Here is a 57671-nt window from a genome sequence, read left to right on the forward strand (position 1 = left end):
ACAGGCATTTTTGGAGTGTTTTCCAAAGGTCCGAGAATGGAATGTAGTGAGTTAAGTTTCATCTCTTTTCGAAGTGACGGAACTCCTAGCCCCGAATGGGTAGAATAGGTTTTCTTTTCAATGGGTAAAGGATTGTTTCATTGGGATAGTTCCAGTTTCATTATCCAGTTTACTGACTTCCGAAATTTAATGAATGGGTAAGGATTCTTTTCTCATCGATTTTTGGATCAATCAATGGGAAATCCTTTTCAATAGGCAAAGGGCAATAAGCAAAGAGTCAATGGCCAGAAAGCTGAGGTTTTTTGAACTTTATCTAGCGGAAGTAGTCAACGGTCGACAGACCACAGAGCACCGCAGATTTGTGATGAGGTAAGGATTTGTACCCAAAAGCTTGTTCTATTGATCTGTGTGAATCTGCGTCTTTTTCTGTGGTAATCTGCGGGAACTTTATCAGATGGCAAAGAGCAAAGAGTCAAATATCAGAAGGGAGGTGAGGAAGATGGGGTGATAGTCCGCAGCGGTGTATCAGGTTCCAGAAAAAAATGCTGGAACTTTGGTGACATGATAAGTCTGGAAATCGGCCTCTGGATTTACTTTTTTGGGACTTAAGGGGTGAGCTTTGCCCTCAGCATCTAAAAATCTTCCGACACCCACTAAAAATCTATTTTAATTTCAGAAAAAGATTGGTTAGTTGATTTGCCGTTTGAGGAAAAATCAAGGGGTTTCTTCTTTTTCCCCTCCCCAAACTCTTTTAACTTTAATTGCTACTCCATTTTAAACTCTCAACTTTACCCTTTTAAACTCCCCATGACTTTAGACTACTTCCGCGACTATTGCCTTTCGCTCCCTAATGTGACAGAGGATACTCCTTTTGGGCCGGATGTGCTGGTCTTTCGGGTGGGAGGGAAGATCTTTGCGCTGATGGATATGGAGACTTTTCCCTATGTCAATCTGAAATGCGATCCTGAGCGAGCCATACAGTTGCGGGAAGAGTATCCAGGTATCACCCCCGGATATCATATGAACAAAAAGCTCTGGAACTCGGTGTCCACCCAAGGAAATGTCCCGGATCCTCTGATTCTGGAACTGGCAAAGGATAGCTATCAGTTGATTTTTGAAAGCTTGCCGAAGAAGGTGAAGGAGAGTTTGCAGTAAGAAGTCAACGGACCACGGACAACAGCCCACAGCAAATTCGCGATAAGGTTATTTTTCGTTTCTAAACTCTGGTTTAATGGATCTAAGGGAGATTTTATTCGACTGTCATCGGACTACAATCCTCAGTTTTCTGATCTAGAACTACAGCCCGCAAACTCCAACTCTCAAGCTATTCTGATACCTATTTCAAAAAAAATGGCCCGTAGGAATACAGGCCATTAAAAAGGTTGGGGGTGATTGAATACGACTTACTATTCAATTTTTGAATCTATCCGGAACTCTCATTAAAGGAACTCTTTCAGACTAATTGATGCTAAAGTAGAGGACAAGCTCCAAGTCTCCAATTATTATTTCGGAAAATTGAAATCAGCTTTTATAAACTTTTGTAATAGTTTTATTTCTTTTATTTCATAATTAGGCTTATTCATTGGAAATCAGTGGATTTAATGGATTGTTCTGATTTTATTTGAACCATAAAATCTCTAATTCCCAAATAAAATTTTTTTATAAATACTTACATTTCTCCCCAGTTTTTTTCCGAATTCGACACGCTATCGATTAGAATAAAAATAGTTTTGCCTTTCTTAGATGCTACTTCCTGAGGATTAAACTTTTCAATTTTCCTTTCTTTCACTTAATATCGAATACTTAAACTTGAATTTTCCACTAGGATTAGCATAATCCATAGCTGGTAGTTTGCTTTAAGGAACTTTACTCTGCCTTCATATTTTACCCCTAGCTTTCACATGTCTTATTTCTCCTTACGCCATATTTCCAAGGACTACGCCTTTCAGACCGCTATTCAGGATTTTACTTTGGAACTGGAAAAAGGAGAGATGGTGGCCATTGTCGGTGAAAGTGGGTCTGGGAAAAGTTCCCTGCTTCGCATTGCCGCTGGACTTTTGGAGCAAACTAGCGGGGAAGTCTGGTTGAATGAAGCGCAGATCCTCAATCCGGCTCAAAAACTGGTGGCAGGATACGATGAAATCAAGTTGATCCACCAAGATTACCAGCTTTTTCCAAGTGTCAGCGTGGAGGAAAATATCAACCGTCCCCTTTTGCATTTTGACCCTCAATACCGAAAGGAGCGGATTAACAGGCTTTTGAGTCAGTTTGGTTTGATACAATACAAAGAGAGGCTTCCCCGGCAACTTAGCGGTGGGCAGCAACAAAAAGTTGCTATTGCACAAGCCTTGGCGGTGGAGCCTGAAGTCTTATTGCTGGATGAACCTTTTTCCCACTTGGATGCTATTCAAAAGCGGAAGCTTATTCTGGAATTGAAAGAACTTCTTCAAGAACTCGGCTGCACGGTGATTTTTGTAACTCATGATCTGGATGATGCCTTACGCTTGACAGATTCGGTGGTGATTTTGCAAAAGGGGAAAATAGTCCAGAAAGGAAATTCCAGAGAGCTGTGTGAGCATCCTAAATCCCGTTATGTGGCCAGACTTTTTTCCTCGATCAACCTGATTCCAGATCGATTTAACAGCTATATCCGACCCTCAGACGTGAAGCTTAGGTCTAAAGGGGGGCTTTTGGGGCATGTGGTGGACAAACGATTTTTGGTGCATTACAATACCCTGATGGTTCGCCTGAAAAACGGTGGAGACATCTGGGAAATAGATGATCCAGCCCGCAAATACGAAATCGGCGATCGGGTCCACCTGCACTTTGACGAGGAAAAGGTATTGCTTCTGAAGCAGTGAGGGGTTTCGGTAGGAGGCTGGTCATCTATAGTCAACAGTCTAGGGTCCACAGTCCACGGTCCTTAAACTACGAACACGGTGCACAATCCAAGATTTAGGGATCATGAACTCCAACCCACAACCCAAAACTGACAACCCAAAACTGACAACCCACAACTTCCTACATACTTTCCTCCTGATATTTAGATGCTTGGGAAGAATTTTTTACCTTTAATATCATGTGACCTACAGGATTGTCCGGGTGATGGCGTTTATTTTTGTTGAGCTCGGGTTGTTCTTTTTCTAGTGTTTTTCTTTTTACCCAAATTTTATTGCCATGGCAAAGCTCGAACTCAAGTTTAGGGGAAGGCCTACTTCCCAAACCTCCGCTTCGGATCAATTGGACTATTTTGAAGAAGTCCAGACCTATGAGGTTCACTCTTCCACCCGCAGCGATGTGCCGGAAGTGCCGCCCATCTCCCTCAGCGAAGAGGATCTTATCCAACTCAAACTCAGTGACGAGACTTTTTGGATTGGGGACAAGGACACCTTGGAGGAATTGTTTCCCCAGAAACTTCAACGCTCCGGCAATCAAAATGAGCTGTATCTCCCCGATTTTTTAGAGACTGAATCCCAAGATCGAAATGCAGTCAAAAGAATCGGAATCAAGCTTTTTTCCATTTTCAAAAAGAAAAAGGAGTCCGTCCAAATCGGAATGCGACACCTGGCCGAAAAGGTCGAAAACAAGCAGTTGAGCGTTCCCGGGATTGAATTTGAAAATGAAGGAGCGGGCCTTCTTTGTCATTGTGACCCGGACTTTACCCTCAGCAGAAAAGGAAGCCGGGCGATTGGAAAGAAAGTATTACTCTTCCTCCATGGCACAGGATCATCCTCAGCGGGATCATTTGCGGAGCTTTATGGAAAAGGAAAAAATCAGACTTGGGAGACCATTTACAACAGTTATGGCCAAGGGAATGTCATGGCATTTCAGCATCGGACTCTGACTCAGAGTCCACTGGATAATGTATTGGAATTGGTTCGGCAATTACCTGCATCCGTAGAGCTTGACCTCATCACCCATTCCCGTGGAGGTTTGGTAGGGGATGTTTTGGTGCGGTTTTCTGCAGATCCCAAAGGATTCGACGAAACTGAGCGGGGAGTATTGGAAATGGCTGATCGCAAGGATCTGGAAGTAATAAAGGCCATTCAAAAAGAAATTGCCGACAAGCAGATAAAAGTCAGGAATATGGTCCGGGTGGCCTGCCCTGCGAATGGGACGACCTTGGCTTCCAAACGCATGGACTTTTTGCTGAATATTCTGATGAATCTGGTCGGAACCTTGAGTGGACAAGCGACCAATCCCGTTTTTCAGGCTTTTCGTGAGTTGGTCATGACTGCGGTAAATTCCAAAAACAATCCCGATTCCCTTCCCGGATTAGAGTCCATGAATCCTGAATCACCCTTTATCAAGGTTTTGAATTTTCAAGGTACTTCCATTCAAATTGACAGTTTATTGCACGTGGTTGGTGGTAGCAGTGAGCTGAGTTTGGAATTTAAGGGCTTGGTTGTTTTGGCAGGAAAGCTCTTTTTCCGTGGCCAAAATGACCTGGTAGTCGATACGGAAAGTATGAAATGGGGAACACCAAGACCGGAAGGGAAGGCTTCCTACTATATCGACAGTTCCAAAAAAATCAACCACATCGTTTACTTCGGTACCCCTGAAACTCAGGAGAAGATATTTCTGGGCTTGCAGGAAAATGTAGCCACCACCCGCGGAGGATTTCAGGTGATTCAAAGAGCTAAGAAAAGTGACTTGGATCGGGGAGTCTTTGGCATTGAGGGCGGAAAAACAAAAAGAGAAAAAGTCACCGGTAAAAGACCTATTCTTCTCCTCCTACCAGGGATCATGGGATCTAACCTTACCGTCAATGACGATATGGTCTGGATAAATTATGCCCGATTCCTGACCGGACAGCTCTCCAGGTTGAAAAATGATCCCAAAAACAATCCCCATGTCAAAGCCCATTCCTTGGTGAAAACCTCCTACGGGAAATTGGCCGATTATCTGGGGAAAACCTATGACGTGGTGACTTTTCCGTTTGACTGGAGAATGCCACTTCCAGACAGTGCCAAATTCTTCCGGGACAAGGTGGAGGAATTGATGGAATTTGGTCAGCCTATCAAGATTGTGGCCCATAGCATGGGCGGAGTCTTGGTAAGGGATTTTATGCTTCATCATGAAGAGACTTGGAAAAAACTCAATTCCTCCTCTGGATTCAGAGTTTTGTTTTTGGGCTCACCTTTAGGAGGGTCCTATCGAATTCCATTTGTACTTTTTGGTCAGGATGATATCATCAAGCTGCTGGCGAAGATTGATATTTCCAATTCCGTGGAAGATCTTCTGAGCGTCTTTTCTCAACTTCCGGGTTTGTTGAATCTCTTGCCGATCAAAACAGAAGAAGGTCAGCCTGATTTTTCAGATTCCAAGACTTGGTTAGCCATGCGAAAGGCTTTTGGAAGAGAGGATTGGCCAGTACCAAGCGAAGAGGTTTTGGCCGGTTTTGGGGAATACCAGAAAAAAGTGGTCCAACAATCCAAGTTGATTGATTACAGCAACTGCTATTATATCGCCGGACAAAGCCGAAAAGACAAGCTGACTATTTCCTCTTTTGAAATCCAGGAAAACGGAAGAAAACTGCAGTTTTTTGGCACTCGCGAAGGGGATGAAAGTGTAACTTGGGAGACTGGGATTCCTGCGCAGATTCATTCGCTACAGCAGCTTTACTATGCCAATGTCACCCATGGTGGGCTTTCCAATCAGCCTTCGATTTTTGGAGCGATTGAGGAAATTCTGGACTCAGGTAGAGCTTCCAGTCTGGCCAATCAATTACCGAAGCTCAGAAGTGCAGAAGATCAAAAACTTGAACCCAAGATTGAGGAAATCTTTGACCTCAGTGAAGAAAATGTAGAAAATACCCTTCTGGGAATCACCGCGGTATCGGCAGAGGAAGAAGGGGAGCTGCCCATCAAGGTTACTGTTTCTCATGGAGATCTGAAGTTTTCCCAGTACCCAGTTCTCGCAGGACATTTTGAATTGGATGCTATCCTGACCACTGAGGAGGTCATTGACCGGCAGCTGGATGGTGAGCTGAGCAAATTGCAGGAACTGGGGCTTTACCCGGGAGCCATTGGAACCAATCAGGTGATCCTTTCCAAGAATGACAAAGGCTTCAAAGGAGCGGTCATCATCGGTTTGGGTACACCGGGCGAACTTTCCTCTTTTCAGCTGATGAATTCCGTGGAAAAAGGGATTTCGAGGTACCTCACACTTTTGAATTACCAAGACAAAGAATGCCCTCCGGAGCAGAATTTACCTGCAGGAATCTCTGTCATTGCCATTGCCAACTCCTATGGGGGTCTTTCCTCAGATACCTCTATCCGGGCGATTTTGCTAGGAATTCAGCGAGCCAACCGGAAAATCCGGACCATTTACAAAAGCAAATTGAAGACGATAGAGGAAGTCGAGATTATTGAAATCTATCACGATAAGGCTTTGTCAATTCTAAAGACCGTGAAAGGATTGCAGGAAGACAATAGCGGGGAGTTTAAGGTTAGTTTGAAGAAAAAAGCCTTGGAGCAAAGTCCTGGAAGGAGACACAGAATCCCCTATGAGAATTCTTCGGACTGGTGGACGCGGATCACAGTGTCTCAGGAAGAGAAATCCAATTCGGGAAGGAACAGGGTTAAAATGGCTTTGGCGACCTCTGGAGCCAGTCAAAAAGTGGAATATCTGAAGGTAAATACTAAAAATCTGGAAACCTTACTTCGGGAAATGACTGAAGAAAACCGAGCCAGGCCGGAGATTGCCAAAACAATGTTTGAGCTGTTGGTTCCACAGGATTTCAAAGAGGAGCTGAAGCGTCAAAGCAATATCTCCTGGGTGGTGGATGAAACTACGGCAGCTTTTCCTTGGGAGATGTTGCAAGAGGATATTCAAGCAAAACCACTGGCCATTTATTCCGGTATGGTACGCCAACTCGCAACTGAAGACTACCGAAAAATCTCCAACAAGGTGCAGGGAAATCAGGTGTTGGTGGTCGGAGACCCAAAGCTGGATGATTTTCTTCCCCAATTGCCTCAGGCTAGAAAAGAAGGTGAGCTGGTGGCTGAGTTCCTCCAAGGAAAAGGGTTTTCGGTGAAAAAAGAGATTCATACTTCGGCCTCCAGGATATTGCTCGAGCTTTTTTCTCAGGATTATAAAATCATCCATTTGGCAGCGCATGGGATTTACAGCGATGATCCCGAAAGTCCGGCAGGAGTGGTAATTGGAAAAGATGCATTCATTTCGGTACAGGAAATTGCCCAGATGAGCACGGTTCCTGATTTGGTTTTTGTGAATTGTTGCTACCTCGGAAAGATGGATTTGGAAACTAAATCCAGCCGACAGGATCGAAATCGTCTGGCAGCCAACATCGGAACACAGTTGATCCGAAATGGAGTGAAAGCTGTAGTGGTGGCCGGTTGGGCTGTGGATGACCAAGCGGCCTTAGACTTTTGTCAAAAGTTTTACCAGGAATTATTCAGTGGAGTGCGGTTTGGAGAAGCAGTACGACGTGCTCGTCAGCACATTTATAACAGCAGTAAAGACCATACTAACACTTGGGGAGCGTACCAGTGCTACGGGGATCCTTTTTATGAATTGAAAGATTATCGGGATTGGGGATCTCAGGCCCGGGAGTTTTTGGTCAAAGAGGAAGCCGAATTGGAATTGGTGAATTTGGTGCAGCTGATGGAATCCAAAGGGGCAGACAATGAGTATGCCTCGAAAAAGATTGAAGAATTGGAGCGTGCTCTGAAAAAAGCTGATGTGAGAAGTGAAAAAATCACCGAGCTTTTTGCTGAGCTATATGCCAAAATCGGAGATTACGAAAAAGCTATTCCCTACTACACTGAACTCTTTTCAGCTGAAAGGGCAGACTTTTCTTTCCGTTCGATGGAGCAGCTTTGCAATATTTCCTGCAAGCGTGCGGTTCAGGTATTTTTTGCAGGAAAGCAATCCTCAGAGGAACTGAAAACTGCCCTTGCGGAGATCGATCAGAATATCCAAAGGCTTCGGGGATTAATTGGGTTTGGAGTAACTTCAGAAAGAATGAGCTTGCTGGGAAGTGCCCTGAAGCGCAAGCTGATGGTCATCCCAAGTACCCGGGTCAAAGAGCTGGAAAATACCCTGGCGGAGGCAGGAGAGGCCTATCGGGAAGCTTCTGTGATTACTAATCACCAGGATTACTATCCATTGGTCAACTGGGTTCAATTGGTCAAACTCCAAAGCCTTTTGTCCAAATCCGGAAGAATGGCTGAATCCAAAACGAGATTTATGGAGCTGTTGGAAGCTTGTGAAAAAGAAGAAAAGATGAAGTCAGCAGGAGCTAGTGATCCATGGGCCTTTTTTGGACTTGCCAATATAGCTTTGGCTAAATGGATTTTAGAAGACGGAAAGGGAAGTATCAAGCCGGTTCTTCAAGCCTTTGTCAATGTGCTAAATAGGGTGGGAGCTTCTGGACATTTGAAAGCGCAGTTTGAGCATTCGGACTTTCTTCTTAAATGCCTGGAAGCATCCGATCGAGCTACAGCGAAAAAGATCAAATCCAAGGTGGAGGAGATGAAAGCAGGTTTCGAGCAGTTGCAGTGAGGGGGCTGTCTCAGTGAACAGTCAACGGTCCACAGACCACAGAAAATCCGTGATTGGGTAGTCATTCATTTCCAATCCATGATTTATTCAATCTCTGTGAATCAGTTTCTTTTTTGGTGCAAATCTGCCAGACGCAGTGGTTTGTGGGAAACAAATTGAAACCAAAAGTTAAAAATCTCCGAGAAATATTTCCAATCAAAAAAAGCAGGACTTTCGCCCTGCTTTTCCTTTTATTTTTTCTTGACTTTCAGATCAAATCCCTCAAAATCATACACAGGATCCTTGCCGGCATCTTTCTGTTTTTTGAAATCCTTAAGAGCTTCCAAGGCTGGTTTTCTGAGAAGCAATATTGCAATGATGTTTAACCAAGCCATCATTCCTACGCCTATGTCCCCAAAGGTCCAAGCCAAAGCCGCTGTTCGGACAGATCCATAATACGTGGCTACCAAAAGCAATAATCTTAAAACATAAAGAGGCCATTTGGCATTGCTGTCTTTTTGCAGGTAGCTCAGGTTGGTCTCAGCGATATAGTAATACGCCATGATCGTGGTGAAGGCAAAAAACATCAAGGCTACAGCCACAAAACCTGCTCCAATGGTCGGAAAATGCTCTGCAATGGCCATTTGGGTAAATTCAGGACCAAAGCTGATTCCCGGGAGATTTTCCACAATAAAGCCTCCATCAGGATTCAGGACGTTGTACTGGCCTGTAAACAAAATCATGAATGCCGTGGCTGTACAGACAAACAAAGTATCGATATAAACAGAGAAGGCCTGAACCAATCCTTGTTTGGCTGGATGGGTCACCTCAGCTGCTGCTGCAGCATGGGGAGCAGTTCCCTGACCTGCCTCGTTGGAGTAAATTCCCCTTTTGATTCCCCAGGAAATCGCCATCCCGAATACACCGGAGAAAGCTGCTTCCATATTGAAGGCAGATCCTACTATCAGCTTGAATACGCTGGGTATTTCAGTAAAATTGAGCGCAATAATTACTAAGGCTAACAGGATATAGCCCATGGCCATAAAGGGTACCACGACTTCAGCAACTTTTCCGATTCGCTTAATACCTCCGAGGATGATCATCGCCAAAAAGGCCACAACCACTCCACCAGTGATCTCTACCGGTACATTGAAGGCCGTTTGCATACTCAAGGCGATACTGTTACTCTGCACGCCTGGGAGAAGCAGTGACATACTGATCATGGTCACAATGGCAAATAGGATTGCATACCATTTGATGCCCAGGCCTTTTTCAATGTAAAAAGCCGGTCCACCACGGTATTGTCCATCTTTGACTTCTTTATAGATCTGTCCCAAGGTAGCTTCGATAAAAGCTGATGCTCCACCCAAGAAGGCGATGATCCACATCCAAAAAATAGACCCGGGACCACCCATGGCAATCGCAGTAGCTACCCCCGCAATGTTCCCCGTCCCGATTCTCCCGGAAAGGGCAAGTGCAAAGGCCTGAAATGAAGAAACTCCTTTTTCGGATGATTTTCCCGAGAAAAGGAGTCTGAGCATTTCTTTGAAATATCGAATCTGAAGAAACCTGGTGACGACCGAAAAATAAATTCCTGCACCCAAGCAGAGAACGATCAAGGCATTACTCCAGACGAGGTCGTTGATTGAATAGATAATTTGCTCCATTGGTTTAGTTTTCTGTCTTGGCGATGGATCGGAAAGAATTCTTTTCCATCCTTCGTATTTCCCATCGAAGCCTTCAAAGATAAAGGCTTAATCGAAACTAGCACAAAATTTCTGACGAAAGGGCTTGATTTGAACCTTGGTTTTTGATTGGATTCAATTTTTTCTTCTTAAAAGCCCAAAAAAAATCGCAACCCCCTGAAAAAGGAATTGCGGCTTTTCGCTTTGAAGAATTACGTCATTCAGCTGTGGTAGGATCGATTACTGTCGAAACCTTACTGACCACATTTGCAGGGAATCCACCCATCTGGGCATGTTCTCTGACCATTTTCTCGTTGGGGGCATGGTAAACACAATAAATTTTGTCCTCAGCTACATAGCTATGAATCCATTGAATTTCAGGGCCCATTTTGGATAATACCCCGCGGGAGGTTTGAGAAATGGCCTTTAACTCCTCAGCACTAAGTTTCCCAGCGCCTGGAATTTCTCGTTCGATCACAAATTTTGGCATGATATAAAAGTTAATTGGTGCTTACTCTTCCGGTTTTCAGCTTCCCCAGTTTCTAAGAAAATCCTAGGAACAAGATGAAGTTACAAGATTCAAAGGCTGATTCTTATTTAATTGAATTTTAATAAGTTATGGATATTGGTATAAAATACTAAAGCCAGCTTATTGGGCTGGCTTTAGTGGTTTTTGTTGGAAAAGGGTTTATTTGAAACCTATTTTTTTCAGGCCATCATGGCTGATTTTGATGGCTTCCATTGGATCCAAGTCAAAGGTGTTGTCTTGTTCTACCAAATAAAACTCCATTCCAGACTGGTCTTTCGCAGAAAGGATTTTGGCAAAGTCGATGGTACCGGTACCTACAGGAGCGAAGTTTCCTTCAGTGTTCATGTCTTTCACATGCCAAGCCTTAAATCTGCCAGGATATTTTTCGAAATAAGCTAATGGACTTGCTTCTGCTTTGGTCACCCAATAAAGATCCATCTGGAAGTTTACCCATTCAGGATTGCACTTTTCCAAAAGTACTTCTTCAATGACAGTGCCGTCAGCCATTGGTTTAAACTCAAAGTCATGGTTGTGATACAAGAGCTTAATGCCTGCATTATGGCATTTTTCTCCAAGAGTATTCATGATGGACACCAATTCATCGGCAGTGCCTTTCATCCCCAAGGTTCGGGTGGCAGGATCGAAAGTAAACATTCCCATCGGAGGAACAGGAATCACGAAATACTCAATACCGGCGGCCTTTACATCAGCAATTAGCTGATCGGCGTTTTCCAGAGTGACCATTCCCATGTGTGCGCTTTTGGCAGTAAGGCCAAGGGATTCCAAGTAAGATTTGAACTCCGCTGGAGCCATTCCATAGAATTTTCCATCTTCGTAATTGGCGGCTTCTACATAAGCATATCCAGCATCGGCCACTGCCTGAAGGGTTGCTTTTGGATCACTTGCCATGGAGTCACGAACTGTATAAAGAGCCAATCCTCCGAATCGGGAGGATTCTTCTTGGGTTATTTCTTCGGTGGAAGATTCTTCAGTTTTTGGGCTACAGGCATAAAATCCGACAGAAATGCTAAACAATAGAGCAAATCCGGAAATTAGGGTTTTCTTCATTTTTGGGTTGGTTTAAGAAGGGTATAAGTTATGAATTCTAGGTTTGAGAGTTCAAATGAAGAGGAAAGGAAATAAGAAAATCCTTTTCAGCCTAAAAATAAGCAATCCTTTTTCAATTGTTTCTTTTTGAGACAATAAGACTTAAAACTGGGTAAACTTTTTCACATTCTGTGTAAAATTTCACGAATCAATCTGTTTTAGGTAATGGTAATTTCCCTGAAACTTTAGGATTTCGCCTTGATTTAGGCTAATTGAATAGGATTTTGTAAATTCTAGGTGATCAGGCTATCCTTGGTCTCCTCTTTGATTTTTTTATTGACGAGCCTTTTTAGGCCCTTTCTTTCTTATAAACACTCAAAAAAACTATACCATGAGCTATAAAACAGATATTATCGAAATTTCACCGGTCACACATGATGTGAAGAAATTTAAACTCGAAAAGCCAAAGGGTTATAAGTTTGAGCCCGGGCAAGCTACGGAGGTCTCCATCAATCTTGAAGGTTGGGTGGATGAAAAAAGACCTTTTACTTTCACCTCACTCCCGGAGGATGAGTATTTGGAATTTGTGATCAAATCTTATCCGAGTCACCATGGCGTGACAGAAAGGATAAGCGAGGTAAGACCCGGAGATCAGTTGATTTTGGATGATCCTTGGGGAGCCATTTCTTACCAAGGAAAAGGCGTTTTCATTGCAGGGGGAGCGGGGATTACTCCGTTTATATCCATTTTTAGAATGCTTGAATCTCAGGGTAAGGTAGAAGGCAATCAACTTTTCTTTGCGAATAAAACCTCCAAGGATATCATTCTAGAATCCTATTTCCGGGGAATTCTCGGAGAGGGATTTGTGTCTATCCTGGATCAGGAGGAAAAAGAAGGCCATGAGCATGGAAGAATTGACAAGGATTTTCTCAAAAAGCATATCCAAGATTTTTCCCAGCACTTTTACCTCTGTGGTCCTGATCCTATGGTCAAGGCTTTGAAAGATTCTTTGGAAGAACTGGGGGCAAAGACCGACGAGGTCGTGTTTGAAAAATAATAAAAGGAGAGCAACTGCTCTCCTTTTTTAATCAAAGCCAAATAGGAATGGAAAGATAAAGATGACTATGGCCGTCCAAATGAAGTAGACAGGAAGATACCGAACGATGATAATTCCGACTTCCCCTAATTTTGTTTTCCCACGAACAGTGGAGAGAAGGTTTCGGCTGACCAAAATTAAATGAACCAGCATCAGGATATTAATTCCAAGTACGGCGGTTCTGTTGGGAGTAAATCCCCATTCGGCAATCCGGAAAACTATCGCAGAAAGGGCAATCAAATTGACAATTACCGTGACCAAAGACAAGGCAGCTAGAATTCTGGTACTCCAGTCAATTTTTCCTTGCTCAGAAGACTCTGCCACAGAAAAGAAGATCAATGCAATGACCCCAATCAGCAGCATATTGAAAAGGAGTAAAAACTCCCGGTCATTGTAAGGGTCTTTTCCTGAGTAGACAATTGCGCCTAAATAGATCAAAAGCATCACCAGTACCAAGGGGCTAAATATCTTGGCAATGATGGGAGGGACCTTATTGACCAGTTGGGGATTGGTTTGTGTGAGATGAGAGGCGATCAAAGGAGCAGCTGCTAGCCCAAAGACAGCAATCCATTCCATGTAGAATTCTCCGATTTTGATTCCAATAAGATCAAAAAGCCCAATTGTGATTCCTGATAGCAGTAGTCCTGATAAAAACAGTACCGCCCCCATAATTACTGCGTCACCATTGAATCGAAGGAATTCCAGCCTTCCCGGCAGAAAATCCATTTTACCTTCTACAAATGAGAATCCTAAAACTGCCCAAAGCAGCAGCGGAAGGTGCATGCTTGCCAAGGTTAAGGTGTCGCTGTTAGGATCATCAGGAAGAAAATTGATGTATATCATAGCAACGGCTGTCATCCCTGCAATCCATCCAAGTTTTTTCCCGGAGAGTCTATTTTTCCAGACAAAGTAAGCCGTGACGAATGATATTCCGATAAAGCCCATATTTCTTGGGTAAAAGAATTCCTCCTCGATGGAGAATATTGCGGGAAACTTGGCTAAAAAACCGGCTATAAGGCCTGCTACTATTACAAATCTCCATTCTGAGGTTGTGCCCCAGGAGACGGAATCTGACTCGTAGTTGAGTCTTTCATGCCAGAATTCAGCGGCAGGCTGACCTTGGATTTGCGAATAGAGTTCTGTGAAATTTTGCTGAAAAGCGGATTTGTTTTTCCTGTAAAGCCGTTCGAGTTCAGCTGGGCTATCGAGGGAGGATTTGATTTCTTCTTTCATGGTTGGGTGGTATTATTCAGGTTTTTGTTGAGTTCATAGGATTGGAGACAAGAATCCAAAGGCTGACCTTGGACATGGACGCATTCGCAAAATTCAAATCCTGCGGCTTCATTTTCTTTGCCTTCAAATTGCCTTTTACATACTTCCAGGCTGTTTCTGGGCAAGACTTCGTAGCCGAATTGGTATACCAAAATAGGAATACTCAAGACCACTATGGAGACTCCGAAAAACATGAATGGAAACTTATAACTTTTTGGTTTTAAGGGGATAAAAAGTGGAGGATTTTTGGAAAGTTCTTTGACCCAAAGGGCTCTGAGTCGGTCATAATGATAGCAGAGGATATAGAGATTAGCCAAAACCATCCACGTGGAGGAGATGAAGGAGCCGTCAAACCTAACTGCAAGGGATAAAATCCAAATGTTTAGGATAATGGGGAAATACAATAAGGCTCCAAGAAGTGCGGTCCGATTGACCAATAAAAGGAGAGCTGCCACCACCTGCGCGACCCCAATAAAAGTGTAATAGTATCCGGTATGGTGGAGGGCTACTAGGTAAGTTCCCATGGGATGGATTTCAGATAGTCCGCTGGCAAATCGTTCGCCTGTGATCTTGACCATCCCGGCGATGAAAAATCCGATTGCCAGAGTAATCCTGCAAAACCAGTAAAAGTACCAGTGCCACTTATTTTCCCGGACGGCTTGAAAGGTTTTACTTAGTGAATATTCGAGGTTCATATGGGAAGCATTTTGAAGGATGGAATTGGGCTTTGTGGGCATTTTCCCATCAGATTCAAGAGAAGATTAGGTGATTTTTTTCATTTAAAGTACTTTGAAATTCAAAGTGAGTGGATAAATTTTTTTAGGTTTTGTTTTGGCTGATCAAATTTTCAAGGAAGTCCAAGTGCTCCTGAAAGGCTGTTTTGCCAGTCAGGGTAGCCGAGTAATTGGTTTGGGGCTTGCGTCCGACAAAGGATTTTTCCACTTGGATATAGCCTTGGTTTTCCAGAGTTCTCAGATGAGAGGCCAGATTCCCATCCGTTACATCCAGGAGTTCCTTGAACGAGTTGAAGTCAAACTGCTCATTGACCATCAAGATGGACATAATGCGCAGTCTAACTACATTCTCAAAAGCCTTATCGTAATTCCCCTTCACCTTATCGATCATATTTGTAATACATCATGGATCCGTAGATCACATGCAAAACTCCAAAGCCCAAGGCCCAAAGAATCAGTCCATATTCAGGATGGAATGCAGCAATCAATCCCAAGATTACCTGTCCCAAGCCCAGATTTTTGATTTCACCTAAGGTGAAATAAGAAGCATTGAATAAGCCCAAACCATAAAATGTTAGGGTGGAGGCTGCCAGAAAATGAAAATACCCTTCATGAATCAGGGCAAAGGAAAAAAGTCCTCCAGCTAATACCGGAATGAAAAGAGCCATGAAGAATCTTTTGCTGGCCGGAGACCAAAACTTCTGAGAATTCTTTTTACTCTTCTTTTGAGAAAGCAGGTAAGCCGAACCTAGAGCTAAAATCAAAACTGCCAAGCCAGCGAGAAGGCTCCTATTCAGGATTTCTCGGATTGAAAGCTTTTCTCCTCCATCTACACCAAGGCTGGCGGGGAAGTAAATCCAATACCAAAGCATTCCTGCGCCAATCAGGGCATAGATACCTGCCAGGATTCCCGAAAGCCCACTTAAGGAAAGAAAGCGGGTGGACCGCTCCATCATGTCTTTGATTTCGGCTAATTCTTGTTCCGGTTTTTTCATTTTAAAAGTACTTTGAGATACAAAGTAAAATAAGAATTTCTAATAAAAATGGATTAGCTCAGAAATTTTAGACAAATGGAGAAATTGGCGTAGGATGGGTGGTTAAAAGATTTTTTAGTTTTATCCTTTCAACAGCTTATACGGCAAATGTCGTATGGAAAATTTTTTGTTCGACTTATTTCTTTGAAGCATTAAAAACTATATATGCTATGAGAAATAAATTATTTAAAGGGCTATTGCTCGCAATTTTGGCGGGCGTATGGGTGTCTTGTACGGATGCAGAGGATGTGAATCCGGATGATCAACAGCAGACTTCCAATGATTTGAATTTTCCTTTTACGCTTCAAGGAGATGAGAGCAGCTACAGTATGGAGATTGATGGAGTGGAGGTGAAAAATCGCGCAGAAATTCTGAATACCCTTAACGTAGGCAAATCCATTTCTGTAAACCTTTGGGGGCCGAACAATGATTTCAACTTTTCTACCATTTATTGGATTCCCAATGGAAAAGGAACCTACGAAGCAGGGCATAATTTAGGTGCCGGCAACGGTACCAACGGGAACGACCTTTTTATGACCGCTTTTGTAAAAAAGAATAACGTTAAACACTTTGCTTATTCGGCCCATGAATACGGATTCTTGGAGTCAGAGAAAATCCCTGGATCTAACTGTACAGTAAAAATTATCACTTTCGAAGGAAAGCAAACTACTTACACATTCATGAATGGGACTTATAACCTTTTCATAGGTACAGTGGAAGGACAATTTGCCGGAACCTTTAAAACCAAAGATGGACGTGAAGTCAAAGTAACCAAAGGGCAATTCCGAATTGTTCAAAAACTACCTCCTGGGGCAGTAATTAAGGACTAATGCTTTCAAGCCTTTTTTTGGAGAAGGCCATTTATTGTCGGATTTTGCATAAAAAAAGCGCAGTTCTGAATGAGCTGCGCTTTTCTTGCTTATTGGTGTTAAAATTTTATATATATCCGCTTTCTTACCAGCTGGCCGTACACTAGGAATAAAATCTCGCTTGAAGTTCAGTTTTAGTCAGCATCGGTCTCTGGTTTTCAGACTTCCGACCGCCAAATCAAAGGAATTTAGGATTGTGATGCAATTGCGGATAATCATATAAATTTTTTTTAGAATAGCATGGGTGCAAACATGGATAGGTAAGTTCTCCAATTCGCCCAGGTGTGTCCACCTTCGTTTTCAAAATACTCGTGCTCAAATCCTGTTTTGTCCAAAATACTCAAAAGTCTTTTATTGGATTCCATCACAAAGTCTTCTTTGCCACAAGCCACCCAATATTTGTGAACTCCAGTAGCTTTAAGGGCTTGGAATTTCTTTTCCATCTCGACCATATCTGCATTGGCATCAAAAATTCCACTGCTGAATACGCCGATATATCCAAAAGTCCCTGGATAAGTAATAGAGGCCGTGATGGTGTGCCCACCACCCATGGAAAGGCCCGCCAAAGCCCGATGATCTTTGTCCGCCTTTACCCGGTAATTCTTTTCAATATAAGGCAATACGTCTTCAACCAAGCTCTTCTCAAACTTGCCTTGGAATTGAGCGAAAGTCTCTCGAGTTGGGGTAGGAAGTCCGGGAATCTGGCGTAAGGTGGACGTTTGCCAGGCATTGCCATTGGTCATGACGACAAGCATAGGCTTGGATTTTCCGGAGGCAATTAAATTGTCCAGAATCAGGTTAGCCCGTCCCAAGGAAGTCCAAGCATCTTCATCACCTCCAGCACCATGTAACAAGTACAATACGGGATAGCTATCTTTTCCCGAATCATATCCCGGTGGAGTATAGACATACATTCTTCTTTTTGCTCCCAAACTTGGAGAATCATACCAAACCTGCGAAATGTTACCATGAGGTGTATCATTCAGTTGGAAAACCTCCGAACCCTCACCAGGAATCATCAATAAACTGGCATATCTGGTGCCATCTCGAAGTGCTTGCGGATTGGTAGGATCAATGAGAGCTACCCCATCCACGAAGAAGTTATAATGATACATGGAGGAGGCGAGAGGCTGAATCTTCACAGACCAAACGCCTTGTTCTCCTTTGGTCAAAGGCAAAGTTTCCCGAAATCCCATCCACGAACCGTTGAGGGTCACTTCATTCGCTTTTTCAGAAAGGATTCTAAAAGTGACCGAGTTGTCGGCATTTACTTCAGGAGATACCACTCTCGGTGCCTGCATGGCAGAAATTTCCTGAGCGCTTACGGAGAGGCTGGCAATCAGCCATAAAGCGCAGACTAATACTAGGTGTTTTTTCATAGGTTTTTGGGCTATTGTCTCAAAGTGTGAAAATAGATAGAATGATTGGAATAGAAAAATGAAAACTTTTCACAAAGCCATTGATAATCACAGTGATTTTCCCACATCAATTTTTGGGAATGTAAGTCAATAGAAAGTAGGTGAGTTACTTTATTACCATTGAGGCCAAAAATCGATCCCTATTTAAATGTGAAAGTTTGAGGTTAGTAAAGGGGGATGTCTTGAATTCAAAAGCATTAGGTTAAAGCTCCCGCCAACCTAACTTATAGAGTGGGACTTGAAAGGGTAGGAAACTAAAACCATAAAAAAGGTTTTTGAAGCTTCTTTTAAGACTGTGGCCTGTAGTTCCGCATCGATGCCGATGGCCTTTAGTTTTTTAGTCTATACATGGTTAAATCATCAAAATTGGGTGTTTGGTGTAATATGATCTAATTGACTTCATTCAAAAATGTTGTTCTTTTTTTTCCGGATGGCCCACTTGATTAGAAAAGTTGAAAAAAACATCATTTGTAATGGGAGGGTTTTTTTGAAAAAATAAAGAATTCAAAATACCCTATTTAGGGTATTTCTGACCGGAAATATTCAGCCTAGTTTTAACGATTAATTAAATTTCTATTTGAATGAAAACTGTATTGAAAGACTATTACTCTAAATTCCTTTTTTCGCTGATACTTATGATATTTTGGTCTTGCTCATCTACAGAAGATCCTGAGCCAGTGATAGAGGAAAATTCAGTATATCTGGAAATTACCCTTGACGGGGAAAAGTATCGGTCTGAGATTTTGGAGACAAATCTAATTCCCGGATCTGGCTTTGAAAGAAAAACAGACAATGCTCCCGGACTGAATATCATGCAGTATACCTTTTACAGCCGCGTTTTGACGATGTTGTATGCCACCAAATGTGGAACTATGGAAAATAAAGATTGCCTGGATACCAACATATGGGTTTATGAAGATTTAAAAGCAGGATCTTATTCCTATCCAAAAGTTTCTACGCATGGCCTTTCTATCAATGGAGAACAGTACCGAATGGAGTATAGTGGGCCGGAGACTAATCCAAATCCACCCACGATCAATTTCAACATGCAGGTAACCAAATATGATGAAGTCAAACAGATGGCAGAAGGAACAATTTCCGGTCAATTGTACAAATACAATGATCCAACCATGAAGGCGTATATCCTTCAGGGGAAATTTCGGGTAAAAATCAATAAAGGATAAAATTACTTACCTCTTAAGGTTAGAGAGCTATTGGACTATTCGGAAAAAAAAGAAGAGCAATGGAATATTCTCGGATAGCTGAGTCCAAATCACCTTTTTGATGATAAGTACGGGCTCGTTCTTCAAATTCCCTTAATGTTTGACTCAAGGAATCAATGAGTAAAACAAGAATTAATACAAGATATAGGACGCAATTTCGCAAGCCACTAAATTATTAAATCATACTGCTCTTTAAAGCAAATCCAAACCCAAATCTTGCAATCTTCAAATTTTCAATTTTTCAGTCCTGAAACCCATTTGCCATTCCCCACCTTCCAAGGTATCTTTGCAGCCTACTAAAAACTCTTAGCCGTGGCAAAAAAAACCGTTCAAGTTGGTTTGGTCCAGCTCAGTTGTACTGGGAATGTGGATCAAAACATGGAAAAAACTATTGCAGGAATCCGTACCGCAGCCCAAAAAGGAGCTCAGGTGGTGGTTTTGCAGGAACTTTTTAGATCGCTTTACTTCTGCGATGTGGAGGATTATGACAACTTCCTTTTGGCTGAAGCTATTCCTGGTCCATCTACTGATGTATTGGGCTCTTTGGCCAAGGAACTTGGAGTAGTAATCGTAGCATCACTTTTTGAGAAGAGAGCAGAAGGCCTTTATCATAATACTACGGCGGTTTTGGATGCAGACGGAAGCTATTTGGGTAAGTATAGAAAAATGCATATTCCAGACGATCCGGGCTATTTTGAGAAGTTTTACTTCACTCCAGGTGATCTGGGCTATAAAGTATTCCCAACCAAATTTGGCAAAATTGGCGTCTTGATCTGCTGGGATCAGTGGTATCCGGAAGCGGCAAGAATCACTGCCTTAAAAGGGGCAGATTTCTTGGTGTATCCAACAGCTATCGGCTGGGCATTGCATCAGGATGAGCAGACCAATGAGGATCAATACAATGCGTGGCAGACGATTCAACGATCCCATTCCGTGGCCAATGGTATTCCCGTGGTTTCGGTTAACCGAACTGGAATCGAAGGTCCAATGCAGTTTTGGGGAGGTTCTTTTGTTTCCAATGCCTTTGGTAGGGTGACCTACAAAGCACCTCATTTGGAGGAGGAAATCCATGTGGAGGAGCTGGATTTGACGGGTTCAGATCGTTACCGAACCCACTGGCCTTTCCTTAGAGATCGTCGAATTGATTCCTACGATCCGATTACCAAGCGATTTCTTGACGAAGAGTAGGGCATGAAAGATATTTTCGAATTGGCAAAAACCGGAGCCGCTACTCCGGCAGAATTGGGTTATTATTTCCCTGCGGAATTTGCACCCCAAGAATCCATGTGGTTGAGTTGGCCGCATAAGGAGGAGTCTTGGCCTGGAAAAATTGAAACCATTTATGCGCCATATTCCCAGTTTATCAAAGAGGTAGCCAAGGGTCAAAAAGTCAACATCAATGTGGCCAATGAGGCCATGAAAGCCTTTGCACTAGGGCATTTGGAAAAAGCAGGAGTGGACTTGAGCAAAGTTCAGTTCCACTTTTTTCCGACCAATGATGCTTGGTGCAGGGATCATGGTCCAGCTTTTTTAATCAATCCAAATTCGGATGTGAAAAAGGCTTTGGTGAAATGGGATTACAATGCCTGGGGCAACAAGTATCCCCCTCACGATCTGGATAATCAGATTCCGATTCGCATTGCGGAGCACTTGGGCATCCCATATTTCAAACCCGGAATCGTCATGGAAGGCGGTTCGGTGGAGTTTAACGGTAAGGGAACGCTCTTGACCTCAACAGCTTGTCTACTGAATGAGAACCGCAATCCTCACCTCAACCAAGCCCAGATTGAAAAATACCTCTGCGATTATTATGGAGTGAACCATATTTTATGGGTTGGAGATGGCATCATCGGGGATGATACGGACGGGCATATTGATGATATCACCCGATTTGTGAATGAAGACACGGTGGTGACGGTAATCGAGGAAAATAAGTCCGACGAAAATCACGAAATCCTAGCTGAAAATCTGGGTATTCTTAAGAATATGCGCCTGGAAAACGGCAAACAACTCAATATTGTAGAGCTTCCTATGCCCAGTCCGGTGATTTGGGAAGATCAGCGACTTCCGGCTTCTTATGCTAATTTTTACATTGGGAATAAAGTGGTGGTGGTGCCTACTTTCCGGGATAAAAACGATCAGAAAGCTCTGGATATCCTGACGGGTTGCTTCCCGGGAAGACGAGTTATTGGAATCGACAGTACGGATATCATTTGGGGATTGGGGTCTTTTCACTGTTTGAGTCAGCAGGAACCGGCTGTTTAGTAGGCAGTTTGAAGTGTTCAGTAGGCAGTGTGGTTGAATTCAGTAGGCAGTGAGAAGCTTGTAGTCCTTTCAATAATCTGTGCAAGTCTGTGTAGTCTGTGAGCAATTTTTTAAGGCAGAAGGCCCATGTTTCGGCTATTCTCAAGACAAGAATCAGAAGTTTGATTTTTTTGAGGCTAGGGACTCCGCCAGTTCCTTAACAAGGGCTATTAAATTTATCGTTTGATTTTTCCAAGAATTGAAAGTAATTTGAAAATAGTTGAAATTCGATTGATTATTTTGTTAGTTTATAATTGTGCGAGATAAACTAAGGTTTAGGGGGGGGGGGTAAAACTAAGAATTCAGAAGAATATTCCGAAAAAATCCGTTTTTCAGATTGTATAATTCCAAGAATCAGAAGTTTCTGATCCTAAGTGATTTGGAAGTTTGAAACTGATTTTTTAAAATAAACCATACTTTTAATTATTTCTAACAATTAACCATTAACAACTATGGAAAAATTAACAAATGACCAGATGGAAAATCTGGTGGGGGGAAATGACTATTGTCAAAACATGTGGACCATTTTATCTGGAGGTCAATTTCAGGGCTCGAACGAATTATTAGAAATGGCCGTCCAGTATTTTGATCAATATTGTTCAGACTGGACTCCTCCAAGTTCAGGTACTCCTTAATTAAATCTGGGATGGGCAACAGCTCATCCCAAATTTTGTCTGATTTGATATCAATAAAAGAATTTGACGGCAAGCTAAAAGCCTGATTAAAATTCTATTTTAGAATGTTCTGTTTAATCGTAGTTTGAAGCTTTTATTGTTTTAATAATTAATGAATTTAATTTATTTCACATTCAATTCAATTCTCAAAATTTATTATGAAAACCGTAATTTTTATTTTATTATTTCTCGATCCAGGATTGCTACTAGGTTACTGGGATTTGAAATTCGCCGAGGCAAATTTTAATTTACTTAATTCCACTGCCTTTGAAACTTTAACCGATCAACAAAAGGAAGATTTTATTGAAGTTAATGAATTATATCTTAAAAATAAATATATGCACTTTGAGACCGATACTGTTTTTTGGACAGATGTGGATCCTAGGAAAAAAGAAGTGGTATTTAAGAAAGGTAGGTGGCTAACAAAACAAGATACATTAATTATTTTCGATTATGAAAAGATTTTTACTTATAAATTTTTGTATTCCGTGAAAGATAAAGAATTAATATTAAGAACGATTTTTCCAAATGGTGATGTTGCTCGAAGTAAGCTTGTTTTTTCAAAAGGAATCTCGGAATGAAGAAACTATTTGGAAAATACATAAAGTTTATTGATTGACCAGTAATTTATTTTAATTATGAATTAACATCTTTTTATTTAACCATGTACAACTATGGAAAAATTAACAAATGACCAGATGGAAAATCTGGTGGGGGGAAGCGATTATTGCGATAATCTCTGGACAATCATTTCAGGTGGCCAATTTCAAGGTTCGAATGAACTTTACATTCAAGCCGTAATTTGGTACGATGAAAGATGTCGTGACCATAATCCGCAAGCCTAGTTTATTCATGAGGCTGTCTCATAAGAACGGACAGCCTCTGATTTTAACTTTTAGGAATTTGAGCCAAGTTTCGAATATTTAATTTTCAGGCTTCTGATATGAGTTTTTCGATGGCCTTATCTTATTTAAATTCATTCATATAAAGAATTATTTATGCCTAGAATTGTATTATTAGTTTTAATGATAATTGGCACTTCAAACCAATTTGATTCTAAATTAGAAGGGAAATGGAAAATGCATGAAGTTGAAGCATTTTTAAATATCCTTACTTCTGAGACTTATCTTATAGGGACAGATGAACAAAAAACTAAATTGGCGGAAACTTTTCAATTTGCTTTAGATAGTACGTTTTATCATTTTAAAAATGATTCTGTTTATTTTACAGATGCTGGACCAGATAATATTGTGAAGCATAAAACAGGAAAATGGCTCATAAATAGTGATACTTTGATAATTTTTGAATCAGGAAAAATTAAAGTTCATCGATTTTTGATTGATAAATTAACCGAAGAAGAGCTAAAGGTTTACATGGTCCTTTCTGATGAAGTAATAAGTAGAAGTTCTGTAACCTTTAAAAAGGTAAAATGAAGAATAGTATTTTTTTTACTTTATATATTTTTATGTATTTAGGTTTATCTGTTTATATTGATTATTTTATTTTAACAGATTTAGTTTATTATGAATTTTATTCTGATAAGTTTTCCGAATCTCGAGTTTATGAGTTGCTTGATTTTCGCAAAGAATGGCTCTGGGTTACTTATCCTATTAAATTGCTGATTCAACTGATAGCCCTTCAGATTCCTGCTATGCTGATTTATTTGGGTTTGTATTTAGCTAAATATGAAATCAGTTATAGAAAGGTCTTTGGGGTAGTTCTTATTTCTGAGTTTATTTTCTTTATTCCCCTGCTGATCAAAATTATATGGTTTTCCTTTCATCCCGTATCGATGGAGTCGGTTCGTTTGTTTGCGCCACTGTCTTTATTTAGTTTATTTGATGCTGAGTCACTTCAGGAATGGTTGTTTTATCCTTTCAAAGTATTGAATGTTTTTGAAGTCGTTTATTGGATACTCATGGCTTTCCTCTTAGCCAAATATTTGAAGAGCTCCTTGGACGCTATGCTTAAAATAGTATTGGGATACTATGTAAGCTTCCTTTTTTGTTGGGTAGTTTTTGTCATGTTTATTTCCTTGGGAAACAGCTAGGGCTATGCGGATGAAATACCTATTTCCTTCTCTGTTAGTTGGATTTGTCGCAATAGGGGCTTGGATTGGTTTCTCTAGGTATACCACAAAGCAGGAATTGCAATCAACCTACAGTTCTATTCCTTCAATCATGTTGACTTCAACAGATGGTGATTCTGTAAATTTGAAAACCGAAGGTGATTCTGCCCCTTCTGTACTAATCTACTTCAATTCCTCCTGTCCGATCTGTCAGTCTGAGGCTGAATTAATTCAAAGTAAATTTAGAAAGGATACGCTCACCCGATTTTTATGGGTTTCCTCTGAGTCGGTGGAGGAAGTCAAAAATTTTGCAGCACACTATAGCCTTGATAGTTTGGATACGCACCGCTTTTATTCTGACACCCTTTTTAGACTGGCCTCTGCTTTTCGATTGACCGGAGTGCCTGCCACCTTTGTCTACGATGATGAGGGCAATTTGGTGGATTATGCCTTGGGCGCGGTATCGATGTCAGACTTGACCCTTTCCATCCAAAAAGCTCATGATCGCTCCCGCTAAAATCCCTGTAGTCAAGCAGCAGGCGAGTTCTGACTGCGGAGTTGCCTGCTTGGCTTCGGTGATTCGGTATTTTGGAGGCGAGCGTTCGATAGAGTACCTACGTCACTTGAGCGGTACGGCTATTCAGGGCACGACGGTTTTGGGTTTGGTGGAAGCAGCCCGGCAGCTGGGTCTGGAAGGTGACGCTTTTCGGGTAAAGCAAATGAGTTATTTGGATGAGCTGGAGTTCCCTGTCATTCTTCATGTGGTGATCGATCATAAATTAAGCCACTTTGTGGTATGCTATGGCAAAAAAGGCGAGCAGTATCAGCTGATGGATCCGGCTTTGGGAGCTCGCTGGATTACGAAGGGAGAGCTTTTGGAGATCTGGCAAAGCAGGACGTTGATTTTGATCCGCCCCGGTTTCGAATTTGAGACCTCGGAAAGTAGCCGTCAGAAAAAGCGGAAATGGATTCTCGATCTGATCCGTCCCGACTTACCGATTTTGTTGATATCGGGTTTTCTTGGTTTGGTCACCACGATCTTGGGGCTGGCGGTGGCGGTATTTTCCCAAAAACTAATCGATGAGTTTCTACCCAATCAGGCCTGGCAAAAGCTGGCTCTGGGTCTGGTACTGCTTTTTGTCCTCTTGATCGGAAGATCGGTGCTGAGCTACCTTCGTGCCTCTATTTTGGTAAGACAGAGCAAAGAGCTGAACCTACGCCTGATTAGCGGATTTTTTGAGCAGTTGCTGGGATTACCCAAGGTGTTTTTCGACTCCAGAAAAGTCGGGGATATCACCTCGCGGATGAATGATTCACGTCGCATTCAGCGGGCGGTGTCGGTCTTGACCACCGAACTGATGGTGGATTCCTTTGTGGTTATCGTCTGCACGGTTTCGATTTTCCTGTACTCTTGGGAGATTGGATGTTGGGTTGCTGTTTTTCTCCCCGTTTATTTTCTTCTGGTTTACCGATACCACAGACCGATTCAAAAGGGTCAGAAAGCAGTGATGATGAGCTATTCGGGTTCGGAATCGGGTTTTATCGATACCCTTACGGGTATAGGAGCCGTCAAGGGAGATTCTAAAGAGGGGCTGTTTTTGAAAGCTAATCAAAGTGCCTACCAACGATTTCAGGATGACGCTTTTGCCTTAGGACAAGTCAGCAATCGCTTGGGCTTGGTATCCCAACTGGCGGGTGTGGTGTTTTTGGTTTCTGTTTTGGGCACTTGCTGCTATCTGGTGGCACAAAATCAATTGGAACTGGGAGTCTTGGTGGCGATCAGCGGAATGCTGGGAATGCTGGTTCCGGCAGTGAACAAACTGGCCCTTGCCAATCTTCAAATTCAGGAGGCAAAGATCGCAGGGGATAGACTTTACGAATTTGTACAGGTAAAAAAGGAGCAGGTAGAAGATGGGGAGGAGATTCCTGAGACGGTAACCCGGATTCAGGTGGAGAACTTGAGTTTCCGCTTTCCAGGTAGAAAACTACTCTTTGACGGGCTGACTTTTGAACTGAAGCAAGGGAAATTGAGCATCCTGTTGGGCGAATCTGGGGGTGGTAAAAGTACGCTCTTACAAGTTTTGATGGGTTTTTATCCCCCCGAATCGGGATCTGTCCTGATCAATGAGGATAGGTCCATGAAAGCTATTTCTAAAAAAAGCTGGCGTGAACAGGTGGGATATGTGCCTCAGGAGATCAAGATTTTCAACGGGAGTCTGGGGTATAACCTCAGCTTGGATCCCAATCCGGCTTGTTTTGAACAGGTGATTCGGCGATGCCAAGAGTTGGGCTTGCATGAATTTTTCGATCGGATGCCTCAGGGCTATTTTACTCAGGTGGGAGAAGAAGGAGTGAATCTATCGGGAGGCCAAAAGCAGCTGGTAGGCATTGCCAGGGCTTTGATCAAACGTCCTAAGGTACTTCTGCTGGACGAATTCACTGGAGCCATGGATCGGATGACCGAGCAGAAAATGCTTGACTTGATCCTGAAGGTAAAGAAAGAGATTCCTGTTTTGGTAGTCACTCACCGCATCCGACCTGCCCTGCTTGCAGACGAAGTGATGATTTTGGATCAGGGTAAACTGGTGGAGGTGGGTACGCCCGACCTATTGGCACAGGGAGATAACCTGCTTTCGGGAAGTCTGAGGGATTTAGTGAAGGGCTGAGTCAGTAGGAACCGGCTGTTCGGTAGGCAGAGTACTTAATTCAGTTTCCAGTCCTTTCTATTATCTGTGGAAATCTGAGGGATCTGTAAGCCAATTTTTTAATTCAACAATATTTGGAGCATTTGTATTAGAAAAATACCCTGGATTCCAAAAGCTAAACCTTTTAGAGGCAGCTTGTTACTCCCAAACCCAAAGAAAGAATATTTCTCCTAATCCTATCGTTTGATTTTTTCAAGAACCGGAAATAAATAAAAAATAGTTGAAATTCGATTGATTATTTTGTTAGTTTATAATTGTGCGAGATAAACTAAGGTTTAGGGGGGGGGTAAAACTAAGAATTCAGAAGAATATTCCGAAAAAATCCGTTTTTCAGATTGTATAATTCAAAGAATCAGAAGTTTCTGATCCTAAGTGATTTGGAAGTTTGAAACTGATTTTTTAAAATCAACCATACTTTTAATTATTTCTAACAATTAACCATTGACAACTATGGAAAAATTAACAAATGACCAGATGGAAAATCTGGTGGGATCAGGGTATTGTGAGGATGCTGAACTGCTACTTTTTGGAGGAGGTTTTCAAGGATCAGATGAGCTTTGGCTTTTACTTTATGATACTTGGGTAGCAAATTGTCCTCAAGCCTAATTGAGTTGCTAGCCTGCATTCTTATGTAGGCTAGCTTTTTAATCGAAAATCTTAACGATGAACTTTATATTTGTCTTACTCTTAGTAACATCCTTGTTTTATAATAGTAATTTAGAAGGAAGGTGGAAGTTGATTGATTTTACTGGTTTTACGACTATGGTCGGTAGTGATGCATTTAATAAATTGTCGGAGGAAAAGAAGTTAGATGCTATTCAAGGTATGGAATTCGTTTTGAATAATACCTTTTATTCATTTCAGAAGGACTCTATTTTTTTCACGAATGCAGGTCCTGACTTCTCTGTCTCGGAAAAGAAAGGAAAATTTCTCTTAAAATCAGATACTCTGATTGTTTTTGAATCTGGAAAAGTAAACCCTATAAAGTTCTTTATATCTTCTGTAAATGATTCGAATCTGAAATTAAGGTTTGTAAGAAAAGGTGGTGAACTTGGCCCGACCGAAATGACTTTTGAAAGAGTGGATTAAGGACTTAAATGTTTTCTTTTGCAAGTAATGAAGGTACTTCTTATCATATACTTTATTTTTTATGTTCTTTTCTATTTCTTAATTGATTATGTTGTTTTGAATGATTTGGTTCTTTATGAATTTTATTCTGATAAGTTTTCCGAATCTCGAGTTTATGAGTTGCTTGATTTTCGCAAAGAATGGCTTTGGGTTACTTATCCTATCAAATTATTGATTCAATTGATAGCCCTTCAGATTCCTGCTATGCTGATTTATTTGGGTTTGTATTTAGCTAAATATGAAATCAGTTATAAAAAAGTTTTTGTGGTAGTCCTTATTGCGGAGTTTGTTTTCGCATCACTTTTATTCTGATTCCTTTTTAGATTGGCCTATTCCTTTCGACCGGAGTACCTGCCACTTTTTTTATAACGGTGAGGGGAATCTGGTGGACTATACTTTGGGTGCGGTGTCGATGTCAGACTTGACCCTTTCCATCCAAAAAGCCCATGATCGCTCCCGCTAAGATACCTGTAGTCTTGCAGCAGGCGAGTTCCGAATGTGGTGTGGCCTTTGTTAGTAAGGAATCTCCATTTTGGAGTTGGCTGCACGTAGTCCAGTCTATTTTGTCTAGACAAACCTACGGAAAGGAAGCTAGTTAAAATCCTGAAAGCTGAGACTATTATGCCATTGCCCTTCAATCGTAAATAAATGCCGGGGCAAGTAGGGCTATATTCAAGGAGTTCATGGCCTTTCTTTTTACTATTACCAAACAAAAACCTGTGCTTTGTACTTTTTGAATCAAATGTCATCCATGAAATCCCTGTTTTCAATTCTGCTCCTTGCCATACTCCTGAGTAGTTGTGCCTTCCAATCTATCCACCGATCCAAAAACATTTCTTATCTCAAAGCTGAGGATGGCCTTCCGGAAAAGCAATTGAATGTCTTTGCTCCCAAAAAGGCAAAGGACCTTCCTGTCTTGATTTTTATTCATGGGGGAAGTTGGAATAAGGGTCGAAAAGAAATTTATGATTTTATGGGAACCAGATTCGCTAGGAGGGAAGTGGTGACAGTGATTATTGATTATCCTTTGGCTCCGGAGTATAAAATCCCAGCCATGGAAAAGGCTTCAGTCATGGCCGTCAAATGGGTGTATGAAAACATAGCGAACTATGGAGGTGATCCGAATAAGATTTATATCTCCGGGCATTCGGCAGGAGGGCACCTCGCTGCCTTGGCAACTATCAAAAAAGAACCTTATGAGGAATTGGGATTTTCGAATCCTTTGAAAGGAGCTATTCTCAATGATCCGGCCGGATTGGATTGGTATTGGTTTCTGACTGAGCGAAAGGAAAAATACAATGCGGAAGACAATTACGATGCGTTTACTGATAATCCAGCTGTTTGGAAGGATTATTCTCCGATCTATTATCTGACCGGGAATGAGGTTCCGCTGTTGATTTTGGAAGGTGAAAAAACCTATCCTGGGATCAGGCTAACTGTAGATAGATTTAGAAAAGAAGCGGATGAAAAGGGGAGCAATTTAGAATACTCGCTCTACGAGAAGAAAAAACATGTCCCAATGGTGACGCAGTACTTCTGGACTTGGAGCAAAGGGTATAAGGATGTCTTGGGTTTTATGGGGGTCAGAGAATCTGAAAAATAATTCCTCTTTTGAGTGAGCTGCTTACTGCCCACTTCCTACTGCTTTATTACCCTTCCATCTTCCATTTCAATGATCCTGTCAGTGCCTTCGGCAAATTCCTGATCGTGTGTGACTATCAGCATGGTTTGGCCAAATTCAGAGGCCAGTTTTTTGAATTCTTCAAAAACAATATCCGAGTTTTTCTTGTCCAAATTTCCCGTGGGTTCATCCCCCATGATCAATAAGGGATCGTTGATCAAGGCTCGGGCTACAGCCACACGCTGCTTTTGTCCTCCGGAAAGCTGATTGGCCTTTTTTAAGGCATGGTCCTGCATGTCGAAGATCTTCAGTTTTTCCATTGCTCTATGTTCTAGCTCCTGACGGCTCAGTTTCCCAAGTTTAAGCCCTGGGATCATTACATTTTCCAAAACAGAAAACTCATTGAGGAGGTAATGAAATTGAAACACAAAGCCTATTTTTTCATTTCTAAGGTGAGCTAGGTAGTTTTGAGGTTTTCCGGTGATTAGCTCATTGTCAATATAAAGTTCCCCCTTGTAGTCCGTGTCCATGGTGGATAGAATGTACAAGAGAGTTGATTTTCCACAACCGGATTTCCCTACTACCGACACAAATTCCCCACGGTTTACCTTGAAACTAACCCCTTTGAGAACCTGGGTTTCCGTAGGGTTATAGAAGAACTTGTCGACATTTTGGGCTTCCAGTACTACCATAGCTTGTTTTATTTTCCCCGGATGATTTCAACCGGATCAATCCCTGAGGCTTTCCGGGCAGGGAAAAACCCCGCGAAATAGGTAGTGATTAGGCTGAATACGCCTCCGATGATGTAATATTTGGGATTGTAATCTACCGGGAAGGTTTTAATGGTCGGCAAGGCATCTGTCTCGAAGGGTACCTGATCAATTCCCAGTCCCGCCAAAAAGCCAAACACCAAGCCAAATACACCTCCAACCACACCTATCGTCAAAGCTATGGTGATGAAAATCCGGTTGACATCTGTTGCATTGAACCCCGTTGCCTTCAAAATAGCTATGGTATCCAGCTTTTCATAAATCATCATGTTTAGAATATTGTAGATCCCAAAACCGGAAACCACCAAAAGGGTAATTCCTACCGCATAACTGATGAGTGTTCGGATTTGTGTGCCGGTTTCAAATTGGGCATTCACGGTCTGGATATCGTCCGCGTCAATCTGGAATATTCCGGCCAATTCCTTTGCCATGGCAGGAGCCATATTGAAGTCGATCAACTTCACTTGGATGTCCGTGATGTAGGAGGGAGCCTCTCCAAGCATTTTTTGGACAGTCGTGAGAGAGGCATAGCTGTTGACATTGTCAAAATCCCCCAAGCCACTTTGATAATATCCGACTACCTTGAGTTGGATTCGATTTCCCTGAGCAGTAGTGGCTTGGATGACATCTCCAATATCCGCCATCATTCGGTCAGCAGCACCCTTTCCCAAAATGATGGTATTGATTTGATTCAAATCTTCATAATTCCCGGAGGTGACATAATCAGTGAAAGCAAACAGTTCCGCTTCTTTTTCTACCTCAATGCCGTTGATGATTCCTGTCAAATCAATGGTACCCACATTAAAGAATACCTGAGCCGAGATTTTTGGACTCACTCCCAAGACTCTGGGGTCTTCTTCCAAACTCTGGATGATGGAGGTACTGTTGTGAATGGCCAATCTGCTGGTGCTAGGCTTGATGGACCGAATGATATTCAGAGAATTTTGAAACTCTGAACTTTGATCTATGGGCTGCCGAGGGTTGGGTTTGATCTCATTATAAAAGCGAATATGGGGGGTACGATTGAGCACCAAACCATCCAGCATGGTATTCAGTCCATTCATAAATCCCAGCAAGGCCACAAACATGGTGATGCTAAACATCACGCCAATAGCGGCAATCAAAGTCTGTTTCCTTCGAGCCAACATCAAGGCTTTGGCGATTTCAAGAATCAGCGACCATTTCATTGCCTAGGTCGGATTAGCTGGGTGGATTCGCTGATGCCGTCCAGAATTTCAGCAAACTGAAAATTTTTGATCCCGGTTTTTACAGGAATTGTATCCTCATCAATGGTAATTACACTAGTGTCATTCCAGAGGTAGTTTCTGGGGATGACCAAAGTTTTTTCTTTGACTTGCGTGACAATGTTTGCCTCTAAAGTAAGGTTTGGAAAAAGTCTGGCTGGAGCCTTGGTGAATTCCGCTTCTACTTTGAAGGTTTTGGTCTTGGGGTCCATAATTGGGGATATTTTGGAAACTTTCCCTTCAAAAACCTCTTCTTTATAACTGTCCATGGATACCAGGATTTTTTGTCCCGGTTTCACTTTTGAAATATCATACTCATCCACTTGAAGCTCCATGAGAAATTCACCAGCCTTTCCGATGATTGCGAGCGGAGTTTGGGGACTGACCATTTCTCCTTGCTCCTTTAGAATAGAATAAACCACCCCATCAATCTTACTTTTCAAGAGGTATTCATTTTCTAATACTTCCGTAATCCTAAGGTTTTTCCCCGCACTTTTGGAATTGAATTCAATTTCACGCTTTAGGTCCTTGTATCGGATAATTTGGGACTCATAGGCTGTTTTTGAATTTTGGTAGTTCAGTTGACGCTGCTCCAATTCTACAGCAGTACCGATTCCTTGTTTCCAAAGATTTTGGGTTCTTAAGTTCAGTAAAGAATCATTTTGGAGTTTACTTTTGGCTAATTGGATAGACAATTCCAAATCCCGTAGTCTGGACTGATTGGCTTGCTGATCAGCGTAGGTTTGAGCGAGCTGGGCATTTTCTCTCCGCAACTTTTCTGCTTCATTAAAAACCTGCAAAATCGGAGTGCCGACTGTCACCGTATCTCCCTCTTCAAGGAAGATTTTTTGGACAGGGCCGTTGGCCAAAAGATAGGCTTCGTACTGCTCCTGCGCTTTGACAACCCCAGAGGCGTAGACAGATTCAGTAATGGCTTCAACTTTAGGAAAAATGGCTTCAGGATCTGAGCCACCGCAGGCCCCCGTCAGGATTCCTATGGAAAGGGTTAGCGCCCAAGATAGCTGCTTCAATTCCACACAACCTTTTTTTGACATTAGGTTCATTGGTGTTTGTTTGATCAAAGTAGCCATTTTTCTATTTCAATAAAGCTGAGAAATATCATTCCTGAGTCTGAAGAATTTCAGGTTGCTCAATGGCCTGATAGATCATTTGGCGGAACTTATTTTCATAATAACTGCTGAAAGGAGCTAATTGAGTCATGAATATGGCTACCATATTTTCCTTAGGGTCTATGAAAAAATAGGTAGAAAATGCTCCGCTCCAATAGTAAGTTCCTTCGGACCCAAGGCCCTGTGTCGCTGCCAAATCATCCACTACCGCAAATCCATACCCAAAGCCTTTCCCCGGATCCTTAAACAAGCCATCATCGTGAGGAAGAGTCATAATTTCAATGGTTTTTGAGCTCAGATACCTTTTACCTTGCCATTCTCCTCCATTTAAGAGCATTCTGGCAAAAATCGAATAATCCTGAGCGGTAGAAAATAATCCGTGGGTACCTCCAAAAACAGTGTTTCCTGAAGTCGGCGTTTGATTTTTGGTTTTAGAGAGAACCCCTGAATCATTGTAAGCATGTAGCTGTACCATGCGAGTACTTTGGGCTTCTGAAAGATTGAACCCTGTGTCTTTCATCCCCAGAGGATCAAATAGTCTGGTTTTTAGGAATTGATCCAAGGACATGCCTGAGGTTACTTCAATCATTCTTGCCAGAATATCCGGGGATGCCGAATAATTCCATTCAGTTCCCGGATGGCTTATCAAAGGAAGTGCGGCCAAGTTTTTCACACGTTCTTCCAGCGTTTTTGGGGAGGACTGATAAATCGCTTTGGCGACCTCTTGGTCGAGCTTGGTTCCACCAATTCCATGTACAAAACCCGCAGTATGGCTCAATACCTGCCCAATGGTGATCGGTGAATTTGCGGGGACAGTTCCTCCTTCGGATCCTTTGGTACGATCTGCGAGGACTTTCATCTCTTTGAACTCAGGTAAATATTTGGCTACAGGATCAGTGAGGAAGAAATGGCCTTCTTCATACAACATCATGAAAGCCGTGGTAACGATGGGCTTGGTCATGGACTGGATATAAAAAATCTGGTCCACAGATATCGGAGCCTTCGTGCTGAGGTCGGAATATCCGATGGCAGATTCGTATGCCTTTTCTCCGTTTTTGTAAACTAAGGTTACGATTCCGGGTAGTCGGCCGCCTTGAATTTCTTTTTGATAATACTCCTGATAGCGCTGGAGCCTCTCTGGGCTAAATTTGCTCTGGGCTACTGAGGCAAGGGAGAAAAATACACTCAGTAATAATAGGAACAGGAATCTTGGGTTTGGTTTCATAGAAGGTGCTTTTGCTCCAATTTAATTGAATTGAAGTTCTTTTTGCTAATTTCAAATAAGTTCGTTGTCACTATGAAACATTTTGAAAGCACCTATACCGCCCATGATGGCGTAAAACTATACCTGCAAGCCTGGATGCCGGAAAATCCCCAGGCCAGTCTGTTGCTGGTTCATGGCTTGGGAGAGCATAGCGGAAGGTATTCCGCATTCGCCGCAGATTTGGTGGAGACTGGAATAGCGGTTTTTACCTTCGATGGGAGAGGGCATGGCAAATCCACCGAAAGTGGGGCCACGGCCTATTTTGAGTCCGCCGAAGATTACCTGAAGGACATTGAGGCTTTGTATGGCAAGGTAAAGAATTACATTCCCGGGAAACCGGCTTTTATTTTGGGACATAGTATGGGTGGGGGCATGGTTGCCGCCTTGCTTCTTAAGTCGAGGATGGAGGTATCAGGCGTAGTGTTGAGTTCATCGGCAATCATGGAAGCAGACGGGACGCCGAAGATTTTGATCGCTTTAGGAAACTTGATCAGTAAATTATTCCCAAAGCTGAAAGTCTTAAAACTGGACATTGAGGGAATCTCCAGAATTCCGGAGGAAGTGAAAAAATACCGGGAGGATCCATTGGTCTATCAGGAAAATATTCCGGCAAGGACAGGAGCAGAAGTCCTCGCTTTGATGAAGTATGTTCAGGGAAATGCAGAAAGATTTTCCAGTCCGGTTCTTTTGATTCATGGGGATGCAGACCGCTTGACCAATGTCAAAGGATCCCAGCTTTTATTTGAAAAGGCATCCTCCCAGGACAAGACCTTAAAGATCTTCCCCGGAGGATACCATGAATTATTGAACGATTTGGATCGAAAGCAAGTCTCTGAATTAATCCTAAACTGGATTTTGGAAAGAATACCTAAGGCCTAAGCTTACCATTGTGGCCGGATTCCCGGAGCCATTGGGAAGCTTAAGCTTTTGTAATATTCCAGACTTCCGGTGGGTTTTTCGATCTCTTCCGGGAATGGTCGCTTCGCAAAGGTTTGGAAATAGAGCAGGCAGGCATTTCTCCACCATTCGGCTTCTTCCACTTGGATGCCCAATAGCTGACTCACATGGGAGTGTCTCTCTGGATCGATAGTTCCTTCCAGAGAATCCCATGCTGTTTTCATGTTCCTTGCCGTCTTGACGCCCTGATCATAATGCAGTGCGATTTCTTCCCATACCGTGCGTCCTGACTTTAATTCAAAGTCCCAAGGAAGATGATGAAACCACAACAGGAATTTCTGTGGAATTTGATTCGGGTCGGACCATTTTTGAGCGATTTCCGGAGCGTATTGATTTAAGGCATTGCTTCCTGTGGAGGTCCGGTCAAAGCCAATTCCCAAACTATCTGCCCGGTGGTAGTATAGAGAAGTCCAATCGGCTCTTCCGCCTTCTACCCAAGGTCCTGGACCATAATGATGGCTCCTACCCATGATATGATGCAAGCCCAGTGGAGTCATGTAATTCACTGCTGCTTCATGGGATTGAAGTAGAATTTCATTGATTTTACGATTGGCCACCTGGTTTTGTCCAAAAGTCATACTTGTCCATTCCTTGGCAATCTGCTCTGAAGTGAGATTGGGATTCCAAGCCATTCTTCCAAAGGCATACCAGTTGGATTGAGCCATGAGATGACCAGTCCAATTACGGTCTGTTCCAATGTTGGACACTCCAGCCATCAAGGTGAGGGTTTTGCCGGTATCCTTTCCATCCACAATTCCTGCAACGGTGGAGCTTGGGCTCGGCCTGTAAGTTTTGCTTTCCAACACTTCCTGCCACATCGGAGCGAGATAGACCAGTTGGGTCGCCTGTCCCAGATATTCCTGAGTAATCTGAAATTCCATCCCCAGATTGGTTTGTGGCATGGCTCCAAAGAGCGGATGAAAAGGCTCTCGGGGCTGGAAATCTATGGCACCATTTTTTACCTGGATGATCACATTTTCCCGGAACTTCCCGTCTAGGGGTTCGAATTCAGTATTGGCTTGCTTGTGCCGATCTTCATCTATTTCATGAGAATAGACAAAGGCCCTCCAAATCAACACGCCCCCATGTGGAGCTAGAGCATCAGCGAGCATATTGGCACCTTCAGCATGATTTCTTCCATACTCATGGGGGCCCGGCTGGCCCTCCGAATTGGCCTTGACCAGGAAGCCTCCAAAATCAGGAATAAAGGAATACATCTCCTCGGTTTTCCTTTTCCAAAAAGCTTTGACATCAGGATCTAATGGATCTGCTGTCTTTAGCCCTCCAATTTCTATGGGTGCGGAGAATCTTGCTGTCAGGAATACTTTGATCCCATAAGGGCGGAATAGGTCTGCCAGGACTTTGGCTTTCTTCATAAAGTCCGTAGTCAGGATTCTGGCATTGGCATTGACATTGGTAAGCGAAACGGCATTAATACCCAGACTAGCATTGGCGCGGGCGTAATCCTCATATCGTGGGTCAATGTATCCCGGTAAGCGATGCCAGTCCCAAATTGAAAATCCTGCATAGCCTCGCTCGACAGTTCTGTCAAGATTGTCCCAATGGTTGAGCATACGGAGTTTAACTTTCGGGGCATCAGCTTTTTCTTGTTTTGCATCGAAAGTTTCAGTTTGAATACTTCTTAACCAGTCAAAAACCCCATACAGCACGCCTAAAGGCCGATTTCCGACAATTGCATAGTAGCGTTTTCCCTGAAAATCAATTGATCCTCTCCAGAATCCGTCTTCTCCCAATTCACGGATTTCCACCTGTTGCTGCAATCCGAATATTTGAGACATTTCCTCCCGGGTTCCCAGCCAAAGCTTCGTGTTAGACAGCCGGTCAGTGGTGTACACGGGAGCTTTTCCGACCAATTTTTTACCCGAAAGGTTGAGTTCGTTTTGAATGGCCTGATACGTAGGGTTTTTCCCAAAAAAATAGATTCCATCCAACAGGGAAGAGATTTCTTGGTTCAGTCCCTGATTGGAAATAGGAGCGTAGTCCAGCCAAAGTTCGTATCCGTCTTTGGGAAATGCGGATAAGGAAATGAGGCATAAAAAGATGCCTGCAAATAGGTTTTTCATAGGTTTAAGGTTTAGAGGCTTTCAAAATGCCCAAAAATGCGGGGAATTCCAATGGAGATTCTTTGACAATATTCGTCGAAGGCGATTCTCAAATTGGGAAGGAAAGCACTTGCTTTCCTATCTTCGATCCTTCACTTTTTTCTTATGGAGAACAAACCTTTTATCATCTACAAATCCTCAGCGGGCTCAGGGAAGACCTACACGCTGACCATGGAATACCTCAAACTTGCCCTGAAGCATCCCAAATCGGCATTTAGGCAAATCTTGGCGGTGACTTTTACCAATAAGGCGACTCAGGAGATGAAGGAGCGAATCTTGAAAGAGCTAGTTCGTCTCAGAGCATCCGTCAATCCGGATGAAAAAATGGATTCCGAGTTGATGAAATCTCTTGGAGTGGACGAGGCTGGCTTGCAGCAAAAGGCCAGTGAGACTCTGACGGCAATTTTGCATGACTATGGTCACTTTTCGGTCAGTACGATAGACAGCTTTTTTCAAAAAGTCGTCAGATCCTTTGCCAGAGAGATGGACTTAAACGCCAAGTTTGAAGTCGAACTTGATCAGCAGGCAGTATTAAACCGTGTGGTAGATCGGGTGGTGATGTTGGTAATGGAGGATGATTTTTTGCATAAATGGTTGGTCGATTACGCTTCGGAGCAGATTCAAAACGGCAAATCCTGGGATATCCGCAGGAATATTCGGGAGCTTGGAAGTCAGATTTTTCAGGAAAACTTTAAGCGCTATGCTTCTGAAATCCGGATGTTTTTAAAAGAAAAAGAGAATATCTCCAAGTTGCAGGCATTTGCCCGGGAGAGAAGAGGAGAACTTCTCAAGATTACCCGTGAACTCAAGGATCAAGCAAATGAAATCCGGATAAAAAATGGCCTGGAATGGACTGATTTCAGTGGAGCATCTTCCTCTTTTGCTAAAAAGTTTGACCAATTGGGAGATCGGAAATGTCCAGTTCCTGAGCTAAGCCCTACTCAAGTTGACAAAATCGACAATCTCGAGAAGTGGTACACCAAGAAAAGCCCGCTGACTTCCCAAATCGAAGCCGCCTATCATCAAGGCTTAAATCAGATTTTAAAGCAGTTTGAGCCTCTCAATTACCAATGGAAAACCTTGGAGGCCATTTCTAAAAACATCTATGTTTTCGGGATTTTCAGGAATTTGTTGGATGAATTATCTGCCATCAAAGACGAGGAAAGCATTTTATTGATTTCGGATGCAAATGAGTTTTTGAAGGAAATCACCAAGGAAAATGATGCTCCTTTCATCTATGAAAAAGTAGGCAATCAATACCGGAATTTCCTGATTGATGAATTTCAGGATACATCAGGATTTCAGTGGGCTAGTTTCAAACCACTACTGGAAAACTCGCTTTCGCAGGGTCATACGAATCTACTCGTCGGCGATGTCAAGCAGTCCATTTATCGCTGGAGAGGCGGGGAAATGAAACTTTTGCTAGAGCAAGTGGAAGCAGAAACAGGTATTTACGGAATCCAACATGAAAACTTAGATACCAATTTCAGAAGCCTTCCCAACATTATCGAATTTAATAATGCTCTTTTTAAAAGACTGCCCGCATCATTTGAATCGAGTTTAAAAGAAGGGTATGGTGTTGAGGATGCCTCCATTCTTTCGAGAGCCTATCACGACGTCACCCAGAAAATCTCCCAGAAGAAATCCAATTCTGCTTTCCGAGGTAAAGTCAAACTTGAGTTTTTGGCTCCAATCAAGGATGAAGAGGAGGGAAGCTTTGCCGATCAAGTATTGCAAAAGCTTCCTCAAATGGTGAGAGAGCTCCAAGACCACGGCTATAGCTTGAGGGATATTGCATTTCTGGTCCGAACGAAGGCAGAGGGAGAAGCCATAGCAGATGTGTTGATGCAGGAAGCAGCAACAAATCAAGACTCAAAGTACCGCTACGACGTGCTTTCGGATGAGTCCATGTATCTCCACAAATCAGCCTCAGTTAAGGCTTTGGTGGCTGGCTTGAGGTATTTGCAATATCCGGACGATCAAGTCCAGTTCAAGACCATGTGGTATTACCGCTCTGTGTTGAAAGAGGATCCAGTAGATCACAGCCATTTTTCAATTGATCACATCCCTGATCATCTCAGGGAAAAAGTAGAAGCATTCCGGAAAATTGAACCTCTTCTTCTTCAACTCCCCCTGATGGAGGCATTGGAGGAATTGATTAGGTCACTGGACCTGATGGAAATAGGTCTTGAAAAAGCTTACATATCCGGGTTTAAGGAGGCTGTTTATGATTTTACGGCAAACAATAGATCGGACTTGGCTGGATTTCTGGAATGGTGGGAAGAAAATCAATCCAAAAGGACTGTAAAAATTCCTGAAGGGCACGATGCGATGCAGATTATGACCATCCACAAGTCCAAAGGCTTGCAGTTTAAAGTCGTGTTGATGCCGTTTTTGAAATGGACAATCTTCGATACCGCGAAAGGCAATGTGATCTGGGCTCCATTTGAAGATCCTGAAAAAGGTCTATCCGCTATCATTCCCCTGACTTTGGGTAGCAGCTTAGCCCAGTCATCATTCAGGGACATCTATGCAGAAGAATCAATTTTAGCCTATTTGGACAGCTTGAATATGATTTATGTGGCACTGACACGGGCTGAGGATGTTTTTTGGGGTTTGGTGCCTTATCGGGAAAAAATCGGATCCCAGAATTCTCTGGAAGTCCACCTACAGATGATTCTGGCAAATGGAAGCCAAATAGAACAGGATTTTGATTTATCAGAGTATTTTGATGGGGAGACCAGAATATTTGAATTTGGGCAATGGCCTGAGGAGAAGCCGGAAAAACCGGAGCTTTTACCTGTGCCTAATCTCAGATGGGCTTATAAAAATTGGTCCGAATTGCTGCGGGTGAAAAAGTACGCAGTGGATTTTTCTCCTGAAGGTCTTGAACAGCGCAGGAAGCGGAATTTTGGTTTGCTGGTGCATGAAATATTGGAAAAATCAGTCCATCTCGAAGCAGCTCTGAGTCATCTTCAGGCTTTTTATTTCGAAGGTAGAATCAGTGAATCAGAAAAAGCGGAAGTGGAAACTCAATTGAATGACCTTTTCTCCAATCCTGTTTTCAAAGATTGGTTTGAGGGACAGGGCATCTTACTGGCGGAGCAGGGGATTTTATTGCCCGGAGGAAAACAAAAACGTCCCGATCGAATAATCCTGAGAAAAGATGAATCCATCATTGTGGATTTCAAAACCGGTGAGAAGCTCGAAAAGTATGAAAATCAAGTTCGTGAGTACATGGAATTGGTAAAAAAGCTAACTCAAAAGCCGGTGAAAGGATATCTGTGTTATTTGGAGACCGGCAAAATTGAAACAGTTCATGCATAGTTTTTTAAGAAATACTGCCCAGCAAATCCTGGAAAAGCACCAAAATCTCCAGAACCTTTCCATCATCCTTCCCAACAGAAGAGCAGGACTTTTCTTTACCCAGCATTTGGGAACCTTGATTTCCGAACCCATGTGGATGCCGGAGGTGAAGACGATTGAAGATATCTTTTATCAATATGCAGGCCAGCGACCAGCAGATGAGCTCACCTTGATTTTTGAGCTGTATCGGGTTTATAAGGACCTTCAGCCCGAACCCGAGGATTTTGATCGGTTCTATTTTTGGGGTGAAATGATCCTCAAGGATTTTAACGACTTGGATCAATTCCTCGCAGACTCCAAAAAGTTGTACCATCAACTGGCTGAATTCAAAGAGTTTGAAACTGACCAAAGCTTTTTGACCGAAAGTCAGGTTGAGTTAATTCAGCAGTTTTGGAGTTCTTTTGTCCGACAGGATCGGATGCATCAGGAGAAGTTTCTGAAATTTTGGGAGCTTCTTAATCCCCTATATCAGGCTTTTCAGGCTTCCTTGGACGTGTCAGGCTTGGCTTATTCGGGAAAGCTGTATCGGAAAGTCGCAGAATCCCTAGATCAGATCTCCAAGCCCGAGAAACATACCATCTTCATTGGTTTCAATGCTTTCACAGCAACAGAGGAGAAATTGATCAAACATTTTCTGTCCGAATTTGGAGCTGAGATCTACTGGGATATTGATTCCTATTACCTCAATGACAAGAATCAGGAAGCAGGATTGTTTTTCAGGGAATACCAGAAGGATAAGGTATTTGGCCCCACTTTTCCAGATCCGATTCCTGCCTGGATCCACACTCGGAAGGCCAAGATTCACACCTATGCGACACCTCTGAAGACCAATCAGGCCAATTTGGTGGGAACAATTCTGGAAAATGTTCCAAATGAAAATTGGGAAGAAACGGTAGTAATTCTTCCGGATGAGCAGATGCTGTTTCCCGTTCTGCATGCCTTGCCAGATCAGATTGACAAGGTCAATGTGACCATGGGATATCCAGTGAAAAATGCACCGGTTTATGCATTTCTGGAAGCTGTTTTGGAATTGCAGCGCTATATCAAGGTCGAGGAGGGAAAAGTTCTTTTTTACCATCAACCTATCAGAAACCTGCTTTCAGCAGTATATCTCAAATCAGCCAATCCTGACTTTTGCAGGAATTTATTGGCAGATATTCAAAAGAAGAATCAGATTCATATTTCTCAGGAGAGTCTAATCCAGGGAGGGATGTTTTTTGGTCTTATTTTCAAGAAACTAGAAAGTGGGCATCTTTTCGCCTATTTGTCTGAGCTGATCGAGGCTTTGGCTCTAAGGCTGCAGGATGAGCCATTGCAAAGAAGCTATTTGTACCAATGCTTCAAGCAATTGACGCGATTACGGGAAATTTTTGAAAAGCAGGATTCCCTTTCCGTCAACCTGGAATTTTTCATCCGTCTTTTCAGACAGGTGTTTAGAGAGGTGAAATTGCCTTTTGAAGGAGAACCTTTACAGGGATTGCAAATCATGGGTGTACTTGAATCGAGAAATCTGGATTTTCGAAGAGTCATCATTTGCAATATGAATGAGGCAAGTTTTCCGCCTTCTGGGGGCTTAAACTCCATGATTCCTTTCAATATCAGGAGGGCCTTTGGATTACCGGTTCAAGAACAAAATGATGCGATTTATGCCTATACTTTTTACCGCCTTCTTCATAGTGCGGAGGAAGTACACATGATCTACACCACTGCTTCAGATCAGGGGAAGGCAGGGGAAAAGAGCCGATATATCCAGCAGATGATGGTAGAAATGGGTCTTGAAGCCAAAGAAGAGGTGATTTTTGTCCCAATTGACCAAAAGTCAACGAAGAAGATTACAATCGAAAAAGAGCCTGATTTGCTGAGTCTATTGGATAAGTATCTTATTCAGGAGGACGGAATTTCTCAAACGGCTTTCTCACCTTCAGCCTTGAGTGTTTATCTGGATTGCCGCTTTAAGTTTTACCTTCAATACCTCGCTGAACTTAAGGAAAAAGAAGAAGTCAGCGAGGAAATAGATGCCGGAGTTTTTGGGAATTTGGCCCATTATAGTCTCGAATTCCTTTACAAGGGATTCATGGAGCGTAAGAAAAGGACGGTATTGGAAAAGGGAGATTTTGAGGAATTGAAGGACAAATGGGTTTATCCGGCAATTGAAAAGGCAATTCGGACCTTTTATCATCTGGAGGATTCGGCAGAAACCAAATTGAATGGTCAGATGGCTATTGCCAGGGACGTTCTTCAGAAATACATCTTACGTGTCCTGGAAATAGATGAGAAATCAGCGCCTTTCCGCTTGATTTCCTTGGAAAAGGAGAAAAATTATGAAGCCAGATTGGCTATCCAGACCTCTTCAGGAATCAAAGAAGCGGCTTTGAAGGGGATTATTGATCGGGTAGATGAACAGAATGGGATAGTCAGGCTGATTGATTACAAGTCAGGTGGGGACAAGAAAGAATTTCCGAGTATTCCATCTTTGTTTGATAGAAATGACCCCAAGCGGAACAAAGCCGCCATGCAAACTTTATTTTATGGGCTGATCTATCAGGCAAAGCATCCGGAAAATACTGCACCTTTAAAACCTGCAATTATCAACCTGAAAGAGATCTTTTCCGATGATTTCAATCCGTATTTGCAAATCAGGGAAGCGAGGAAGCCTGGGATTGAGTTGACCGACTACCGAGATCATCAGGAGGAGTACGAGGCGGGTTTGAAAGGCCTTTTGGAGGAATTGTACGACCCGAGTGTACCATTTTCTCAAACCGAGGATTTGAAAAAGTGTGAATACTGCCCATACAAGGAGATCTGTGGGAGGTGAGGTCAGTTTGCAGGCTCAATTTGCAGATTGATGTACAAACTGCTCACCGTGAATGATCACTGCAAACTGAGACTGATCACTGAAACCTTCGACTGTTTTTCAAAAACTTCTTTTTGTCACTTTGGGGTAGAGTTCCGGAAGTAGCATCAGGGCTGCAGAACCATACCATTCCTTCAGATCCATTTTGAGTACTCCGGCTTGGATAGCAGGATCGGTTTCTGTAAGGGTTTTCGCTTCCTCAATACTCTGCACATCGAAGATGTATATTCCGCGTAAGTCATCATTTCCGAAAAAAGGACCTGCCACAATGAGCTTTCCCATGTCGGCCATTTTGCCAATGTTGGCCATGTGTCCAGCCTGAATTTCCTGACGCTGTTCCGGGGTATATTCAGATACCCGATCCCCACGAAGAAGGAAGGCCATGACATACTTTTTCATGCCATAATCATCGGCGCCAAGCTTCTCTGCGAGGGCTTTATCATAGCTCTCCTGAGCGAAGCTAAGACCGGTGAAACCAATGGCAAAAAGGAGGGAAAATACAATCTTTTTCATAGGGTGGGGGAGTAGTGGTTTGGAGGAAAATCAGGCCTTCTAATTCCAATTACGGACCTCGAATTTTGGGAGAGACTCAGCAGAACAAGAATGGTGAATTCGGATTGAATTTCAAATTACCAGGTCACGGATCCATTTCCAAATTGACCTCAAAGGTAAGATCTAAAAGCAAATTGAGTCTTCCGTTTTTGGTATAAAACTTCTGAATGCCTACCCTCATTTTAGCGCAAAAGGAAGCCGGTTTACCCTTGTCTTACTTCGGATTCCAGTGGTTTCAGCAGTTTCTCTGAATATTTTTTCCGGTAGGTGGTAGCTTTAAAAAGCCTAAAATCAATAGCATTGTGTTTTTAATAAATACTTAAGGTGAAAAGTTATAAACGTCTGATTTATAAATTTATGTAATCGATTTAGCTATTCCGTAAAATGGCTAGACTAAAAAATTTAGGAAAGGCTAAAAATCATTTGTTCCTGAAAATAGTCTGGGAAGTGTAAGGATTAAAGTTTAGTTTTGAGGCTTCAATTGTTTTTCATTTTTCTGCAAAAGAGATTTTAACAATAAAGTATTCAGAATGCCTAAGATTGTTTATTTGGATGATGACCGAATCCAGCATTTGTTGATGAAGAAAATCATCAAGATTCAACTTCCAGAATGGACTTCTGAAAACTTCTCACAGCCTGAAGAACTCTGCGATTGGCTGGCCACAAACGAGACAGATATCATCCTTTCAGATTTGAATTTGGAGAATTCTTCCGCCTGGGATTGGGTGGATAAATTCCAGAAAATTTCCGCAGCTCAAATTGTTTTTTTGACCGCCCATGCGTCTCCTGAAGACTTCCAGAAACAGGAGCAATTCATGAATGTGAAATTCATATTTGAGAAGCCTCTTTCTGGGGAAAACTGGGAGGAAATCAAAGGCATGATTTCCCAGTAATTCGCTACCTGATATTCCCGTTTTTTGGTTCTGGGAATTATTTGATCTCGATACCGCTTTTCAAAAAAAACCTTTCATTCCGAGGGGTTGGTCTTAATTTTGTTTTCTTTGTATCGTGCGGTTTGAGCTAGGAGCCAAGCCGAAAAGAATAATAAACTATGGCAGAAGAATCGGAGGACAAAAAGCCTTTGCTTTCCAAAAAGATAGATAAGTTTTTCACGGGACTTGCCGATGCTTGGAATTTTGTCAGGCGCTTTTTCCAGGAAGTTTTACTCCCTCCTTATGAGTTTAAAGAGGTAATCCATCAGTGCTATCGCATTGGTGTGGAATCTCTTCCTTTGATTTCGCTTACAGGATTCATCGTGGGGATTGTATTCACCAATCAATCCAGGCCTTCTTTGTCTGAATTTGGTGCCACCTCTTGGCTTCCTGCATTGATTTCAATTGCAGTCGTGAGAGCCATGGGCCCATTGGTTACGGCATTGATTGCAGCAGGTAAGGTAGGTTCAAGTATCGGTGCTGAAATCGGATCAATGAAGGTGACAGAACAGATTGATGCCATGGAGGTCTCCGCCACCAATCCTTTTAAATTTCTGGTGGTGACTCGTGTTTTGGCAACTACTTTCATGATTCCCATGTTGGTCATGTACACGGACTTTGTAGCCTTGATGGGGTCTTTCATCAATGTGAATAAAAACGAGCTCGTGAGCTTGTCCACTTTCTTTGTTCAGGTTTTTGATTCGATTACGTTTTTGGACGTATTTTCCTCGGTGATCAAATCCGTGGTTTTTGGCTTTACCATTGGGATCGTGGGGTGCTACAAAGGCTACAACTCTTCCAAGGGGACCGAAGGCGTAGGTCGAGCGGCTAACTCAGCGGTAGTGATGTCGATGTTTTTGATCTTCATCGAAGAGCTATTGGCCCTTCAAATCGTCAATGCAATCAGAGGGATGTAAGCTATGGAAAGCAGAGAAGTTGTCGTTAAAATCAGGAACCTTTATAAATCCTTTGGAGACTTGGATGTCCTCAAAGGTGTGGATTTGGATCTGTACCGGGAAGAAAATCTGGTGGTCTTAGGCCGCTCAGGTACCGGAAAATCTGTATTGATCAAAATCATGGTTGGCTTGCTTAGACAGGATAAGGGTGCCATGGAGGTTTTGGGAAGAGAAGTATCCAGGCTAAATACCAAAGATCTGAACGCTCTAAGGCTTAAAATCGGGTTTTCCTTTCAAAACTCAGCCCTTTACGATTCTATGACCGTAAGGGAAAACATGGAATTTCCTTTAGTAAGAAATATCAAAAATCTCACAAAGAAGGAAATCACTTTCAAAATTGAAGAATTGCTTGATGCGGTGGGATTGCCGCAAACGATCAATCAAATGCCCTCTGAGCTTTCTGGAGGACAGAAAAAGCGAATTGGGGTTGCACGGACTTTGATCCTAAACCCGGAGATTATGCTTTATGATGAGCCTACGGCCGGTTTGGACCCGATTACTTGTGTGGATATCAATAATCTGATCAATGAGGTCAGAGAACGATACAAAACCACTTCCATTGTCATTACTCACGATTTGGCCTGCGCCAAGATGACCGGAGACCGAATGGCAGTATTATTGGACGGGCAATTTAATTCTATGGGCACTTTCGATGAGGTATTTCCTCAGGCAGAAGACGAGCGTGTCAAATCATTTTACGATTATAATTTTATACACTCATGAGAGGAGAAAATAAACGATCTGTTATTGTAGGAATATTTGTCTTTATAGGCATTGCCATTTTAGTGGCGGGGATTCTTACGCTAGGAGGCCAACAAAAGAAATTTGTAAAGGCGATACATCTCAAGGCTGTTTTTGACGATATCGGAGGACTCCAGACAGGAAATAACATCTGGTTTTCCGGGGTAAAAATCGGAACAGTCCGAAAAATCAACTTCTACGGAGACTCGCAGGTGGAAGTGGAAATGAACGTGGAAGAATCCGTTTCTGAGTTTATCCGAAAGAACTCTAAAGCAACGATCAGTTCTGATGGTCTAATCGGTAACAAGATTATCGTCATTTACGGTGGAAGTACAGACTATCCCCCTGTACAAGAAGGAGACCGTCTGGAGGCAGTAATGCCTTTGGATACGGACCAAATGATGGAAACACTCCAAGTCAACAATGCAAACCTGGTTGAAATCACCGCAGACCTGAAAGTTCTCACTGGTAAACTCGCTGCTGGAGAAGGAATCGTAGGAGCAGTAATGACTGACTCTACCCTAGCCATCCGTTTTAAGCAGATTGTAGCTAATTTGGACCGCGCCTCGGCCAACAGTAACCGAATGCTTGCTGAGCTCAATACTTTCGCAGGAAAGCTGAATAAAGAGGGCAATCTATTCAATGATCTGGCGACTGATACTGAGATTGCTGATGAATTGAGATCAACCATTGCCAGCTTTAAGGCAAGCGCTGAAAACACCCAACAGCTCACCAAAAAATTGGAGGAGATTTCTTCCAAACTAGACGATCCAAACAGTGCTTTGGGCACCATGCTGAATGATCCAGCTTTTGCTGAGTCTTTGAAAAGCACGCTTCAAAATACAGATTCAGCTACCTTTAATCTAAATCGAGGACTCGAGGCACTGGAATATACCTGGCCGTTTAGAAAAGGATTTAAGCGTAAAGCTAAAGAAGAGGAGAAAGTCTCTGGAAACTAAGTTGAAAGCCGGTCAAAATCCGGCTTTATTCTTTAAGTCCTTTAATGATTTTGGCTCGGGCTTCTACTTTTTCTTCACCATTCGCCTTCAAGGTATAGCTAGTTGGGGCAGGTGTAAGCGTAGCCTTGATCTCGATCGGAAAATGGTCCGAGCCGAAATTTGGAAGAACTTTGATTTGGGAAAGCCCGAAATGCGTGCTAAGAAAAACATGATCCAATGGCCATCTGAAAAAAGGCACTTTAGCATGAAAGGTACTGTAAAGCCCCCTTCCTCTGCGGGGATCTGCCATTTCTGATATTTTCAAAAACAAGGAAGTAGTATAGCTCCAAGCCACATCGTTCAAATCTCCAATGACCAAAGAAGGGTTAGGATTGTTCTTGGATTTTTTTCCCACTATCAGAATTTCAGCGTCTCTGGAGGTACTTTTTTCATTCTCACCGGGAACCGGAGGTGTTGGATGAATGCCATACAAAGTCACGGTTTTCCCAGAATCCAGTTGGATATCCAACTCAATGGATGGGATTTCAGGATCGACGAGATACTTTATTTCTTCTCGTAGGAGGGGGAATTTGGAATAAAATGCCAACCCGTAGGTGTTTTCCTTGGGAAGAAGGATTCGGTGGGGATACTCTTTTTCCAAGGCCTGTAATTGCTCGATCCACTTTTCATTAGTCTCCACCAAAAACACCACATCTGGATTTCTGCTTTGGATTAAATGGACAACCTTTTGAAACTGGGTATTGAATTGGTACACATTCCCGACGATGAGGTGGATTCCGTTTTCCTTTTCAAAAGGAATACGTTTGATCATTTTTTTTCCAAATAATGTATAGGGCCAAACTTGGAATGCCAAAAACAGAATTGCGATCCCGATTAGTGTGATCCAGACGGAAATTTCGAATGAGTCCTTTCCCAATAGAACCCATGTAATATCTAATATGACCAGAATGATCAGCTTTTGCAGCCTTGGATAATCAAATATCCTGATCCACCAATGATCAAGTTTGATCAGAGGGATAAAGGTGGCCAAGAGAAAAAAAATGCTGAGTGCAATAAGGAGAATCAACCTGTCAAAGTTTTGATTTCAATAAAAGTAAGTGCTTCAACACTTGCTTCATAGGTTTTTTTGAGAAACAAGCTACCCTAGCTTAAATCTGACAGGAATGTACATCCAAGCCTCTATGGGGTTCCCATTCGTATCCAAAGCCGGGTAGAAGGGGCCATCGTAAAGCCGGATGACCCGCAAGGCCTCATTTGCGAGTGCCTTGTGGATCAAATAGGCATTGGCCACTTCGACTTGCTTTAGCTCTCCTTCTTTGGAAATCAAAAGCGCCAGTTCCACTGTTCCGGATTGTCGGGTACTTCTTGCTGAATTGGGATAATCGAGGTTATTGATAAAAAGTGTCTGAAGCTTGTCCTGATCCAACCCTGGTTTGAATTCATCTCGATTTGAACTTTGTTCAGAATCAAGCTCTGTTCTCCAAATAGAATAGGTTCTGTCTCCCAGAAAGGTCACTTGACCGGTTTTTTCACCTTCGTTGAAATAGAAAGTGATGTATTTCCCATTGTCCAGATTTTTGAGAGTTTGGGTTTTTAATGCATTGTTTTCATCAAATTCCTCCCTGATTTCCTGATTGAATTTTTCCACATTATTGAATCCGATTTTTAGCTGAGAGACCATACGATTTTCCAGATCAAATATCCAAATCATCCTTTCTCCTGACTTGAGCTGGTTTTCTACCCGCTTGTAAGCTCTCTGCTCGAGATCTTTTTCACTTATTTCATAAAAGTGCTGGTTCAAGAAGGTCACCTTTTGTTTTTCGATTTTTTCTTGACCAAGAGTCGAAAAGAAGGTGAGTGTCCAAAGAGCGAGAGTAAATAAAAGGCGCATAGCTGATAGGTTGGATAAAAGTGGTAAGGAATTCAAATGGATCAGTAGATAAATTCAAGGACTTCCCTTAACTGTGTAAAGCTTTGGGTTTTATTGCGAATGAGTTTGGTGATTTCGGTGATTCTACCGCAACATTCCGAATCGAACTGGCGATAGGAGAGTTCCAAGGTGTCAATTTTACCATTGGGATATTGGAGAAAAACTTGAGAAGCGGGAGGGAAAACCTCGGCATAAAAAGTGGTATCTCCTGTGAAAAAGGAAGAAGCGCGGATTTGTAGTGGATATTCCTGTGGGCCAGTACCCGAAATGGAAAACATGGAGAATTCTCTGGGATCGAAAATTCTCTTCGAGCCAAACACTAGATCTGACCCCGTATTTGAATCCAGAATTCGAAACTCAAAGTCATATTGGGAAACCAAGCAATCCAAATTCCTACAGGGGCTGCAAGAACTCATGGCAAACATAAAAACTATGGAATAGTATGCTCTTCGGATTTTTCTCATAAAAAGCTTTAACGGAAGATTGATTTATCTGGAAAATTTCACCTGAATCGGGCCGTTAGCAAATCGCCCTCCCGCATGAAAATGATAATACCTCCATTTTTCTACTGGAGTACCATAGGGGTCCAAAGCCGGTACATATCCTTTTTTCCAGGATTTTACTGCTTTGACAAATATCTCGGCAATCTCGGGTGCTCCCCCAAGAGGATTTACCCATTCTACGTTTTTGACATTTCCCTCGGTGTCCACCAATACGCCCACCACAATCAACTGCCTTTCTTTTGGCCACTTATTCACCGGAATACCGGTTTTTTGGGAAATGAAGTAAGAAAACCTTGCTTTTTCATCCTTTGGATAGGGTTCAAAATCATTCTCCAACATCTCCAAAGGCTTTTCATAGCCTTTTCGAAAAATCGTGTATTTGTGCTCTCCTCGATAAAAGATCTGTGCTATTTGTTCGATCTCCGAATAATAGGTGGCAATGAATTTGGAATTAAAGAGATTGGCAACCCGCCGATGAATCAGATTGCCCTCCAGGTCAAATTCTTCCATGGTAAATTCCTGATACTCATTTTTCTTTAAATCGGTACGGATAATTCTGACCAGTCGATTATCCAGGTTGAAAAAGCGCTCGATTTTTATGGAATCTGAGGTAAAAGAAACCATCTTTTGATAAACCATATCTTGAGATTGGTCAGGAGAAATTTCATAAAAATGCTGGTTGAGCGGGATAAACTCAGGTTTTTGGGCATTCACTGCTAAGAAGGTAAGAAAAGCGTAAAGGGTGAAAATCTGACGAAGCATTTTTACTTGATGGTCCTAAAACCGAAAAATATAGACTCAAGGATAAATCAACAAACCTTAAACTAATAAATTTCGAGCTTTATGCTAAGGATAAATCTTATTTTTACAACGGTGTTTTTAAACCTATTGAAATGAATACGATCAACCCGACCCAAACTCCAGCCTGGAAAAAACTCCAAAACCTTGCAGTACAGGCTCAAATGCTTGAAATCAAGCAACTTTTTCAAGAAGAAGAAAGATTTGAAAAATACTCCATTTCCCTGGAAGATATCTTGATTGATTTTTCCAAAAACCGAATAAATGCAGAAATCTTCAAGGCTCTCAGAGAGCTCGCAGAAGAGACCGAACTTTCGGCTGCGATTGAGGCCATGTTTTCCGGAAAGCCGATTAATGGAACAGAAGGACGTGCGGTTTTGCATACAGCCCTGCGAAATAAATCCGGAAATCCGGTTTATGTCGATGGTGAGGATGTGATGCCAGACATTCAGAAGGTTCTGGCAAAAATGAAGTCCTTCGCCGATCAAATTAACGAAGGCAAGTGGCTTGGCTATACCGGAAAACCCATCAAGTCTTTGGTGAATATCGGGATTGGTGGTTCTGACTTGGGTCCAGTGATGGTCACCGAAGCTTTGAAACCTTATCAAAACCCCAATTTGGAAGTCTTTTTCGTTTCCAATGTGGACGGAACCCACATTGCAGAGACCTTGAAAAAAGTCGATCCAGAGACCACTTTATTCTTTATCGCGTCCAAGACTTTTACCACCCAAGAGACCATGACCAATGCCCATTCGGCGAGAAATTGGTTTTTGGACCAGGCAAAGGACGAAAAAGCAGTTGCGAAGCATTTCGTAGCCCTTTCTACCAATGCTAAAGCGGTAGAGGCATTCGGGATTGATACCCAAAATATGTTTGAGTTTTGGGATTGGGTAGGAGGAAGATATTCTCTATGGTCTGCGATTGGGCTTTCAATTGCCTGCACGGTTGGATTCAAGAATTTCGAAGATCTATTGGCTGGTGCACATGCCATGGATCAGCATTTCCGGACAACTCCTTTTGAGAAAAATATCCCAGTGATTTTGGCCTTGATTGGGATCTGGAATACCAATTTCTTGGGTGCGACCACTGAGGCGATCCTACCTTATGATCAATATCTTCATCGTTTTGCGGCTTATTTCCAGCAGGGAAATATGGAGAGTAATGGAAAGTACGTGAGCAGGAGTGGGGAAAGAGTAAATTATCCCACTGGCCCGATCATTTGGGGAGAACCAGGCACCAATGGTCAGCATGCATTTTACCAGCTGATTCATCAAGGCACTCACCTGATTCCTTGTGATTTCATTGCTCCGGCAATTTCTCATAACCCAATCGGAGATCACCATACCAAGCTTCTCTCCAATTTCTTTGCACAAACCGAAGCTCTGATGAATGGGAAGTCTTTGGAGGAAGTCCAGGTAGATATGACTAAAGCCGGGAAATCTGCGGAGGAGATCGAAAAAATCGCTCCGCACCGTGTTTTCGAAGGAAATCGTCCTACGAATTCAATTCTTGTTAAGAAAATCACTCCCTATACTCTGGGGCAATTGATTGCCATGTATGAGCACAAAATCTTTGTGCAAGGGGTGATCTGGAATATTTACAGCTTTGACCAATGGGGGGTAGAACTCGGGAAAGTCTTAGCGAATGGCATCCTTCCGGAACTTGCCGGGGAAGAGGAAGTCAATTCCCACGATGGATCTACCAATGGCCTGATCAATACCTATAAAAAAATGCGAAAGGCCTAATTCGGAAGAATTCCTTTCAAATCAATTTCCATTAATCTCGGGGGAATAGTCAGTCCACTAACACTGATCTGTTCTCCCGAGATTTTTACTTTTTCAGCGGTTTGGATAGCAATTCCCTCTGTTTGGCTGGTTTGGCTCACACTCCCAAGCCAAAAGGTTTCGGGGCTGCTGCTGATGGGGATGGTATTTAAATTCGGGTTTTGAAAAACTAACACAAAGGCTCTCGAACTGAACCCGGCAGTTTCATAACCTATGAAAACCAGACTTTTTCCATCTGGGCTGAGATCTGCTCCGGTGAGTTTTCCTGGCGCTTCAAAAAGGCCGATTCTTTGCGCGATCCGATTTCCGGGATTCGGATCCAAAACAAAAGTTCTGGACTCATTGGTCGTAGTTCCTTTGGTGAACAAATAGAGTTTACCGGATGAAAACACCATCGCCTCGCAATCATAGGGCAAATTGGGATTGGAGGCTCCTGTTTGGTCTTGATAGGTAAAATTGATCACTTCTGCGTTGACTTGGGTTTGGGTCAAAAGCGAGGATATGGGAATTCTCAGAATCTTGAGATCTGTTCGATTTCCGCTGTTATTCCCGAAGTCTCCTATAAAAAGATATTCCTGACTAGCGGCCAAGTCCTCCCAATCCACATTTGGGGCATTTGCCACCTGGATACTTCTTAAAATCAAACCTGAGTCTGGATGGAGTTCATGAATCACGGCGGAGTTATCCCCATCGTTAATGGAAAAAAGTCTATTTCCAATCCATTGTAGCCCAGAAGTTTCTTTCAAGCCATCTGAAAGACTTTTTACTTGAAAGGGATTCAAATTTCTGGGCCAAAGGTTGGCTTTTAGGGTTACAGACTGGTTTTGGTATTCGAAATTGGGGTCTGAAATTAAAGTTGGGGCCGGATCACCTGATTCCTTTTGGAAGTAAAAACTTCTATGGGAAAAAGCCCGAGCATCCCAACCCCATCGGAAGGATTTTCCATTACTCATGGTCAGCTCCACGGTTGCCGGAAGATTACTTTTGGTGTAGAGGTAATAAAAATCTCCTGATAAACTTAAATTTCCCGGGGCAGGTAAGATTGATTTTGGGCTTGCAGCAATATTTGTTTTTTGAAAAGTCAGAAGCTGAAAATCGGATACTCCATCGAGTTTGGTTTTGATTTGACTGGCATTAACTACCAATCTCCCTCCAAATTGAACCGGCAGGGTGGAAGAAATTAAGGCATCACCAGGGCTGGATTCATAGGCATAGGTGCCATAGGGTAAGTCAAATTTACTTTGGCCAGTACTGAAATCAGAGCTAAATTCAACGGGGTAGGTTTGTCCGGATTCTTGGGAAATAAAATTCACCGAGAATTTTTGGGGCAAAGGATGTACCCATGCCACTTCTGCTAGAGTTCTTGCCCCTGTTGCAGCCGGTTCAGAAAGGTTAATTCCTTCAACCAAGATTTGGGCCTTTCCAGCTTCGGGTTTTTCCCGATCACAGGAGAACAATAGCACAAAAAGAAAGGGTAGGAAAAGTCTTTTCATAGTAAAGGTCAAAAAGGTTACTCCTTAAAATAATGAAAGATTAGCTAAGGGTTTTAATCTGGAACGTAATTTATCAGATTAAAGCCAAAGCAAACTGCTGTCCCCATAGCTGAGAAATCTGTAATCTTGATCCAAGGCTTCTTGATAGACTTTTTTCCAATTTTCTCTCAGAATCGTTGCAATCAACAGAATCAAGGTAGAACCCGGCTGGTGAAAATTGGTGATCAAACCTTGAATCATCCGGTACTTATATCCAGGGAAAATGAAAATTTCCGTCTGACCTAAAATTGAATCCATCTGCTGAGTATCCATCCAGTTCAAAATGGCTTGTAGAGATTCCGTTTTGCTGGGGACTTTTTCCCGGGTTTCATAGGCGAAAAGCTTGGGTACAAAGAAGTCATCGCCTTTCTCTTCGATCAGTTTGACTCCAAACCAAAACAAGCTTTCTAAAGTACGGATGGAGGTAGTCCCTACGGCAACTACCGTTTCGGAGTGGTTGAGAAGCTTTTCAATGGTCTCCCGAGTCACTTGGATTTGCTCGCTGTGCATGGGGTGCTCGAGGACATTATCCACTTTGATAGGTTGGAAAGTTCCGGCACTGACATGTAGGGTAACCTGCGCTTCCTGGACTCCTTTTTGTCGAAGCCTTTCAAAAACTTCATCGGTAAAGTGCAAGCCAGCTGTTGGAGCAGCCACGGCACCTTCCTTTTTGGAATAGACAGTTTGATAGCGGTCTTTATCTTCTTTTTCAGGCTTTCGGTTGAGGTATGGAGGAAGAGGAATTTCGCCACTGGCTTCCACCAAATCCACAAAGGCAATGGTGGAATCATCCCAGGAAAATTCGACCAACTTATCTTCCCGATCCACCAATCGAGCTTGCAAAACAATTTCCCGTTCACCCAAGCCAATTCTTCCGGTTAAGATTTCTCCGTCTTTCCATTTTTTGGCATTTCCAATCATGGTAGCCCAAGTCACGGGATGTTTGGCCAACATGATTTCAGGAATTACCGTGGTAGGAGCCACTGGGGCTAGTAGAAAAATTTCAATTTTTGCTCCTGATTCCCGCTGAAAAATCAATCTTGCTGGAATTACTTTGGTGTCATTATACACCAATAGCGTATCTGATGGCAATAAATCAGGCAAATTGAAAAATTGAAAATGCTTGATTTTCCCAGCCTCAAAATGCAAAAGCTTGGAGTGATCTCGCTTTTCTAGGGGAAATTTCGCAATGCGTTCTTCTGGCAGTGTATATTCGTAATCTCTAAGGTCAATCTTTGGGATTTCCATCTTTGGGTTGAATTTGGGTGCAAATATAGCTATCCAAATTTTACCTGACTTGCGCGAAAAGAATATGTCTGATTCATTCCAAATTCAATTTTCATACATCCCCAGAACGCTTCAGTTCAGGTTTGATGCGGGTACTTCCCGGGGTGTGTTAAAAACCCGTGAGGTTTATTGGATCAAAGCTGTTTCTAGTCAAAATCCTGAAAAAGTGGCTTGGGGAGAAGCAGCCCCTTTGATCAAGTTGAGTCCGGATTATCGGAATGATTTTGAGGACGTTTTAGCTGCCACTTTGGAAAAGCTTTCCAGACAAACTTGGGAACTGGATGAGGATTCGATTTTGCATCAGGTAAAAAGGCAGGTTCATTTTGAATTGCCTTCTATCCGTTTTGGAGTCGAAATGGCCCTATTGGACTGGATTCATGGAGGTAAAAAGAAGTTTTTCCCCAATTCATTTTATGATCAAAAGGCTCCTATTCCGATCAATGGGTTGATTTGGATGGGTGACAGGGAGTTTATGCTGGAGCAGATTGACCAGAAGTTAAAAGAGGGCTTCAGTTGCATCAAGATGAAAATCGGAGCTATTGATTTTGGGCAGGAATTGGAACTCTTGAAGTACATCCGTCAGCAATTTTCCAAAGACCAGATTGTCCTTCGTGTGGATGCGAATGGAGCTTTCTCTACGCAAGAAGCCTTACACAAACTTCATCAATTGGCCGAGTTTGATATTCACAGCATTGAGCAACCGATTAGGGCGGGGCAGTGGGATGAAATGCGGAAACTCTGCAGGGAGACTCCTGTGCCGATCGCTTTGGATGAAGAACTTATTGGCATGAAGGATAAGGAGACACTTTTGAATACGCTGAAGCCTCAGCATATTATCCTAAAGCCCACTTTGGTGGGAGGGATTTTGGAAACAAGAAATTGGATCAGTCTGGCCGAAAACCTGGGCATAGGATGGTGGATGACCTCTGCCTTGGAAAGCAACATCGGTCTGAATGCCATTTCTCAATTAGCATCTGCCTATAATCCTTCCATACCTCAAGGCCTTGGAACTGGCAAACTTTACCATAACAATTTGGAATCCCCTTTAGAAATCAAGGAAGGATATATCCGATACGGAGAGCAAGCTTGGCAAAATCCCACTTAGTTCGGCAATCTGTGCAGATATACCGGCTTATGGACTTGGGCTTTCCAGAGGGTTGGGGTTAAAATTCCAGTTTCCAAATCCCGTTCAAAGATCACGATGTCATTGCTGGCCTGATGGGCGGCGAGAAGATACTTTCCATCGGAAGTCAGGTTGAAGTTTCTGGGCATGATTCCTCCGGATGAGATATTTTGAATGCGATCGTATTGACCGGAGGGTGTTTTGGCAAAGACTGAGATGGTATTAGCCTCGCCCCGGTTGGAGACATAGACACTTTTTCCATCCGAAGAAATTCGGATTTCTGCAGCTCCGACCGCTCCAGTGAAGTTGTCGTCGAGTAAGGATAGTCTCTGCTTGTGACTTAATTGGCCTTTTTCATAGTCAAAAACATCCAATACAGCCGCCATCTCTTCTACAACGAGCACCTCTTTTCCATCTGCTGAAAAGGCCAAATGTCTTGGCCCGTCGCCTGGAGTCACGGGGAATTCTCCCGATAAACTCAAAGGTTCCGCGTTTCCAGGATTGAAATCATAGACATAAATCTTGTCGGTTCCCAAGTCGGCTACTAATACTCTTTTTCCATCCGGGTCAAAAGTCGTGGAATGTACATGGGGTTTTTCCTGCCGATTGGGATTAATGCTCCTTCCGGTATGCTGAATAAGTTGGACGAAATTCAACTGACCTTTCCCATCAGCTTTAAAAACAGATAAGCTTCCTCCGGTATAATTTCCCAAAATCACAAAATCCTCGTTGGGAGAAAGAGAAATATGGCAAGGATGATCACCCTGCGAGGCATCCTGATCCAAAAGTGTAAGGGTATTATCCTTAGGATTTCTGGAAAAGCTCAGAACATTTCCTCCTTGAATGCCTGATTCCTCTTCCAGAGAATAAACAATTTTTCCATCCTGAGTTGCGATCACAAAAGAGGGATTTGCAATGCCAGCGGCGATGGTTTCTACAGTCATCAGATTT

Annotated in this window: 48 protein-coding genes (1 of these 48 only partly in view); 27 read left to right on the forward strand and 21 right to left on the reverse strand. The window is 42.6% G+C overall.

Features of this window, described 5'->3' with window-relative positions:
* The first annotated feature begins 807 nt into the window (after positions 1-807).
* The 3 genes from G458_RS0111480 to G458_RS0111500 all read left to right on the forward strand — a co-directional run bounded on the left by G458_RS0111480 (position 808) and on the right by G458_RS0111500 (position 8529).
* On the forward strand, positions 808-1155 hold the full coding sequence (locus G458_RS0111480) for an MmcQ/YjbR family DNA-binding protein (protein ID WP_026952044.1): 348 nt from the start codon (positions 808-810) through the stop codon (positions 1153-1155).
* A 746-nt stretch (positions 1156-1901) separates the two neighbouring features.
* Positions 1902-2861 (forward strand): ABC transporter ATP-binding protein, encoded by a 960-nt coding sequence (locus tag G458_RS0111490; protein ID WP_026952045.1) that lies wholly within the window; start codon positions 1902-1904, stop codon positions 2859-2861.
* A 316-nt stretch (positions 2862-3177) separates the two neighbouring features.
* A complete protein-coding gene (locus G458_RS0111500; protein WP_084438854.1) occupies positions 3178-8529 on the forward strand; it encodes a DUF7379 domain-containing protein in 5352 nt (1783 codons plus the stop codon).
* Between the two features lie 230 nt (positions 8530-8759).
* Here G458_RS0111500 and G458_RS0111505 read toward each other — a convergent pair whose 3' ends face one another.
* The 3 genes from G458_RS0111505 to G458_RS0111520 all read right to left on the reverse strand — a co-directional run bounded on the left by G458_RS0111505 (position 8760) and on the right by G458_RS0111520 (position 11790).
* Entirely contained in the window at positions 8760-10175 is a 1416-nt protein-coding gene (locus tag G458_RS0111505) for an alanine/glycine:cation symporter family protein (RefSeq protein ID WP_026952048.1), read from the reverse strand.
* Positions 10176-10410: 235 nt separating this feature from the next.
* Entirely contained in the window at positions 10411-10683 is a 273-nt protein-coding gene (locus G458_RS0111515; RefSeq protein ID WP_026952049.1) for a DUF4242 domain-containing protein, read from the reverse strand.
* A 198-nt stretch (positions 10684-10881) separates the two neighbouring features.
* On the reverse strand, positions 10882-11790 hold the full coding sequence (locus tag G458_RS0111520) for a sugar phosphate isomerase/epimerase family protein (RefSeq protein ID WP_026952050.1): 909 nt from the start codon (positions 11788-11790) through the stop codon (positions 10882-10884).
* A gap of 370 nt (positions 11791-12160) precedes the next feature.
* Between G458_RS0111520 and G458_RS0111525 the strand changes: the two genes are divergently transcribed.
* Positions 12161-12826, forward strand: coding sequence for an FAD-binding oxidoreductase (locus G458_RS0111525; RefSeq protein ID WP_026952051.1), 666 nt, complete (start codon positions 12161-12163; stop codon positions 12824-12826).
* A gap of 27 nt (positions 12827-12853) precedes the next feature.
* Here G458_RS0111525 and G458_RS0111530 read toward each other — a convergent pair whose 3' ends face one another.
* From G458_RS0111530 to G458_RS0111550, 4 genes are all read right to left on the reverse strand, one after another.
* Positions 12854-14098, reverse strand: coding sequence for a DUF4153 domain-containing protein (locus G458_RS0111530; RefSeq protein ID WP_026952052.1), 1245 nt, complete (start codon positions 14096-14098; stop codon positions 12854-12856).
* Positions 14095-14832 carry a hypothetical protein gene (locus G458_RS0111535; RefSeq protein ID WP_026952053.1) on the reverse strand — a complete coding sequence of 246 codons (738 nt, stop codon included), beginning with the start codon at positions 14830-14832 and terminating at the stop codon, positions 14095-14097. The genes G458_RS0111530 and G458_RS0111535 overlap by 4 nt, the downstream gene beginning before the upstream one ends.
* Positions 14833-14956: 124 nt before the next feature.
* On the reverse strand, positions 14957-15262 hold the full coding sequence (locus G458_RS0111545; protein ID WP_035468082.1) for a winged helix-turn-helix domain-containing protein: 306 nt from the start codon (positions 15260-15262) through the stop codon (positions 14957-14959).
* The gene (locus G458_RS0111550; RefSeq protein WP_026952055.1) at positions 15252-15866 is read right to left on the reverse strand and encodes a hypothetical protein; all 615 of its coding nucleotides are present in this window, start codon (positions 15864-15866) and stop codon (positions 15252-15254) included. Before G458_RS0111550 ends, G458_RS0111545 begins: the two co-directional genes overlap by 11 nt.
* A gap of 209 nt (positions 15867-16075) precedes the next feature.
* On the opposite strand from G458_RS0111550, the gene G458_RS0111555 reads away from it, so the two are divergent.
* The gene (locus G458_RS0111555; RefSeq protein ID WP_026952056.1) at positions 16076-16735 is read left to right on the forward strand and encodes a hypothetical protein; all 660 of its coding nucleotides are present in this window, start codon (positions 16076-16078) and stop codon (positions 16733-16735) included.
* Between the two features lie 269 nt (positions 16736-17004).
* Here the strand turns inward: G458_RS0111555 and G458_RS0111565 are convergent, their stop codons facing one another.
* Positions 17005-18153 (reverse strand): esterase, encoded by a 1149-nt coding sequence (locus G458_RS0111565; protein ID WP_026952057.1) that lies wholly within the window; start codon positions 18151-18153, stop codon positions 17005-17007.
* A gap of 620 nt (positions 18154-18773) precedes the next feature.
* On the opposite strand from G458_RS0111565, the gene G458_RS0111580 reads away from it, so the two are divergent.
* From G458_RS0111580 to G458_RS0111650, 13 genes are all read left to right on the forward strand, one after another.
* The gene (locus G458_RS0111580; RefSeq protein ID WP_026952058.1) at positions 18774-19376 is read left to right on the forward strand and encodes a hypothetical protein; all 603 of its coding nucleotides are present in this window, start codon (positions 18774-18776) and stop codon (positions 19374-19376) included.
* A 351-nt stretch (positions 19377-19727) separates the two neighbouring features.
* A complete protein-coding gene (locus tag G458_RS0111585) occupies positions 19728-20603 on the forward strand; it encodes a carbon-nitrogen hydrolase (RefSeq protein WP_026952059.1) in 876 nt (291 codons plus the stop codon).
* 3 nt (positions 20604-20606) lie between these two features.
* Positions 20607-21680 (forward strand): agmatine deiminase family protein, encoded by a 1074-nt coding sequence (locus tag G458_RS0111590; protein ID WP_051287197.1) that lies wholly within the window; start codon positions 20607-20609, stop codon positions 21678-21680.
* Positions 21681-22171: 491 nt separating this feature from the next.
* A complete protein-coding gene (locus tag G458_RS20600; RefSeq protein ID WP_035468085.1) occupies positions 22172-22354 on the forward strand; it encodes a hypothetical protein in 183 nt (60 codons plus the stop codon).
* A 197-nt stretch (positions 22355-22551) separates the two neighbouring features.
* Entirely contained in the window at positions 22552-22974 is a 423-nt protein-coding gene (locus G458_RS0111600) for a hypothetical protein (protein ID WP_026952061.1), read from the forward strand.
* Between the two features lie 417 nt (positions 22975-23391).
* Complete coding sequence (locus G458_RS20605; protein WP_157359763.1) at positions 23392-23826, forward strand: DUF5004 domain-containing protein; 435 nt, start codon at positions 23392-23394, stop codon at positions 23824-23826.
* Positions 23823-24443: a hypothetical protein gene (locus G458_RS0111615; protein ID WP_026952062.1), complete on the forward strand. Its 621-nt coding sequence runs from the start codon at positions 23823-23825 to the stop codon at positions 24441-24443. Before G458_RS20605 ends, G458_RS0111615 begins: the two co-directional genes overlap by 4 nt.
* Before the next feature lie 10 nt (positions 24444-24453).
* Positions 24454-24978: a TlpA family protein disulfide reductase gene (locus G458_RS0111620; RefSeq protein ID WP_281171611.1), complete on the forward strand. Its 525-nt coding sequence runs from the start codon at positions 24454-24456 to the stop codon at positions 24976-24978.
* Positions 24962-27127, forward strand: coding sequence for a peptidase domain-containing ABC transporter (locus G458_RS20610; protein ID WP_051287201.1), 2166 nt, complete (start codon positions 24962-24964; stop codon positions 27125-27127). The genes G458_RS0111620 and G458_RS20610 overlap by 17 nt, the downstream gene beginning before the upstream one ends.
* 489 nt (positions 27128-27616) lie before the next feature.
* The gene (locus G458_RS21880; protein ID WP_169719264.1) at positions 27617-27772 is read left to right on the forward strand and encodes a hypothetical protein; all 156 of its coding nucleotides are present in this window, start codon (positions 27617-27619) and stop codon (positions 27770-27772) included.
* 57 nt (positions 27773-27829) lie between these two features.
* The gene (locus G458_RS0111635) at positions 27830-28255 is read left to right on the forward strand and encodes a hypothetical protein (RefSeq protein ID WP_026952064.1); all 426 of its coding nucleotides are present in this window, start codon (positions 27830-27832) and stop codon (positions 28253-28255) included.
* 27 nt (positions 28256-28282) lie between these two features.
* The gene (locus G458_RS0111640) at positions 28283-28606 is read left to right on the forward strand and encodes a hypothetical protein (RefSeq protein ID WP_026952065.1); all 324 of its coding nucleotides are present in this window, start codon (positions 28283-28285) and stop codon (positions 28604-28606) included.
* Between the two features lie 439 nt (positions 28607-29045).
* Positions 29046-29897, forward strand: a complete 852-nt coding sequence (locus G458_RS0111650) for an alpha/beta hydrolase (RefSeq protein WP_035468091.1) — start codon at positions 29046-29048, stop codon at positions 29895-29897.
* Positions 29898-29932: 35 nt separating this feature from the next.
* Here G458_RS0111650 and G458_RS0111655 read toward each other — a convergent pair whose 3' ends face one another.
* From G458_RS0111655 to G458_RS0111670, 4 genes are read right to left on the reverse strand one after another with little or no spacing between them, the layout of a single operon-like run.
* Complete coding sequence (locus G458_RS0111655; RefSeq protein WP_035468094.1) at positions 29933-30607, reverse strand: ABC transporter ATP-binding protein; 675 nt, start codon at positions 30605-30607, stop codon at positions 29933-29935.
* Positions 30608-30615: 8 nt separating this feature from the next.
* Complete coding sequence (locus G458_RS0111660; RefSeq protein ID WP_026952068.1) at positions 30616-31872, reverse strand: ABC transporter permease; 1257 nt, start codon at positions 31870-31872, stop codon at positions 30616-30618.
* Positions 31869-32993 (reverse strand): efflux RND transporter periplasmic adaptor subunit, encoded by a 1125-nt coding sequence (locus tag G458_RS0111665; RefSeq protein WP_245579268.1) that lies wholly within the window; start codon positions 32991-32993, stop codon positions 31869-31871. The genes G458_RS0111660 and G458_RS0111665 overlap by 4 nt, the downstream gene beginning before the upstream one ends.
* Positions 32994-33048: 55 nt before the next feature.
* Positions 33049-34284 (reverse strand): serine hydrolase domain-containing protein, encoded by a 1236-nt coding sequence (locus G458_RS0111670; protein WP_026952070.1) that lies wholly within the window; start codon positions 34282-34284, stop codon positions 33049-33051.
* A gap of 72 nt (positions 34285-34356) precedes the next feature.
* Here G458_RS0111670 and G458_RS0111675 point away from each other — a divergent pair, with 72 nt between their 5' ends.
* Positions 34357-35202 carry an alpha/beta hydrolase gene (locus tag G458_RS0111675; RefSeq protein WP_026952071.1) on the forward strand — a complete coding sequence of 282 codons (846 nt, stop codon included), beginning with the start codon at positions 34357-34359 and terminating at the stop codon, positions 35200-35202.
* 2 nt (positions 35203-35204) lie between these two features.
* Here the strand turns inward: G458_RS0111675 and G458_RS0111680 are convergent, their stop codons facing one another.
* A complete protein-coding gene (locus G458_RS0111680) occupies positions 35205-37364 on the reverse strand; it encodes an alpha-glucuronidase family glycosyl hydrolase (protein ID WP_026952072.1) in 2160 nt (719 codons plus the stop codon).
* Positions 37365-37508: 144 nt separating this feature from the next.
* Between G458_RS0111680 and G458_RS0111685 the strand changes: the two genes are divergently transcribed.
* Together G458_RS0111685 and G458_RS0111690 are read left to right on the forward strand one after the other, a co-directional pair.
* On the forward strand, positions 37509-40730 hold the full coding sequence (locus G458_RS0111685) for a UvrD-helicase domain-containing protein (RefSeq protein ID WP_026952073.1): 3222 nt from the start codon (positions 37509-37511) through the stop codon (positions 40728-40730).
* A complete protein-coding gene (locus tag G458_RS0111690) occupies positions 40723-43584 on the forward strand; it encodes a PD-(D/E)XK nuclease family protein (RefSeq protein ID WP_026952074.1) in 2862 nt (953 codons plus the stop codon). Before G458_RS0111685 ends, G458_RS0111690 begins: the two co-directional genes overlap by 8 nt.
* Positions 43585-43683: 99 nt before the next feature.
* Here the strand turns inward: G458_RS0111690 and G458_RS0111695 are convergent, their stop codons facing one another.
* Positions 43684-44136 (reverse strand): YciI family protein, encoded by a 453-nt coding sequence (locus G458_RS0111695; protein WP_026952075.1) that lies wholly within the window; start codon positions 44134-44136, stop codon positions 43684-43686.
* Positions 44137-44705: 569 nt separating this feature from the next.
* On the opposite strand from G458_RS0111695, the gene G458_RS0111705 reads away from it, so the two are divergent.
* From G458_RS0111705 to G458_RS0111720, 4 genes are all read left to right on the forward strand, one after another.
* Complete coding sequence (locus G458_RS0111705; RefSeq protein ID WP_026952077.1) at positions 44706-45068, forward strand: response regulator; 363 nt, start codon at positions 44706-44708, stop codon at positions 45066-45068.
* 158 nt (positions 45069-45226) lie between these two features.
* Complete coding sequence (locus tag G458_RS0111710; RefSeq protein WP_026952078.1) at positions 45227-46024, forward strand: MlaE family ABC transporter permease; 798 nt, start codon at positions 45227-45229, stop codon at positions 46022-46024.
* A 3-nt stretch (positions 46025-46027) separates the two neighbouring features.
* On the forward strand, positions 46028-46786 hold the full coding sequence (locus tag G458_RS0111715; RefSeq protein WP_026952079.1) for an ABC transporter ATP-binding protein: 759 nt from the start codon (positions 46028-46030) through the stop codon (positions 46784-46786).
* Entirely contained in the window at positions 46783-47763 is a 981-nt protein-coding gene (locus G458_RS0111720; protein ID WP_026952080.1) for an MlaD family protein, read from the forward strand. The genes G458_RS0111715 and G458_RS0111720 overlap by 4 nt, the downstream gene beginning before the upstream one ends.
* Before the next feature lie 25 nt (positions 47764-47788).
* Here the strand turns inward: G458_RS0111720 and G458_RS0111725 are convergent, their stop codons facing one another.
* The 4 genes from G458_RS0111725 to G458_RS0111740 form a co-directional block, all read right to left on the reverse strand.
* A complete protein-coding gene (locus tag G458_RS0111725) occupies positions 47789-48829 on the reverse strand; it encodes an endonuclease/exonuclease/phosphatase family protein (protein WP_026952081.1) in 1041 nt (346 codons plus the stop codon).
* A 72-nt stretch (positions 48830-48901) separates the two neighbouring features.
* Complete coding sequence (locus tag G458_RS0111730) at positions 48902-49654, reverse strand: energy transducer TonB (RefSeq protein WP_026952082.1); 753 nt, start codon at positions 49652-49654, stop codon at positions 48902-48904.
* Positions 49655-49695: 41 nt separating this feature from the next.
* Positions 49696-50157 carry a hypothetical protein gene (locus G458_RS0111735; RefSeq protein ID WP_026952083.1) on the reverse strand — a complete coding sequence of 154 codons (462 nt, stop codon included), beginning with the start codon at positions 50155-50157 and terminating at the stop codon, positions 49696-49698.
* 24 nt (positions 50158-50181) lie between these two features.
* Entirely contained in the window at positions 50182-50958 is a 777-nt protein-coding gene (locus G458_RS0111740; protein ID WP_026952084.1) for a hypothetical protein, read from the reverse strand.
* 131 nt (positions 50959-51089) lie between these two features.
* On the opposite strand from G458_RS0111740, the gene pgi reads away from it, so the two are divergent.
* On the forward strand, positions 51090-52739 hold the full coding sequence (pgi, locus tag G458_RS0111745) for a glucose-6-phosphate isomerase (RefSeq protein WP_026952085.1): 1650 nt from the start codon (positions 51090-51092) through the stop codon (positions 52737-52739).
* Here pgi and G458_RS21425 read toward each other — a convergent pair.
* Positions 52736-54271, reverse strand: coding sequence for a hypothetical protein (locus tag G458_RS21425; protein ID WP_157359765.1), 1536 nt, complete (start codon positions 54269-54271; stop codon positions 52736-52738). The two genes, pgi and G458_RS21425, sit on opposite strands and share 4 nt — an antisense overlap.
* A 78-nt stretch (positions 54272-54349) precedes the next feature.
* Positions 54350-55558 carry an S-adenosylmethionine:tRNA ribosyltransferase-isomerase gene (locus G458_RS0111755; protein ID WP_026952086.1) on the reverse strand — a complete coding sequence of 403 codons (1209 nt, stop codon included), beginning with the start codon at positions 55556-55558 and terminating at the stop codon, positions 54350-54352.
* A gap of 64 nt (positions 55559-55622) precedes the next feature.
* Between G458_RS0111755 and menC the strand changes: the two genes are divergently transcribed.
* The gene (menC, locus tag G458_RS0111760) at positions 55623-56702 is read left to right on the forward strand and encodes an o-succinylbenzoate synthase (protein WP_035468099.1); all 1080 of its coding nucleotides are present in this window, start codon (positions 55623-55625) and stop codon (positions 56700-56702) included.
* On the opposite strand, the gene G458_RS0111765 is transcribed toward menC, so the two are convergent.
* Positions 56699-57671 carry the 3' portion of a lactonase family protein gene (locus G458_RS0111765; protein ID WP_026952088.1) on the reverse strand. Its footprint extends 179 nt past the window's final position, so 973 of the gene's 1152 nt are visible here — the last part of the coding sequence; its start codon lies beyond the right edge, outside the window; the stop codon is at positions 56699-56701. The two genes, menC and G458_RS0111765, sit on opposite strands and share 4 nt — an antisense overlap.

It is taken from the genome of Algoriphagus mannitolivorans DSM 15301, from assembly GCF_000429425.1.
Classification (GTDB): Bacteria; Bacteroidota; Bacteroidia; order Cytophagales; family Cyclobacteriaceae; genus Algoriphagus; species Algoriphagus mannitolivorans.

What these genes read in the sequence shown, in the direction of transcription:
- G458_RS20600 (WP_035468085.1), top strand. Translation starts at nt 22,172, where the DNA reads ATGGAAAAATTAACAAATGACCAGATGGAAAATCTGGTGGGGGGAAAT.
- G458_RS21880 (WP_169719264.1), top strand. Translation starts at nt 27,617, where the DNA reads ATGGAAAAATTAACAAATGACCAGATGGAAAATCTGGTGGGATCAGGG.
- G458_RS0111530 (WP_026952052.1), bottom strand. Translation starts at nt 14,098, where the DNA reads ATGAAAGAAGAAATCAAATCCTCCCTCGATAGCCCAGCTGAACTCGAA.
- G458_RS0111620 (WP_281171611.1), top strand. Translation starts at nt 24,454, where the DNA reads ATGAAATACCTATTTCCTTCTCTGTTAGTTGGATTTGTCGCAATAGGG.
- G458_RS20610 (WP_051287201.1), top strand. Translation starts at nt 24,962, where the DNA reads ATGATCGCTCCCGCTAAAATCCCTGTAGTCAAGCAGCAGGCGAGTTCT.
- G458_RS0111655 (WP_035468094.1), bottom strand. Translation starts at nt 30,607, where the DNA reads ATGGTAGTACTGGAAGCCCAAAATGTCGACAAGTTCTTCTATAACCCT.
- G458_RS0111720 (WP_026952080.1), top strand. Translation starts at nt 46,783, where the DNA reads ATGAGAGGAGAAAATAAACGATCTGTTATTGTAGGAATATTTGTCTTT.
- G458_RS20605 (WP_157359763.1), top strand. Translation starts at nt 23,392, where the DNA reads ATGCCTAGAATTGTATTATTAGTTTTAATGATAATTGGCACTTCAAAC.
- G458_RS0111730 (WP_026952082.1), bottom strand. Translation starts at nt 49,654, where the DNA reads ATGCGCCTTTTATTTACTCTCGCTCTTTGGACACTCACCTTCTTTTCG.
- G458_RS0111695 (WP_026952075.1), bottom strand. Translation starts at nt 44,136, where the DNA reads ATGAAAAAGATTGTATTTTCCCTCCTTTTTGCCATTGGTTTCACCGGT.
- G458_RS0111640 (WP_026952065.1), top strand. Translation starts at nt 28,283, where the DNA reads ATGAAGGTACTTCTTATCATATACTTTATTTTTTATGTTCTTTTCTAT.
- G458_RS0111635 (WP_026952064.1), top strand. Translation starts at nt 27,830, where the DNA reads ATGAACTTTATATTTGTCTTACTCTTAGTAACATCCTTGTTTTATAAT.
- G458_RS0111680 (WP_026952072.1), bottom strand. Translation starts at nt 37,364, where the DNA reads ATGAAAAACCTATTTGCAGGCATCTTTTTATGCCTCATTTCCTTATCC.
- G458_RS0111505 (WP_026952048.1), bottom strand. Translation starts at nt 10,175, where the DNA reads ATGGAGCAAATTATCTATTCAATCAACGACCTCGTCTGGAGTAATGCC.
- G458_RS0111670 (WP_026952070.1), bottom strand. Translation starts at nt 34,284, where the DNA reads ATGAAACCAAACCCAAGATTCCTGTTCCTATTATTACTGAGTGTATTT.
- G458_RS0111615 (WP_026952062.1), top strand. Translation starts at nt 23,823, where the DNA reads ATGAAGAATAGTATTTTTTTTACTTTATATATTTTTATGTATTTAGGT.
- G458_RS0111710 (WP_026952078.1), top strand. Translation starts at nt 45,227, where the DNA reads ATGGCAGAAGAATCGGAGGACAAAAAGCCTTTGCTTTCCAAAAAGATA.
- G458_RS0111665 (WP_245579268.1), bottom strand. Translation starts at nt 32,993, where the DNA reads ATGAACCTAATGTCAAAAAAAGGTTGTGTGGAATTGAAGCAGCTATCT.
- G458_RS0111490 (WP_026952045.1), top strand. Translation starts at nt 1,902, where the DNA reads ATGTCTTATTTCTCCTTACGCCATATTTCCAAGGACTACGCCTTTCAG.
- G458_RS21425 (WP_157359765.1), bottom strand. Translation starts at nt 54,271, where the DNA reads ATGAAAAGACTTTTCCTACCCTTTCTTTTTGTGCTATTGTTCTCCTGT.
- G458_RS0111550 (WP_026952055.1), bottom strand. Translation starts at nt 15,866, where the DNA reads ATGAAAAAACCGGAACAAGAATTAGCCGAAATCAAAGACATGATGGAG.
- G458_RS0111545 (WP_035468082.1), bottom strand. Translation starts at nt 15,262, where the DNA reads ATGATCGATAAGGTGAAGGGGAATTACGATAAGGCTTTTGAGAATGTA.
- G458_RS0111590 (WP_051287197.1), top strand. Translation starts at nt 20,607, where the DNA reads ATGAAAGATATTTTCGAATTGGCAAAAACCGGAGCCGCTACTCCGGCA.
- G458_RS0111555 (WP_026952056.1), top strand. Translation starts at nt 16,076, where the DNA reads ATGAGAAATAAATTATTTAAAGGGCTATTGCTCGCAATTTTGGCGGGC.
- G458_RS0111705 (WP_026952077.1), top strand. Translation starts at nt 44,706, where the DNA reads ATGCCTAAGATTGTTTATTTGGATGATGACCGAATCCAGCATTTGTTG.
- G458_RS0111735 (WP_026952083.1), bottom strand. Translation starts at nt 50,157, where the DNA reads ATGAGAAAAATCCGAAGAGCATACTATTCCATAGTTTTTATGTTTGCC.
- G458_RS0111650 (WP_035468091.1), top strand. Translation starts at nt 29,046, where the DNA reads ATGAAATCCCTGTTTTCAATTCTGCTCCTTGCCATACTCCTGAGTAGT.
- G458_RS0111480 (WP_026952044.1), top strand. Translation starts at nt 808, where the DNA reads ATGACTTTAGACTACTTCCGCGACTATTGCCTTTCGCTCCCTAATGTG.
- G458_RS0111715 (WP_026952079.1), top strand. Translation starts at nt 46,028, where the DNA reads ATGGAAAGCAGAGAAGTTGTCGTTAAAATCAGGAACCTTTATAAATCC.
- G458_RS0111580 (WP_026952058.1), top strand. Translation starts at nt 18,774, where the DNA reads ATGAAAACTGTATTGAAAGACTATTACTCTAAATTCCTTTTTTCGCTG.
- G458_RS0111525 (WP_026952051.1), top strand. Translation starts at nt 12,161, where the DNA reads ATGAGCTATAAAACAGATATTATCGAAATTTCACCGGTCACACATGAT.
- G458_RS0111520 (WP_026952050.1), bottom strand. Translation starts at nt 11,790, where the DNA reads ATGAAGAAAACCCTAATTTCCGGATTTGCTCTATTGTTTAGCATTTCT.
- pgi (WP_026952085.1), top strand. Translation starts at nt 51,090, where the DNA reads ATGAATACGATCAACCCGACCCAAACTCCAGCCTGGAAAAAACTCCAA.
- G458_RS0111515 (WP_026952049.1), bottom strand. Translation starts at nt 10,683, where the DNA reads ATGCCAAAATTTGTGATCGAACGAGAAATTCCAGGCGCTGGGAAACTT.
- G458_RS0111565 (WP_026952057.1), bottom strand. Translation starts at nt 18,153, where the DNA reads ATGAAAAAACACCTAGTATTAGTCTGCGCTTTATGGCTGATTGCCAGC.
- G458_RS0111740 (WP_026952084.1), bottom strand. Translation starts at nt 50,958, where the DNA reads ATGCTTCGTCAGATTTTCACCCTTTACGCTTTTCTTACCTTCTTAGCA.
- G458_RS0111690 (WP_026952074.1), top strand. Translation starts at nt 40,723, where the DNA reads ATGCATAGTTTTTTAAGAAATACTGCCCAGCAAATCCTGGAAAAGCAC.
- G458_RS0111660 (WP_026952068.1), bottom strand. Translation starts at nt 31,872, where the DNA reads ATGAAATGGTCGCTGATTCTTGAAATCGCCAAAGCCTTGATGTTGGCT.
- G458_RS0111755 (WP_026952086.1), bottom strand. Translation starts at nt 55,558, where the DNA reads ATGGAAATCCCAAAGATTGACCTTAGAGATTACGAATATACACTGCCA.
- menC (WP_035468099.1), top strand. Translation starts at nt 55,623, where the DNA reads ATGTCTGATTCATTCCAAATTCAATTTTCATACATCCCCAGAACGCTT.
- G458_RS0111500 (WP_084438854.1), top strand. Translation starts at nt 3,178, where the DNA reads ATGGCAAAGCTCGAACTCAAGTTTAGGGGAAGGCCTACTTCCCAAACC.
- G458_RS0111535 (WP_026952053.1), bottom strand. Translation starts at nt 14,832, where the DNA reads ATGAACCTCGAATATTCACTAAGTAAAACCTTTCAAGCCGTCCGGGAA.
- G458_RS0111600 (WP_026952061.1), top strand. Translation starts at nt 22,552, where the DNA reads ATGAAAACCGTAATTTTTATTTTATTATTTCTCGATCCAGGATTGCTA.
- G458_RS0111675 (WP_026952071.1), top strand. Translation starts at nt 34,357, where the DNA reads ATGAAACATTTTGAAAGCACCTATACCGCCCATGATGGCGTAAAACTA.
- G458_RS0111685 (WP_026952073.1), top strand. Translation starts at nt 37,509, where the DNA reads ATGGAGAACAAACCTTTTATCATCTACAAATCCTCAGCGGGCTCAGGG.